Raw genomic sequence first — 50564 nt, 5'->3', positions numbered from 1 at the left:
GTTGTGGGTTCTCGTTCTCGGCGGGGTAGTCCTGTGGTGGCGCCGCCGCAGCGCCACCCGCGCCCGGACGACACACCTGCTCGTACCGGACCTGAGCGCCCGCAAGGGAGTCCGGCGTACGCGGGGCTGGCACGCCACCACCGGTGTCTGGCTCGCGGTCGGCCTGCTGTTCCTCTCCGCCACCGGCTTGACCTGGTCCCGGTACGCCGGCGCGAATTTCGGCGCCGGCCTGGACGTCCTGCGCGCCGGCACTCCGGAACTGTCCACCACCCTCGACGGCGTGCCCCCGCCCGCTAGTGGTGGTGGGCACCAGCACGGTGGGGCGGTGACCGGCACGGCGGACAATCCGGCGTCCTTCGACATCGTCCTGACCTCCGCGCGCGGCGCCGGACTCTCGGGGCCGGTGGAGATCAGCCCTGCCGCGGAGTCCGGCCAGGCATGGACCGTCGCCCAGGTCGACAACGCCTGGCCGGTCGCGAAGGACCGGATCTCTGTGGACCCCACCACCGGCGGGGTCACCGACCGCAGCGACTTCGCCGACTGGCCGCTCCTCGCGCGGCTCAGCAGCCTCGGCATTCAAGCCCACATGGGAATCCTGTTCGGCCCGGTCAATCAGATCCTGCTCGCGGCGCTCGCTCTCGGTCTGCTCTGCGTCATCGTCTGGGGCTACCGCATGTGGTGGCAGCGCCGCCCCACCCGCGCCGGTCGCCGCGCACCGCTCGGCGCGCCGCCCGCCCGAGGTGGGGTCCGAGGGCTTCCGTGGTGGGCGCTGCCGCTCGGTGGACCGGTCACCGTGGCACTCGGTTGGGTACTGCCCTGGCTTGGCGTCACTCTGCTCGGCTTCCTCTTCATCGACATCGCCCTCGGCATGCTCACCCGTCGGCGCGGTCGGCCGATACCCCGTCTCACCCGCCCCCGGCCGGTAGCTGACCCCGCACCGCTGTCCGGCCGCCACCGCTGCGGGGCGGCCGGACAGCGGTGGTCGCGTGTCGGTCAGCGGGGCCGGGAGCCGGTCACCGGCGGAATGGCCCGGTGATCTCCGAACCGCTCTGTCCGGTGGTCCGCACGAAGACCGAGATCTTGTCGTCGGGCGTGATCATGCAGATCTCCATGTTCCGGCAGTAACAGCAGGGGTCGGCGCGGCACGGACTGCCCGATCCCTCCGGGCGTGCAGGACCCCTTCGGCGGCTCGGCGCGGGCGACAGCGCCGGACGTGACGGTCCACGCCGTCGTGGTCGTGCCGTTCTCGGCCGTCGGCCGGTAGCGCCCAGACTCGACGGGGAGTTCATAGGTGGCACCGCGAATCCGGCTCCTGCCGCGCCGGCCCTAACCTCGACGAGCACCAGCGCCCGAAGGCCCGGTGAGCACCTGGCCCAGCCAGAGCAGGTCCACCTCGCGGCTGATCAGCAGGGGCGCCGCCACCCCGCCCGCGCCCGGGCCGGCCACATCGCAGCTTTTCCCCGGCTGCATCGGTGGACGGCCTGCCGACCCACCGCACACGTACGGCCAAATCTCGCCCTGCCCAGCCTGACCGTTTTCAAGGGCGGAAAGGAGGTTTTACGCTCTCAGATCGATCGGGTTGAGATATAGCACATTGTCGTTTGCCGTTGCATAATGTCCGCTGCACGCATGGTCGCACCATCGGTTTCCGATGCAGCGACGTCGACCGAAGGGAACCGATTCCGTGAAGCAGGACCACTCACCTGTGCTGCCCGGCGACGGCGCCACGGACTATGCGCGCTACATGCGACTGAACACGCTGCTCGCCCTGCAACGACGGCCGGACGAGATGATGCACCGCGACGAGTTGCTCTTCCAGGTGGTGCACCAGTCCACCGAGTTGTGGCTGAAGCTCATCGCCGCCGAGTTGGCCGAGGCGGTCACCCGGCTGCGCGTCGGCGAGCTGGCGGTGACCGAGTCGCTGCTAACCCGGGCGACGTTGGGGATCCGACTGGTCACCGACCAGCTGGAGATGTTCCGGCACCTGTCCCCGGCCGACTTCCAGGCCATGCAACCGGCGCTGGGCAAGGGATCCGGGGCCGAGTCACCCGGATGGCGGCAGGTCCACGCTATGAGCCGGCAGCTCGGCCGGGCGTTCGCCGAGCACCTCGAAGTCCGAGGAATTGAACCGGCCGCACTGGGTCGGCCGGATCCCGCCGACCCCGTCCAGCGGCTCGCCGAGGCGCTCATCGAGTGGGACGAGCGGGTGTCGCTGTGGCGTATGCGGCACTACCGGGTCGCTCTGCGCGTCGGGGGCCACGATCCCGGCGGCGCCGAGGCGACGATGCTCGCCAAGCTCGTCGGGCACCGGTTCTTCCCTGCACTGTGGCGGGCCCGCCTGAAGCCCTCCGACGGATCCGCTAACGAATCACAGGCCGACCAACGTTGACAATCCTCGTTCACCAGTAATTGTCAATTTTTCCTCACCCACCTGCGTAGCGACCGAAATGTCGAGGTGCGGTTTCGTGCGCGAACTGACGAGTTGGCTGTCCGGCGGCGGTCAGACCTGCCGTTTTCCGTACTCCGCCGTGCTGGCGGAGTTTCACCGGGTCGGTAAACACTTCGTCGAAAAGGAAGTGCTGGCTCTGCTCGACCAGGCCCGTACGCAGCTGACGGTGCCGGCGACCGCGCGGGAGCCGCAGGCCCGGCTGCTGGGTGACTTCCTCGACGTCGCGCTCGATAAGTGGGACGGCCGGTACGACTACCGCAGCTATCTTGCGCTGCGGCTGCTCCGGCTGCCCGGCGGGGGCGACGTCGCCGGCCCGTTCGGTGCGCGACGGGACCGGGACCGGCTCCTCGTTCGCCTGGTCGCCGACGTGCTGGCCTTCGAGTTGACCGCCGCCTCCGGTGCCACCGACCTGCTGCCCGAGCGGCGCCCGAGCCGGGACGTGGTGTCCAAGCGCTACCGGCTCGGCGTGCGGGCCGTGTCACCCGCTCTCGCCCGACTGGGCATCGCCGGGATGGTCCCCGGCCGGGAAGCTGTGGCGACCCCGGACGAGCTGCGGGCCGTCGCCGCCGACGCCGATCCCGCCGGCGAGTTGGTCCTGCGGCTGACCATGCTGCCGGTCCATGTGTCGCACGACGAGTACCTGTTCATCCGGGTGCTCCAGTCGTACGAATGCCTCTTCGCGGGGGTCGCCGAGGAGTTGCGCGCCACCATCGCCGCCCTGACCGCCGGCCAGGCGGGGCGGGCGACCGAACGGCTGGCGTACGCCCGACAGCAGCTCACCGCCGCCGGGCCGCTGTTCGCGCTGCTGGCGACGATGCAGCCGGAGGCGTTCCGGACGTTCCGGGAGTACACCGCGGGGGCCAGCGCCATCCAGTCCCGCTCCTACAAGCTCATGGAGTCGCTGTGCCGCACACCCGAGGGGTCGCGATTGGACTCGGCCGCGTACCACCAGGTCCCGGAGGTACGCGAGCTGGTGCACGCCGGCCAGCCGTCGATCGACGACGCGTTCCGGGCGGCGGTGCGTGACGGCCTGCTCGCCGCGCCCGAAGGCGGGCGGGTCGAGGAGGAGATGCGGTCGTTCGCCGCCGCGGTATTCCAGTGGCGGCGCACGCACCACCGGCTCGCGACCCGGATGCTCGGCCCGCGGGCCGGCACCGGCTACACGGAGGGCACGCCCTATCTGGCCGCCGCCCGATCCATCCCGGTCTTCACCTCCGTCGCCTGCGAGCCCCGACCCGTCCCCCATCGAGCCGACCAGAGGCAGCCCTGAGTGAGCCCACCGCACCAGAACTCCGACCTCGATACGCCCGAGTGCCTCGACGCCAGCGCGCACGCCGCACTGCGCGCCGAGTTCCCCCTGCTGAGCACCGGCGTCTACCTGAACAACAACTCGACGGGCGCGGTGCCGCGAGGCGCGGAACAGGTGCTCACCGGCTACTGGCGGACGCTGCGGAACTGGCGGGACGAGGTCTGGCAGGACTGGCACGCCGGCCTCGACCGGTACGCCGACTCCGTCGCCGCGTTCATCGGCGCACCGCCGGGCAGCGTGGTCACCGACGCGAACCTGAGCACGCTGCTCGCCCGGGTAGCGTCCTGTTTCGACTATCGTCCGCCGCGGAACCGGATCGTCACCACCGATCTGGAGTATCCGACGGTGCCGTTCATCTGGAACGCGTTCCGTCGGTACGGCGCCCGGCTCGACGTGGTCGGCTCGGGCAGCCCGCGGTTCGACGAGGACGCCGTCGAGGCACGGATCGACGAACGCACGCTGCTGGTGTGCATCCCGCACGCCAGCTTCTCCTCGGGGGCCACCGTCGACCTGCCCCGGCTGGTGCGGCGCGCCCACGACGTCGGCGCGCTGGTGGTCGTTGATGCCTTCCAGAGCGTAGGGGTCATGCCCATGGACGTGACGGCGCTCGGCGTCGACGTGGTTCTCGGCGGCGCGCACAAGTGGCTCTGCGGAGTCGGCACTGCCTTCCTCTACGTGCGCCCGGGTCTGGTGCCGCAGCTGGAGCCAGCGGCGACCGGCTGGCAGGCCGGTGACCGGGCCTTCACATTCCAGCCGTCGACAGGCTGGGCCGGTGGGGCCCGACGGTTCGCCGGCGGGACGCCGTTCCCCCTGACCTCGTTGATCTCCCAGGTCGGCCTGGATCTGCTGGCCGGGGTAGGTGCCGGCCCGATTCGACGGCACTCGCTCGCCTGCACCCAACGGATCCTGGAGCGGGCCGCGGTGGCTGGCATCGACGTGGTCAGCCCGACCGAGCCGCACCGGCGCGGTGGCGTCGTGTGCCTGGACGTCGCCGACGGCGAGGCGGTCAAGCGGCGGTTGGTCGCTCGCGACATGGTCTGCAGCTGGCGGGGCTACCTGCGGGTCGGCCCGCACGTCTACAACACCCTCGACGAGATCGACACGTTCATGGACGCCCTGGAAGAGGAGCTGAAACGGTGAAGGTCACGCTGTCCCCACGCGCGCTGATGAGTCTGCTCGCCAACGGGCCGAAGGCCATGGACGTGCTGGAGACCGCGCTCGGCACGGGTCTGCTCGACGCCTTGGAGCCCGGGCCGGCGAGCCTCGGTGAGCTGGCCGCCCGCTTCGACGTGCGGCCCCTGCGGCTCTACAAGTTCCTCGACTGCTTGGAAAGCCTCGGTGTCGTTGAGCGCAGCGAGCCAGGTGACGACATCGCGATGGCAACGTACCGTGCGGTACCCGGCCTCCGGGATGCCGTCATGGCGGTCGTCGGCCCCGGTGCTGTCGAACGTGACCGGGACCGTTACCCCTGGCGGTTGCTGCACGGCCGGCTGGCCGAGAGCCTGCGCGGCGAGGTGAGCATGAGCGACGACGACTTCGCCTGGCCCCCGAAGACCGACGAACAGACCGCCGACTTCGAGCGCAGCATGGCCGTCGGTCTCGGTCCGGTGATCGAGACGATGCATCGCAACGCCAGCCGGCTGTGGTCGGACCGGCGCCGTCTGCTGGACATCGGCGGGGGTGACGGCACGCTCGCCGCGCACATCCTCGACGACGCGCCTGGGCTACGGGTCGACGTGTACAACCTGCCGGCCGTGGCTCCGCTGGTGGAGGCGACCCGGACCCGCACCGGGCATGTCGACAGGCTGGGTTTCGTCGGCGGCGACTTCTTCGCCGAGCCGCTGCCCTCGGGCTACGACGCCATGGCATTCGTCCGGGTGCTGCACGACTGGCCGAACGACGTCGCCCGCCGGCTGGTCGAGAAGGCGTACGCGGCCCTCGAACCGGGCGGGCTGCTGGTGATCTGCGAGGAGTTCCGCACCCCAGACCGCCTGGCGATGCAGTTCTTCTGGAGCTACTTCCTCATCGGGGTCGACAGTTGCGTCAGTCGGCTGCGGGAGGTGGAGTTCTACACCAGTCTGCTCAAGGAGGTCGGCTTCGACCGGGTGGCCGTGCTGCCCGGCGGCTGGGAGCTGGCCTGCGGGCACAAGCCGGTGGCCGAAGCGTGACCCGCCCAGCCGGCGTGACGATGCGGGCGTGGCCGCACCCGCCGCAAGTCGTCCCGGGCTCACCGTTGCCGGCCGGCGCGCCCGTCCCTGCGGCCGTGACGGCCGATCCGTCCGGCGCATCGGTGCGGAGCTCGGCGTCGCGCACCGCCCACCGTGTCGCCGTCGGTCAGACACGTCCCAGCGCTGTGCGGCACCAGCGACTCCGGCAATACACCTAGGTGAGCGCGTGCACCAGTGCGGTCGCCGCTCCGGCCAGGAGGGCCACACCCGTGCCGGCACCGACGACGGCGCTGGGGGTGAAGTCGCACCGTCGGGCGACAGGGACGCTGACGAGCGCGACCAGGGCGACGAGCGCGGCCCAGATCGCGAGGGCCGGATACCCCAGAAGCGGCGCTAGGGGGAAGAAGTGCAGGCCGACGATCAGGGCGATCCAAACCGGAACCAGGGAGGTGCGGCCGGCGCGCCGGAGCCAGATCGCGCCGACGGCACAGAGGACCACCTCGATCAGAACGATCACCCCGAAGACCGGCCCCGTCCTCTCGTCCACGGAACTGCCCTTGTCCCAGGTGCGTGCGGTGACGATGCCGCCGATGATCGCTGCGACCAGAGACAACACCGAACCGATGCCGAGCCACGGACGCCACGCCTTGGGCGGTGCCTCCTGCGCCCAGCCGAACCAGACGATCCCGAAGACCCCGAAAATCGCGGCGGTGGCCGCGGCGTTGGCCGCGAATTCAGCATCCATCGGCGCAGTCTAGGTGCAGATGACCACCGCTCCGAGCGGTGCCCGCACAGGCGCCACGACGCAATGTCGCCTAGGAAACACGACCAGGACGGCCCGCACCAGTGCGTCACGGTGGACGGCACCCCGGTCGACCATATGGGACTCCGGCAACCGCCAGTCCGACCAGACGTGGAGCTCCCGCTGACGTCCGGGTGGTGACCGGCGCTCGTCCCGTCGATCCGCCGAGACGGGCGCGACGGCCGCTCAACTGGGGAATAAATCGAGTCCAATCTATTGACAAGGATCGTTTACGGTTTCAGGCTGAGAGCGCTCTCCCGCGCCGCCTCCGGTGCGTCACGAACAACCGGAAGGAGTTCGATGATCAAGACAACTGCGCTGCTCACCGCTGCGATGCTCGGCCTGTCTGTCCCGGCCGTCCCCGCGGCGGCTCACATCGCCCACCAGTCCGAAGCACGGCCGGCCGTGGCGGGCCTGCCGCTCGGCATGGCCGCCGCGATGCGCCGCGACCTGCACCTGACCGACGATCAACTCACCGCCCGCCTCGCGGCCGAGGCCGCCGCGGCGGTGGTCGACCGACGGCTGCGCGGGCGCCTCGGCACCGGGTACGCCGGCTCGTGGCTGGAGACGGACGGCCCGCTCACGGTCGCCGTCACCGACGCCTCCGCGGCCGACGCGGTGCGGGCCGAGGGAGCCCGGCCCAGGCTCGTCCCTCGGACGCTCACGAGCCTGACATCGGCGCGTACCGCCCTGGACCGGAGCGCCGCCGGTCAACCGCCCGGGGCCGCCGTCCGCGGCTGGTACGTGGACGTCGCCGCCAACCAGGTGGTGGTGCGGGTGGCACCGGGACAGGAACGCACCGGCCGAGCGTTCGTGCGCGGCGCCGGCCTCGCCGACGCGCTCGTTCGCTACGCGCCTGCGCCCGACGCGCCGCGCCCGATGTACGACATCCGCGGCGGCGACCAGTTCGTCATCAACGGCAACGTACTCTGCTCCGTCGGCTTCGCCGTGGTCGGCGGGTTTGTCACCGCAGGGCACTGCGGAGCCGCCGGCAGCCCCACCCGCGGCTTCAATAACGCAGCCCAGGGCACCTTCGCCGGCTCGTCGTTCCCGGGCAACGACTACGCCTGGGTCCGCACCAACGCCGACTGGACGCCGCGGCCCTGGGTGAACAACTACGCCGGCGGCAACGCTCCCGTCGCCGGGTCCCGGGACGCGGTGATCGGCAGTTCCGTGTGCCGGTCGGGACGCACGACCGGCTGGCGGTGCGGCGTACTGCTGGGCCGGGAGGAGACGGTCAACTACGCGCAGGGCGCGGTTTACGGGCTCAGCCGCAGCAACGCCTGCGCCGAGGGCGGCGACTCCGGCGGCGCCTGGCTCTCCGGCGATCAGGCCCAGGGAGTCACCTCCGGCGGATCCGGCAACTGCACCACCGGCGGCACCATGTGGTTCCAGCCGGTCAACGAGATCCTCGGTGTCTTCGGACTCAGTCTGGTCACCACCGGCGGGGGCGGCTCCGGCACCCGGATCATCAGCAACTGGAACAACAAGTGCGTCGATGTGCCGAACTCGAACTTCTCCGACGGAGTCCCGCTGCAGGCGTGGAACTGCAACGGCACGGCCGCGCAGGCGTGGACGTTCACCGGCGGCAGCCTGCGCACGCAGAACAACATGTGCATGGATGTCGCCTGGGGCTCCCGGGACAACGGAGCGGTCATCCAGATCGCCACCTGCAGCGGCAACCCGGCCCAGCAGTTCGTGCTGTCCGCCGCCGGCGACCTGGTCAACCCGCAGGCCAACAAGTGCGTCGACATCAAGGACTGGAACGGCAACGACGGTGCGCGGTTGCAACTCTGGGAGTGCGCCGGCACCGCCAACCAGAAGTGGCGCTCCGGCTGATCCGAGGCCTGACACGGCGGTCCCGCCCGGGGCGGTCCGAGGTGGGCCGACGGCGGCACGCCGTGTCGCTCCGGGACGTGCCAGCTCAGGTGCGGCCGTCGCCGCGCAGTGACCGGTGTCGAACGGTGCGCCGATCACCCTCGTCGCGGGTGCTGGCGAGCCGGTTCCGCGCTGCGCCCATGGTGACCGACGGCCCCCGGCGGACCGACGAGCCCGCCGAGGCGGACCCGCTACTCCGCCAGTCAGGATGGCCGGGCCGAACCGTGGAGGCCACCTCGGTAGGCATGGCGGATCGTTCGCCGGGGAATACTGCCGGGCATGGCCTCGTACTCGGTGGATCAGGCGGCTGTCGTCCGCGCCCGGCGGCTCATCGAAGCACGCCAGTACGTGCTCGACAGTGACTGGGGTGTTGTCCAGCCCCGGGCCACCAACGAGAACGACTACCTCGACAAGCACTCGTGGCGCGAGTATGGCGAATGGTTCCTTGGCCGTACCGAGGGTGCGAACGAGGAGACGAAGGCCCGGTACGCCTTCGCCTACGGCGACTTCCGCCGCGTCCACCGGTCCGGTCTGGTCGCGTGCGTCTACCGCGCCTCGGAGTGGCGGCACAAAGACGTCGAACTGGCCGCGCACGACCTGCTGCAACTGCTCGACCAGGTCGCCGGCTGACCCTGCGCGGAGTGGACCGGACACACGCGCGACGCCAGTTCCGCAAGCCGTGGACCCCGGCACCGGCGCCCGCCCTCGAAGAGGGACGATGGCTCACCACGAGCCGGCACACGTGCCCTCGATATCCTCACCGCAGCCGAAACCGACTCGCCGCTGGGCGAGGTGGAGCTTGGCCACGTGGCGGCGGCCTTCCGGCAGGCCGGGGCCCGTTCCCTCCCGCCCCGGCACGCTCCTGTTGCACGCCACCGGGCGGGCCCGGATGCCGACGCGCGGGCACGAGTGGCGTCCGCGCTGTCCGCCGCCCGTGTGGTCCCCCTACCGACCGCTACTCGAAGAACTTCAGGCTCCAGCCGGTGTCGGTGTTCGGGCCGGGGACGTTAGCCCGCCGGTAGGTGGTGTTGCCCCACCAGCAGAAAGTGCCGGTGTACCAGAACCGGTTGCTCCAGGTGTAGGGCGTTCCCTTCGGCACCGCGTGGAACATCAGCGGGAATCGCGGCCCGGCCGGTGGGCTCGTGGCGATGTCGCCATGCAGCAGCACGAAGGTGTGATGCCCGGGGCCGTTGACGTAGAGGGTCGGATCCCAGCCGGACATCATGGTGGACCGGTTCGAGCCGAAAAGGCAGCCGTTGGACTTGTACCAGTCCCACACGTACGTCGGGTCGCCTCCGGCCCGCAGTCGCAGGTCCGCGAGACAGTACTGGTCGCTCCAGCTGCCGTTGGCGGAGTAGACGATGTGCAACTGGCCGTTCGGGTCTCGGATCGGCTCCGGCCCCTCGTTGATGAATGGGTTGCCGACCACTCGCTCCCACGGCTCCCGGGGTTGGGAGATGACGTAGCGCGCCCCGACCGGCGTGGTCGGGCTGCTCATCCTGGCGAGGTAGATGTTCTGCTCGACGTTGGTGTCACCGGCCCATCCGGACCAGACGAACCAGCGCTGTCCGTTGAACGTGAACAACGACCCGTCGATCGCCCACTTGTCGTCCGGCAGGGCCAGTTTCTGCTCGGCAGTGTACCCACCGTCCGGCGACGTCGAGCTGATCACGAACGTGCGGCGACTGCTGCCCGCGCCCAGCGCGAAGTAGATGTAGTAGCGTCCACCGTCGAGGACGATCTCCGGTGCCCAGACGCCGCCGCGGCCCCGGGTGTCCGTCCACACCTGGCGCTGAACCGCCCCGCTCAACTGGTCGGGTGACGAGGCTTGACGAACGGCGATGCCGTCACCGACCGACTGGGTGGAGATGTAGGTGCCGCCGACCCGGATGACACTGGGATCCGCCGCACGGATGCTCTGCGCGGCTTCGGCCGGCGAGTAGACGAACCCCACCTGCCACAAGCCTGCCGCGGCGAGCAGAACGGCGACGAGGAGCTTGCCGAGCATCCGCTGCCGTCTCATGGCATCGTCCGGTTCCCGCTAGAGTCGAGAGGCGGCTGACCTCCCGGCGCGTAAGAGCGCTCTCCCAGACTGACCAATCGACGCTCGTCGTGTCAACCAACGACTCGGATCGGGTGCGGGTGGGGGCAACGGACCGACCGTCGGCCGGCGGGTGGCGACCGCGACGCGCCGGTGGCCCGGCCGCCGGGTGCGGTCGGCGAGCCACCGGCAAGCGCCCGTCAGCCGTTGTCGATCAGCCCGGCGATCTCGTTGTAGATCAGGTGTGCCTTCGCCCCCTGGTTGGACGGGCACCCACCGAGGTGGTGCAGGGCGATGACGCGGTGATTGGCGTCGAGTACCGGGGAGCCCGAGTTGCCGCCCGAGGTGTCGCAGCTGTAACTGATGTTCCAGGTGTTGTAGTTCGCGTTGCGCACCGTGCAGACACCACCGTTCTGCGTGTCCTCGTAGATCGACAGTCGCTTCGGGCTGCCATCACCGTGCCCGGGCACGTACATCCGGGTGCCGGTGCTGGTCGCGGTCGTCCTCAGGTAGAGCGTGCCGAACCCCTGGATCGCGGCGAAATTGTTCACCGAGTAGAGCGCGTAGTCCAGTTCACCCGAGCCACCGCTGCTCACTCGGTAGAGGGTCGCACCGCTCACCTTCGTGCCCGGGCCGGGGTTGCTGCCACCGCAGGTGGCGCACTGGTAGTTGAACTGCGCCTCGCTGGCGCTGACCGTTGACTGGGTCGAGAAGCAGTGCTTGTTGGTCAGCATCCGGTTGGTGTTGCCGACCCGCCAGGTGGTGCACAGTCCGCCGCCACCGATGAGCAACCGTGCCACCGCCCGGCCCCGGGCGTACTCGGTGGGGTGTGTGCTCTGGTAGCAGACCACGTCCCGGCGGGCGTCGGTGCTACAGACGGACGTGGTCGAGAAGTTGTGCTGGGCGATCTCGGCCTGGTTGTACCCTCGCCAGAACCGGTCGATGTCGACGACCGCGCGAGCGGGCCGCGCGCTGTGCAGCGTCACCACGGCGGTATCCCCCGTCACGGACATCGCCCAGAAGCCCGGCCCGCCGTCGGTGGTGTAGTCCGAGCCGGTCGTCCGGTCGAGGCTCCGGTCGTACCGGTAGGTCTCCCGGCCATCCGGGCTGGACACCGTGACGTAGTCCCCCTCGTTCAGCCGCAGTGCGCTGAAGTGGACCTTGACGTACGTGGCGCCGGGATGCCGGATGAGCTGACGCGCACCCGGCCGGTCGGCGGTGCGGGTGGTGTCGAGTGTGCGCAGCTCACCCACCGTGGTGACGCCTTCGGCGGAGAACTGTGCAGCCTCCGGCGCCCGGACCGACGCCGGAGCCACCGGCCGGGCCGGATTCGCCCCGGAGGCGGACGCGGGCAGCATGCTCACCCCGAGCGCCCACACGCCGAGCACTACCGCCGCGTATCGCGCACCGCGCCGCAACATGTGTCTCATCCGCACTCCTTTCCGAGGAACGGCGGATGCCGTTCCGACGGGCTCCCTCGCACGAGCTTCTATAGAACAGTATCGATTGATGGCGGGATGCGGTACCGCCAAATCGAACGGCTGCCCGCGCCCGTCCGCTCGCCTTCCACGGCCGGCCCGGCAGCGAGGCCGGAGCGCCGCACGGTCGGATGTGATGACCGCTGGTCGATCGGTGACCACGCCGTCAGGCGTCGCGGTGGCCAGCGCGCGCCATGTGAAGGTTGAAGACCGCGAGGTTGCGGGTCGGAATCACGTTCTACTTCTCGCCACTCTTCAGCACCTGCGGGTTCGACCCCGCGTACCGCCCGAGGAACCACTGTTTTAGAGCCTGCGCCTGCGCGAGGGGCAGGATCCCGACGGCCCGCACCTCGGCCGCCTGGGTAGGGCGCCGGGTTGCAACCGGCGTTGAACCGGTAGATGCTGCCCCTCTGCCATCGCCCGCAGCCAAGCATGGTCACTGCGACGGGCCCAGACTGTCCCGGCTCGAGTGCCGGAACGGCCTGGTCGGCGACGACCGCCCCGCGCGAGGTCTCCAGCGACAGAAAGGGAATGGCGACCGTGTCGATGATCGCCTGCGATGCCCAGTTGAAATCCACCTCGAACGACATGCCCATAGTCCTTGCATGGCCGGCGGCGAGAGCAGGCAGCCGGGCGGTCGCCCGCCAACCATAGTGTTCGGTTGCTGCCGGCCGGGAGCGCGCCCTAGGCCGCAAGCAGAACATTGACCCTGAGCCGACTATGTCCACCACGACGGTGAGGAGCAGTCCGGCCGCTCGGCTGCGGCGTGATCCATACGGGCATTCAGACAGCTAGCCGACACCCCCAGCGGCTGTAGGACTCTGCGGGGGTGGGTGGCCGCGATGGGAACGGGTGTGAGTGGCAGCGGTCTTCGTCGCCTGGCGCCGACCTGCGGGGCGCGTCACTTCGCGGTGTCAGCTTTGCCGGCTGCGATCTGCGAGGCGCCGACCTGTCCTACGCGCGGTTCAGCTACGTCATGACGCACGATCCGGAGTACGGACGCACAGACGCCACCGGGGGGACCAACCTTCACCGATGAACGGTGCGGGAATCCGCGTCGGCAAGTGAGGGCAAGCCATAGGCGTTGGCTATGACTGAAGTCCGGGAATGCTCACTACCGCCAGGCGCCGCGTACGCGAAACCTGAACGGGTGATCGTTCTCGCTGACCTGCCCGGCCGTCGCCGCGTACCCAGAGCCGCCGGGCTCGGCCCGGCGGTGTCGCTGGGGCTTGCCGCAGCGGTGGTCGGCGCGTTGGTCCCCGTGGTCGGCGCGCCCGTCTTCGCCGTCGTCGCCGGGGTCTTGCTGAGCCCGCTGGCGCGGCGCCGTCCCGAGGCGATGGCGCCGGGGCTGCACCTGGCCAAGGGTTGGCTGCTACAGGTGTCAGTCGTGTTGCTCGGCGCTCAGTTGTCGCTCGCCGAGGTGCTGTCGGTGAGCGCGGGATCGTTGCCGGTGATGCTGGGCACGCTCGGGCCGTGCCTGCTGTTGGCTTGGTTGGTGGGCCGGCTGCTCGGCGTTCCCCGCGATCTGCGCACCCTGATCGGTGTCGGCACCGGCATCTGCGGCGCCTCCGCCGTCGCGGCCACAACCCCGGTGATCCGGGCGAAGAGCAACGACGTGGCGTACGCGATCTCGACGATCTTCCTCTTCAACGTAGCCGCCGTGCTGATCTTTCCGCCGCTCGGTCACGCGCTGGGGATGAGCGCGCGCGCGTTCGGTCTCTTCGCGGGCACCGCCGTCAACGACACGAGCTCGGTGGTCGCCGCGGCGAGCGCGTACCACCAGGACGCCATGGAATATGCGGTGGTCGTCAAGCTCGCCCGCACCCTGATGATCATTCCGATCGTCCTGGTTCTCGCGATCCTGCACCGCCGCCGCGAGGACCGGACGGAGACGTCGAGGCTCCGGCTCGCTGTCTCTCTCGTGCCCTGGTTTCTGGTCGCGTTCCTCGTCGTGGCCGCGCTGAACACGGGTGGGCTCATCCCCGCCGCCGTCCAGACCGCCGCACACCAGGTGGCGCTGCTGTTCATCGCGATCGCCCTCGCCGCTGTCGGTCTGTCCACCGACGTGGCCGCTCTGCGGCGCACCGGTGCACGGCCGTTGCTGCTCGGCATGGTCCTCTGGGTCGCGGTCAGCTCAGCCAGCTTGGCCACGCAACACCTGCTGACGCGCTGACGAAGGCGGTGCGGCGAGTTGCCTGTGACAGACTGCGAAGAGATGCCACTGCCCGCCTGGATAAGCGACCTGCCGGCGCTCGACCTGCTGCTGTCCGTTGCTGAGACGGGGAGCGTGGGGCGCGCGGCGCGGGCGCACGGGATCACCCAGCCCAGCGCCAGTGCTCGGCTTGCCAGGCTGGAGCGCCGGCTCGGCGTACCGCTGCTGGTGCGTTCGCGGCGCGGCAGCCTTCTCACACCCGCTGGTGAGACGGTGGTCGTCTGGTCGCGTACCGTCATCGACGCCGCGCAAAACCTGGCCGATGGAGTTCTGGCGTTGCGCGCCGACCGGCAGGCGCGAGTGCGTATCTCGGCGAGTCTCACCGTGGCCGAGTACCTGCTGCCGGCTTGGCTGCGCTGTTCGCGAACGGTCACTACAGCCGAGCGGTGTTCGAAGCCTTCCGCGCCGTAGAGCACGCGGTGCAGGAAGCCACCGGGCTGACCGAATCCGGCGTCCCGCTGATGCACCGCGTGTTCAATCCGCAACAGCCGATGATCGATGTCGCCCGTCACACCGGACGCAACGCTGACGACGAGCGCAAGGGCTTCCAGTTCCTGTTCGCCGGAGCGATCGCCGGGCTAAGAAACCCCAGGGCACATGGCGAAGAACTAGCCGACACTCGCGACGAAGCACTCGAATGCCTCGCCCTGGCGAGCCTACTGCTGCGCCGCCTCCCGCACCCGTAGCAGACTTGCCCAGGCGCCGTCCGGTTGATCTTCAGGCAGGGAGCACAGCGGCTACACGTTGCGATCGGTACATCCGAGGCAGAACTAGAGGAGATGCAGGTAGTCAGCCTGCGGCTGCAGATAGAGCAGCGTGTTAGGAAACCGGTGCTCTGTTGGCCGTCCTCAGGAGCACGCCGAGCGCGGCGCGGCCCCGGCGAGCGGACGGACGACTGGCCCCATACCTCGCGGCCAACGCCTTACGGCCCGAGTGGAGAAGTCCGAGTACCGTGGTATAAGAGTCCTTCTAGTTCGGCGTCCTGGGCCGGGCTTACGCAGCATGGGTCGTTTCCGGTCGATGCCCGCCGGTACAGTCTGCCCACACCGGGCAGGAGACGACGATGGGGCTCAGAGACCGACTTGGCGTCGACGCGTTCTGGACCCCTGGTGAGGTTCTCACACACGGGTTCGACTTTCGTCCACGCTGGTGGCAGCAACGCGTCCCCGCCGAAGGGTGGACGGCATGGCTATCCGACCTGCCCGAGGCCAACAGGGGTCGGCAGTACCGACATATCACGCGTAGCGACCTCCTCACCGCAGCGAATGGCGGTCCAGACGACGTCGGGCGACTGCTGGTCGGCAGCTACGCCTGGGGCACCGGCGACCGAGCATTCCTCGTCGGTCGTCGAGCTCAGGTCTTCACTAAGAACACGACTGAGTCCACCACGGCCAAGCTCGTTAAGGCTTTGACCGTCCTTCGTGATCAGGGACCGGCGAAGGCGTACGAGATGCTGGCCCTGGGCGGCGAGCAGAAGCTTCCCTACCTCGGGCCCTCGTTCTACACCAAGCTGCTGTACTTCGCGGATGCCCGGCCCGACGCACAACCTGGTCGCGCGCTGATCCTCGACCAGTTCGTTGCCATAGCTTTGAAGGAAGTCGAACACTGGGACATTACGGAACGCGGCCACCGCTCCACCGTCGTGCGGTGGGAGCGGGCAGAGACTGATCCACAGCCGTGGCATCGACCGCGTTTGGCTGCAGCTCTCAAGCTGTCGGTCGAGGAGCTGGCCGACCTGCTGGTCGAGGTCGGCCAGCCACCGTCGCCGCCCAACGAGCGTCTCAACTATGTGCTGCGGCACCCCCGCCGGGTCGACCTGGTCACCGTTGCCTACCTACGGGAGCGGGTGCAGCACCTTGACGAGCGCTACGACCGGACGCCTTCGACGCTTCTGCTCGTCGAGGCGGGGCAGCTACACGGCCAGGCGACCTTCCTCCGCCAGCACGCCAGCGACGGCTTGGTTCAGCGTGAACTGGCCGCAGCCGTCGCCGAGTCCGCCACGCTGATGGGTCAGCTCGTGTGGGACGCCTCCCAACGTCACGACCACGCCGCCAGCGCCGCATATTTCGACGAGGCGATCCGCGCCGCACAGGACACCCGCGACGCGGTTACTGTCAATCCCCTGGAATCGTGGAGGGCTCCGTTATGCGGCCTGGGCCTCCAGGGCGCGGGTTTCTGATCGTTCGTAGTCGATGGGTGAGCGCCAGTTGCAGACGGAGTGCCGGCGGCGCCGGTTGTAGAAGTCGGTGATCCAGGTGGCGATCTTCAGGCGGGCCTCGGTACGGGTGCGGAAGTGACGGCAGTGCACGTACTCGACCTTGATGGTGGAGAAGGTGGCCTCGGCGACGGCGTTGTCGAAGCATGACCCGACCCGGCCCATCGACTGGCGTACGTTCCACCGGTTGCAGGCCCGGGCGAAGTCGGCCGAGGTGTACTCGCTGCCCCTGTCGCTGTGGAAGATCACTCCTTCGACGTTGCCGCCGCGGGTGACGGCGGCCATGTTCAGCGCGGCGACGACCAGCCCGGCGTCGTGGTGGGCGCTCATCGCGTAGCCGAGATTCCGACGGGAGTACAGGTCGATGACGGTGGCCAGGTAGAGCTTGCCCTCGTCGGTACGGATCTCGGTCATGTCGCCGCACCAGGCGACATCCGGCGCCGGTGCGGTGAACACCCGCTTGACCAGGTCCGGTGCGGCCGGACGCTTACCTTGGCGGGTCAGGCCGCGTCGGCGGCGCTTGACCCGCGCGGCCAAGCCCAGCTCGGCCATGAGCTGCGCGATCGTGTTGTCGGAGACCTGCCAGCCGGACTCGCGCAGCTCGATGCCAATGCGAGGGCTGCCGTAGGTGCCGCCCGAGTCGTCGAACACCTTCTGGACCGCGGCCGTCAGCCGGACACGCTGGTCATCGCGGCGCGTTGGCGGCCGGTCACGCCACTTGCAGAACCACGACTCGGACACCCCCAACGCCCGACAGGCCACCGCGTGCGGCACGGAATGCTCGGTCCTCTGGGAAGCGATGAACCCGGCCACGCTCACCGGCCCGTCGCTTCCTTGACCCACAGGACCACCGATCGCTTGAGAACATCACGCTCCATCGCCAGCTCGGCATTCTCCCGCCGCAACCGGGCCAGCTCCGCCCGCTCGTCCTCGGCCAACTTCCCGGCAGCGGCCTCACCGCGAGTCTCGCGGTCCCTCTTCACCCAGTTGGCCAGGGTCCCGCTGTTAATCCCCAGGTCACGGGCGACCTGCGCGATCGACTTACCCGTCTCACGCACGATGCGCACCGCGCCCGCCCGGAACTCCGGATCGAACTGGCGTCTCGTCTCAGCCATGAACCTCTATCCCTCAAGCTCTGGCCTCCACGCTACGAGGGGAAGGGCATACCGAGGCCAACGCGCTGCTTCGCAAGAGCTACCTCGCTCTATACGGCACCAAGCAGCCGACCGCTGGCGTTGGATTGACGGCGCGCGCCGCCGCCGTAAGCCGCAACGACAGCCATGTGATCACGGGCCTCGCCCAACTGCACCGTGCCGAGGCGCACGCGATGCTTGGCCAGGCCCGGGACTGCTTCGATGCCCTTGGCATCGCTGAAGATCACTTCGCTTCGATAGATCGTCGAGATCCAGCCGCTGCCCTTTTCTGTCCCAGCCATCACGCGCGACTCGCGGGGTCTTGCTGGCTGTCGCTGAGCAAGCCGGCCGACGCCATCACAGCCTTTAGAGGAGGCTCGGCAACTCATCGCCGCACGCCGCAAGTCGACCGCCGTTGTCCTCGGCAATCTTGCCCTTGCCAGCATCCTTCATCGTGACGTCGATGCAGCCACGTCCTACCTGCACCAGACCATCGAGGTCATCGAGCGGACCCGCGCCGGCGGTGGTCTCAACCTCGCCTTCGCCGCAGCCCGTCAACTGCGTCCCTGGCGCGACCTGCCCTCGGTCGAGGACGTCAACGACCGACTGTTCACCCTCATGACCCGGTAGGAGGAGCAGCGTGACCAGCATTGGCGATGCCAAGCAGTCCGTTCGGCGACGGGTCTGGGATCTCCTTGAACGCGAAGGCGCCGCACCCATCGGCGTTCACGGTCACATCCCTGACTTCACCGGCAAAGAAGACGCCGCTGCCCGACTCGCCGAGCTGGATGTCTGGAAGCAGGCACGGGTCATCAAGTGCAATCCCGACCGGGCCCAACTGCCCGTACGAGTACGCGCTCTTCAAGAGGGCAAGCTGCTCTACGTGGCGGTCCCGCGACTCGCCACGCCGAAGCCCTTCTACCTGCTCGACCCGACCGTTCTGACCGCTCCGTTCGAGGCTGCCGTCACCAGCACCGGCGCACCGGACGTCGCCCCTACAATCGGCCCCGACGACATGCGCCCGGTGGACCTGATCGTCTGCGGCAGCGTCGCCGTCAGCCGGCGAAACGGCGTACGAGTCGGCAAGGGCGCCGGCTACTCCGACCTAGAGATCGCGCTCCTCACCGAGGCTGGACTCGTGTCCAAGGGCACCGCCATCGCCACCACCATCCACCAGATCCAACTCCTCGACGAGGAACTCCCCCACGCAAGCCACGACTTCAACGTCGATCTTGCGATCACCCCCACCGAGGTGCTTACCTGCACGGCGGACCGAGATCGACCGGCAGGCATCATCGCCAAAGACCTCCGTCAAGATCAGCTAGACAGCATCCCAATTCTGGGCGGCACAAGGGGGCAAGATACCCGGCACAACCCCTAGCAAGGCCGCCGGAGCGAGCGTTCCTGGGCATGAATGCTGGCTCGGCCGTCGAACCCATAGGTCGAGCAGGCCTGCTGGTGGAACTCAAGTTGCTGCGGGCGGCGGGAGATGCGATCAGGCCGGTCGCAAGTGGACTTTGCCAACCGACGGTCCGAGCCGCAGCACGCCGATGAACGCCCGCCCAGGGCCTTGGGAATGCCAGGCCAACCAAGGGCGGGAGCGCCGTGCTCCCAATCTGCTCCCAACTTAAGGGGCAACAGCGGAGAAGCCCGTTACCGGTGATCCCGGTGACGGGCTTCCTACCTGCCTATATTCATGGTGGGCGATACTGGGATCGAACCAGTGACCTCTTCGGTGTGAAGCAGGACGCTGCACCGACTCTGACCTGCGAGAACGCGAAGCCGCAGGCAGGGGTGGGTGCAGTTGGGTGCGACCAGCTGCCGTTCAGTGCGGTTCAGGGCCGTTCAGTGCACCCTGCTGCTCCCAACCTGCTCCCCCGACCAGGGCTCGCGACAGGCTGCTGCCTCCAGGCTGCGTCGGGACCGTCCTGCACGTCGTTCATCAGACACCGTGGCCGCCTGCCCGAGCCGTCCTGGCTGACGCCGCCGCCCGGTCAGCGACTGTTGGGCACAGGTGCTCCCGACCCGCTCCCACGGCCCGGTTGTCAACCCGACATGCTCAGGTATGCCGCGCCTTATCAGCGGCAGATCCGAATGCTCGCGGCGGCTGGTCCGGCGAGGAGACCAGTAGGATCCCGGACATGCCCGATCTTGCTGCGCGGTTCGCCCAGCTCGCTGGCGAGTACGACTCCCGAAAGAGAGCGGCACCTCGCTCGTCGGACGCTGGGACTGGTACACCTGGCCGGGCGTTGATCTTCGTCCGTTGCACTTCGAACGGGACCTCCTGAAGGCTGGCCGCCGGCTAGACGTCAGACCGCCGGTGGATCGGGATGTTCTGCGCATCGGGCTCAACGCCGAGGGCCGCGCGGTCGTGATCGAGGAGTACAGCGGCTTTCTTCGCGGCCGCCTGTACTACGAGACGTTCCTCGGCTACGACGGCGACGTGGTCGAGGTGGCGCACTTCGACACAGACGGGCCCATCTACCTGCACGAGTACCGCTTCGTGGACGGGTTGATGCGCTCAGCCAACACGGTCGCGCGGGGCGGCTCGGGGCGGGAGTCGTACGCATACACCGATGGGCGGATCAGCCGCGTCGAGATCGAGCACGACGGCCGGGCGTCCTCGGTGCTGATGGCGGAGCACGACGATCGCGGCTTGGTCCGGGTCATCGAGGTCATGGGCCGTCGGTCCGAGGTGCGCTATGAGCGGCCGCCGGCCGGATTTGACCTTCGAAGCGGCGTGCCGGGCCATCGAGGACGCATTCGTCACCCTGATCCCGGACGCCGTGGCGCGCCTGGTGGTCGACGGTCCCGCCGCCTGCATCGCGCTGAGCTACTACCCGATCGGACGCGCTGTCCTTCGAGGTCCACGGGGCCACTGAGGACGAGCGCAGGGCCCTGGCGGCGATCGATGCTCAGGCAGCATGGTCGCCGGCCGACTTCGGGGCCAGTACCGACGTCGACCTCGACGACGCAGGATCGGTGCGGCTGGTACGACAGGAGCTCGCTCTGCTTGACGCCGGCGACCTCGATGCCGCCGCCGGATCTGAGGTGGGCCGGCGACTGTTGTGCGCGGTGGCGGCTCGGCTCAACCTCCGCGACTGGTCGGACACGCTGCCAGTCGCCAAAGACTTCGTGGTGTACCCGGTCGACCTTGAGCTGGTCGACTTGGAGCGGAACCTGGCCGACTGCCTGCCGCCGGACAGGCTCGCCCGGCTACGCGAGCGCGGCCTGCTGTGACTGAGCCTGGCCAAGCCGACCTCTGCGTCCGCACATCAGCATGTCCGAATGCCAACGCCCGGCAGCGACGCCACCTTTGCTAACGAGCGCTTCGCGGCAGATCAGTGCGGCTCCGTCTGCCGGCTGTGCCAGGCGATATCGTAAATCGTTCGGGCTGAGGTAGCCCAGTTTCTTCGACGTATGTCACGCTCCGGCGGTGACGATCACCAGGCCGATGGTTGCCGGAGCGGTCGTTGCCCTCGCTGGGCACGGTCTTGCTGTTGGGTTCACGATTGCCCTGGCCACCGCCGCTGGTGGCGGCTCGAATGCGGACGTGGATGCCGGTGGGAGGTTCGCGGCGCTCTTCTTCGGCGTACTCACGTACGGCATTGCGCAGCTGGTGTTGCTGGGCAGCTGCTTCGCGCTGTCCGGACGGCTCGGCCGTGGGTCATCGTCTGGCCTCGTGGCTGGCTGGATATTGGGACTGGCCACGAGCCTGTACTACCTGTGCGGCGGGTTCGGCACCTAACGAACGCGCGGCAGCTCCGACTGTTCGCTGCGCGGGCCACTCGTAGCACGCCGTGACGCCCGGTCGGCGGCAAAAGAGCAAAGGGATCCCTCGGCACAATCAGATCCCGAGGCGTTCGATCAGCATCTCGATGTTGGGCGCAACCTCGATCCAGTCCGCCGCTGCGCTGAGGTAGATCACCGACGGTGCGGCCGACGAAGGTCTGTAGTCCAACGCAAACGGCCGGTCAGGTCCGAGGTCACCGATCAGGAGAGACCGGTCGGGATCCACGTCGCCGGGCGGGCTCTGCCGGCCCGGTTGACCGAGGTAGAACCCGCGATAGTCCTCAGGGATGTCATCGAGCCAGCGCCTGTTAGCCGTCATCCGACTCAAAGGAAGGAACTGCGGCGCTACGGCGTCATCACCGAAGACTTCCCGATACGTCGACGACGAGCGGCCTGGAGCTACCCACCGACCCTGCTGCAGCACCCGGAGGAGCGCAGACGGGACCGACAAGCTGTCAATGATCATGCAACTATCGTCGGTACTCCGAGTAGTCCCCCACAAGACTTCGACGCACACCACCAGCGGCAGATCCGTGTACCTGCGAGGTCGTCCCCCAACTGCCCGACCGGCAGCGCGTCGTCATCGCCGGCGACGACATCGTGGTGGTCTTCTCCGCGCGGAAGACGCCCGCAAATTCTCGCCTCTATTTGCGAAAGTAGATGACGTTCGAGTGATTTCTTATTTAACGCGGCTTTGCCGCATCCTCCTCATTCCAGATTGAGACAACGTGACCCTCTCCGTATTCTTCAACAACTCGCAACATTGCTTCATCAAGCGACGTGGCGAGCACCCGAAGCCGCACGCCCGGATTATTCTCGATCCAGATGAATCCGACATACTCTCGTACCGCCGGGTCATGATCCGATCTCATAACGCCCCCCCTCCCTTCCCCGCATGTCATCTAAAAGACGCAAGACAGGCGCCGCTGTTGCAGAATCCGCCGATAATAGTCCCCGGAGCCTCCAGCACCTGCTTTACCTCCCCAGATGACATCGCCGGCAGATTGTGCACGGAAACTCCTGGAATACTACCAAATCTCTTCACGTCATCGGCATACATCCCCGCATCGGAGATAAGCGACCCGTCAGGAAGCCCGTGCGCCCCCGTGATGATGTGAACGTCATCGCCTCTCATTAGAGCCCCGTTTACGATGCCAGCAAAATCATTCTGATTAATTTGCCCCGAGGAGAAGAAGAGCCGGCCACCTGCCGCATTAACCCCTCCCTCACTGATCACACCGCCCAAGTTGCTCATGCCCCGCGGGGTGACTGTAGTCGGCCGAAATAGGCCCGCACCAGCAGCGGGGCCTGCGGACGCTGCAAGGGCGGGTGCAGAAATAAGCAGAGCCCAACCAACGACATTGATAAGCTTTTCGAGAATACAAAGAGGCGAGTTAGCGCACATTGCATCCGCGCGAAACTTATCAACATTGCTGCAGTCGTTGAAGCTGGCGCACTGCATGTGCGGCGACCCCTTGACGCACCTGTCGGCTAAACACATCCATTGCCCGGTCGGAAGTTTCGCCGGGTCAACCAAAGGGGCACTAGCCGCAGGCAGCAACGGCGTACAAGGGCCCTTACAGCTAACCCTTGGTGGAGGCCACGCCGCAAAAACGCTTTTTGTCAAATCCCTGCAACGGGGCCAGCATCCTCCACTTCTGGTCTTGTTCTGGCGATTACTCTTCTCGTCACCCATTCGATAGTCTGGGCAGCTTGAGATGGTGAGGCAGTCAGTGTCAATGAGGCCGGATGGGTCGCTTGAGGTGGCGGGGTTGTGGTGGGCGTAGGCGTAGCCGTTCCACTGTTGAGGGTCTTTCAGGCTGATGATCGGGTCGACGCTGATGAACCGCCCCATGCCGGGGTCGTATTCGCGTGCGCCGAGATGGGTGAGGCCGGTGTTGTCTTTGGTCCCGCCTACGAAGCCCTTGTCCATAGTGGTGGGCCAGCTGCCGGTGGTGGTTCCGCGTTCTGTACCGAAGGGGTGGCTGCGGCGGCGGGTGGCGGTGAGGTCGGTGCTGGTGATGGTGGTTTCGGCGGTGCCGTGGTGGTCGCTGGCGATCCAGTGGAGGGTGCCGGTGGAGGTGCGGGTGGCGATGGTGCCGCCGGGGCCGGTGTAGTAGCGGGTTGCGGTGGCGGTGCTGGTGATGGGTTTGCGGATTTCGGTGCCGCCGGGGAGGTAGAGGGTGGCGCCGGTTGGATCTTTGCGGATGAGGCGGTTGCCGTCGGCGTCGTAGAGGTAGGTGGTGGTGCCGGTGGCGTCTTGGGTGGCGGCTAGGTGGTTCTCCGGATCCCAGGTGAGGGTTTGGGTCCCGGTGGGGCCGGGTCGGGTTTTGGTGTTGCCTGTCTCGTCGTAGGTGTAGGTGGCGGTGGTGGTGTTGGCGCCGCTGTTGGTGATGGTGGTGACGGCGTGGGGATGCGTGCCGGGCGCGCCGCCTTGTGCGGGGTAGGTGTAGGTGCGGGTGAGTGGGGTGGCGGTGTGTTGGGTTTCGGTGGCGCGGTTGTCGGTGCCGGGTTGGTAGGTGTAGCTGTGCCAGTAGGGTGCGGGTCCGCCGAGGTTAGCGGTGGTGCGTGAGGCGGGGGCGCAGTCGGCGTTGGTGGGGGTCCATGCCTCGGTGAGGCGGCGGAGGTAGTCGTAGGTGTAGCACTGGGTGTCGGTGCTACCGCCGGCGGGTGTGTCGTTGATTTTGGTGAGGTTGCCGGCGTTGTCGTAGGTGTAGCCGAGGTTGAAGATTTCTGGTTTGAGGGTGGGGATGGCGGAGGTGTTGGTGACGCGGCCGGTGTTCTCGTCGATGGTGCTGGTGATCTGGACCTGTTTGCCGACCTGGCCGAGGGTCTGCTGAGTGATCCGTCCGAGCTTGTTGTAGGTGATGCCGGTGTAGATCTGCGCCGCGGAGACGAGGCCGGTGATTTGGCCGATGTCGTTGAAGTTGTTGAACAGCTTTTCTTTGGCCAGTCCTGCGGCGGCGGGGTGTTCGACGTTGGAGATTTGGCCGTTGGGCCGGTATGCGGTGGCGTATTGGTAGCTGCAGGGGGTGAGGGTGCCGGAGGCGCAGAGGCCGCCTTCACCTGGGGGGATGGTGACCTGGGTGGTGAGGGGTCGGCCGGCGGGGTCGAGGGTGAGGGTTTCGTTGGTGTAGGCGTTGGTGCTGCCGGCGGGTTCGTAGCGGGTGGAGCTGGTGAGCTTGCCGATGCCGTAGGTCAGGGTGTCGTAGACCCACTTGGCTCGAATCGGGCCGGTGGTAGAGCCGTCGCGGATGGTGGTCTTGCGGCCGAGGTCGTCGTAGGTGTAGGCGAGGATCGTCTGGCGGTGGTCCTTGGTGGTGGTGAGTTGTCCGGCGGCGTCGTAGGTGTAGGTGGTGGCGCCGCGGTCGGGGTCGTCGTCGCGGATCTTGCGGCCGCGTTGGTCGTAGGTGTATCGCCAGGTGTTCGTCGCCGGGTCGATGAGGGAGGCGAGTTCGTCGCGGTCGGTGTAGGTGTAGCGGGCTTGGTCGAAGGTGGTGGCGGTGTCGCTGCCGACGTCGGCCGGGTTCTTGTACTGGCGCAGCGCGGTGGTGCGGCCGCGGGCGTCGGTGATAGTGGTGGTGGCGACGCCGCCGAGCGGTGGGATGACGCTGGTCTTCTCGCCCTGGTAGCGGGTGGTGGTGCGCCACTTTTCGTTGGTGGTCTCGTTGACGCCGACCTTGAAGATGGCGTCGGTGAGGCGTTCGGCGCCGTCGTAGACGTTTTGGGTCAGGGCGGGCACGGCGGGTGTGCCGGCGCCGCCGTAGACGGTGGTGTCGGGTGGGGTGTTGGTTTTGTCGTAGTAGGGGGCGGTGGACCAGTCGAGCAGGCCGCGGGAGTCGTAGACGGTGTCGGTGAGGGTCCGTCCGCCGCTGGGTGCCTGGGTCTGAACTTGGCGGGCGCGCAGGAGGCCGTCATAGAGGGTGATTGAGGTGGCGTAGTTGCTGGTGCCGAGCGGATTGTGGGTTTTGGTGGTGACGGCGGTGGCGGCGGTGTTGCGCAGCAGGTAGGTGTACTCGGTGCTCGGCGCGTTGGGGTAGGTGGCTTTGTCGCGTCCGGGTAGCCAGACCTTGGTGAGGTGGCCGAGTCCGTCGTAGGCGAGGTCGGTGCGGATGCCGTTCGCGTCGACGACGGCGCTAGGCAGGTTCCACTCCGGGGCGTAGCTGGTGGTGGTGGTCTGCTCGAGGGCGTTCTTGACCGAGACGCTGGTCGCCGGGCCGGTGGCGGGGGTGTAGGTGGTGGCGGTCTTGCGATCGAGAGCGTCGTAGCTGTCTTTCACCCGGCCGTAGGCGTCGTAGGTCCAGCGGCCGGTGGTGATCCAGGTGGGCGTGGTGCCGCTCCACCGGTCGATGGCCTCGGTTTTGGCGACGTTGCCGTAGACGGGGAGATCGGTGTCCCAGTTGTTGGCGGCGTTGTCGTAGGTGGTGCGGGTCGACGACAGCATGTCGGCGGGCAGCGTGGGGGTGGCGGCGCAGTCGACGCCGACGGCTTCGGTGCGCTTGGGTAGGCCGAGTAGCCAGGTGGATGGGTTGCGGGCGTACCAGGTGCGGGTGCAGCGGTCGTCTGCGGTGGTGGATTCGTCGCCGAGGTCGTCGACCTGGGTGGGCAGGTTGTCGCTGTTGTAGGTGGTGACGGTCTTGGTCCAGCGGGTGGCGCCGGTGGACAGCTTGAGCCGGCTGCGGGTGGTGCCGGTGTTGGTCATCCAGGCTTTGAGGTTGCCGGAGCTGGCGGTGGGGCCTTGCTTGACCGGGGTGGTGATGGTGCCGGAGATCCAGCTGCCGCCCACGCCGAGAAGGGTCGTTTCCTCGCGGATCATGCCGGCGTAGGCGTCGTGGTCCTCAACCGTGCCGTTCTGGGAGTCGGTGATCCACACATCGCGGGTGCCGGTGGGCTGTTTGTCGTCGTCCATGCCCCGGAAGTAGAGGTACTCGGTGGCGGACTGAACCCCGGATTCCAGGCCGGTGCGCACGCGGATCTTTCCCCAGCCGCGGAACTCGCTCCAGGTGCGTTTCTTCTCGTCGGTGAGCTCGGAGTTGTCGTAGTGCCAGGCGGGGGTGTCGAGGTAGTCGTAGTTGGTCTGTTCGTGGGTGAAGCCGCCGGTGTTGTCGTAGACGTCGATGCGGTCGACGCGGTGCTTGTGGAACCAATCCAGGGTGGGCTCTTCGCCCTTGGGCCCGTAGTACTGCGGGAAGCAGCGCTTGGTGTTGCTCGCCACGGCCGGCGTGTTGCCCCGCGTGCACTCGGGTTTTGAGTAGGTGATTCCGTACTGCGCGCCGGATTCGGTGGTCACGGTGTTGATGCGGTAACGGAACAGGTTGGAGCGTCCGTCCGCCGGCCCGTCCACGCGGTTGGCGAGGGGGTCGGCGCCCGGGTCGAAGACGATCTCGGGGACGGTGGCTTCGGCGCCGCCGGCGGTGGTGACCTTGCCGGTGCGGGTGATGCCCCTGAGCCACATCGGTGACGCGCCCACGTCACCGGACTGCAGGTAGGTGTGGCGCAGGGAGATCTCGTCGACGGTGCTGTAGGTGGCGCCGGTGCCGGACTGCACCTGTGTGGTGATCATGTTGAGTCGCTGGTTGGTCCAGAACGTCGGCGACAGTTGCTCGGTGCACGGCGCGGCGGTGCAGTACTGGTCCCAGGGGGTGTCGGGCCAGGACGCCTGGATGGCGGTGCTGCCCGACCAGCAGGAGCTGACACAGCGGTCGTCGTGGTCGAAGAGCACACGGGCGGCGGCGTAGGTGGTGACGGGTGCGTCGGTGCGGTTGCCGTATTCGACCTTGGTGAGGTAGCCGCCGCGGTCGTAGGTGGTGCGCTTGTTCTTGTCGCCTTCGCGGCCGTAGGCGCCGGGCTCCTTGCCGTAGAAATAGGTGATCGTGTTGCCGTGGGTGTCCACGACGTAGTCGAGGTTCCACCGCCAGGCTTCGGTGGCGCGGGATACGGCGAATCCGCTGGTGTTGTAGCCGGGCTCGTCGGGGTGGTTGCCGTAGACGGGCACGGTCCAGGTGGAGTTCGTGACCGTGGCGCCGGAGCTGCCACCGCCGCCGTGGTTGCGGCCGAAGTAGTACTGGGTGCCATCAGGTGTGGTCATCTTCCAGTACTCGTTGTTGTTGTCGTCGTTGCTGGTGTCGGTGGCCAGCTCGATCTTCGACCCGTCGTCGGTGACGCCCTTCCAAGTGTTGCCGCTGGACTTCACCAACTCGGTGGCCCGGCCGTTAAGCGAGACGGTGGCGTTGCCCTCCGGCTTGTACCAGCACAGGTCACCGCCGTACACGCTGCCGTTGTTGGCGTTCTTACCGCGGATCGGATCCTTGTCGTCGGCGCAGGCCTTGAACTTGCGTTCGATGTAGCCGGGCCACATGCTCCACCCGTCACCGATCCATGAACCCTGCGTGTTCGTGCCGCCGGTGAGTCCGTCCACCGCCGCCGACGAGTAGGACATGCTCAGGGCCGGCGCCAGGCCGCCGGGCACCGGCGGGACACTGACCGGGTACGACCAGGAGAACGCCCCGGTCTGCTCGGAGACCTGCCACGTGCTCGCCGCTGACAACGACGTCGCGGAGTAGTCACCGTTGTCGCCCGCAACACCGGCTGCCAGCGCCACCCGCGCTGATGGTGACAGCGTGACGGTGGCGCTGACCGTCTTGGCGGCGGCGTCGTTGGTGCTGGGCAGCGGCGTGCCGTCGGGCAGGGACACCAGCCGCAGCCGCGACGCCCAGTCACCGCCGCGCTCGGCGGCGACCTCACGGTAGGACACCGTCAGATCGACAGCGCCGGCGTCTCTGCGGCCGTCGGCGCGTCGCACGTCCAGCACGAGACCCGACACCCCGGCGCTGCGGGCGGCGGCCTTGTCCGCCAGGGCCACCGTCACGTGCCCCACCGCTTCCTGCCCGGTCGCGGCGGAGGCCCGTGCCCGTCCCGCATGCGGGCTGACCCAGACCGGCAGCGCGCCGGCGCGCTGCCGGACTCCGGTGGTGAGGTCGACAGTCGCCGTGCCCGCCTGCGGCCAGCGCGCCGCCGTGCCCGCGGCGCGGACCTCACGCGCTCCGGCGGTCCAGGAGGGCCGCACCGTGTGCTTGAGGGGCTTGACCGCCACTCCGGTGACGTCCTTCGGCTTGGGAGGCCTCCACGGCGCCGCGCCTGCCGCATCAGCCGGGACCTGGGCTGTGACCACGGCCATGATGAGGGCCATCATCGCGGCGATCGGGGTGCGCGCCTGCGACAGCCGGCGTCGGGAGGCCGCTCGGAGAGGGGATGGGGAGGAGGTCACGGACGGTCCTTCCTGCGATGACCGGGCAGACGCGGGAAACCAGACGCGGATCATTGGACGGCGAACTGAAGGACTTGGTCGTCAGGCCACACGTACTGGCTGGCGTAGACGTGGTCGACATCGCCCAGCCACCGCTCCGTGCCGGCGGATCCGCCGCCGAGGGTGAGCGGGCCGGTCGCCGACCAGCCACCCGCATAGGCGGCGGTGGCCTTCGTGCCGCCGATGGCGTCGGGACCGTTGACGTAGAGCGTGATCACGCCGTTGGTGGGATCCACCGATCCGACGAGGCTGACCCAGTCCCCTGGGGCGACGTAATCGCCGGTGCACGCTCCTGTACGGCCGCTGGTCGCCGAGTCGCTGGTCGTGACCGTGAAGCACCACGCCGGATCGGGTGTGCCGTCGCCGGTGACGTCGCGGTCGGTGCGGTAGCCGAGGGTGAACATGCTCGTCGCCACCCCGTTCTGCGCCACCGCGGTGTGTGGCGCGGCGATAGCGGTGTCGTCGGGGATCCTGACCCAGGCGGCGACGGTGAAGCCGCTGACCGCGGAGGTGTTGAGCACCGGTGAGGCGGTGGTGAACACGCCGGTCCCGTCCAGGGTCGCCGCTGCCACGTCAATCCGCCCCGGGCGGGTGTGCGGGTCGGCGGTGCCGCTGTAGACGGCGGGGAAGCCCGCCGGAACCGAGGCGGCGTCCTTGCCCGGGTCGTCGTCAAAAGTCCAGGCCCAGGAGTTGCTGCTCGGGGTGACAAGGAACTCGTAGATCCGGGGGTCGGAGGTGGCGCCGGCGGCGTTGCGGGACTGCACCTGCAGCACGTTGAGCCCGTCGCGCGCCGGGGTGATCGACTCGACGGTGCTCGTGCCGGTCACCTCCCGCAGGGACAGGTCGTCCCAGAACACGGTCTTGCCCGAGCCCGGGGTCATGCCGTTGTAGAGGCGCACGAACGCCTCCGTCGCGGTGGACGGGACGGTGACCACGATCGACAGTTTCTGCCACGTGTCGGTCGCGGTCGGGCGGTTCGAGGCGAGGGTGGTGTAGCTGCCGGCGTTCATGTAGATCGGCACGATCGCCAACCCTCGCCAGTCAGTGACGGTCAGGCCCGTCGACGCCGGCACGTAGATCCACCCGGTGACCAGATAGCGTTTGCCGGGTTGCATGCCCAGCCGCAGACCGCCGTTGTCCCCGCCGACCGTGGCGTAGGTGAACGGCGCTCCCGCCGTGCCGCCGGTGGCCGTCGGGGTGATCTGCAGCGAGTCGGAGCTGTTGTGACCACGCGCTGTGGAACGGGCGATTGTGGCGTAGCCGCCGGATGTGAAGCCGGTCAGGTTCGACGACACCTGTTGCTGGTTCGCGGTCAACTTCTCCGCCTGCGGGGCGCCGGCCGCCACCGTCACCGCATTGCCCTGGTTGACCGAGTAGATGTACTCGCTGACGTCGCTGGCCGACCCCGGCCCGAAGGTGAACGAACCGGCCTGACCGGGGCCGCCGCTCCACGTGCCGGTGTCCTTCGGTGGATAGGCGGTCGCCGACACCGACGGCAGCGACGGATCCTGCGTGTTGACGGTGAACTGGAGCCAACCCGTGGTATCGCTGCACGTGGTCGCGTCGCAGGCGCGCACCCGCCAGAAGTAGACCCCGTCCGGCAGCGTCTTGCCCGACAAGGGCACAACCTTCCATGGCCTGGCCGTGCCTGACGCGACCCCGGTGACCGCCGTGCCGGACTTCGCCATCAACGTGCCCTTGGTGCTGTTGAACACCGCGTACTCCGCCCGCAGGGTGCCCCCGTCCGGGTCCGACACGGTGGCCGTGAGCTGTGGTGTCCCCGAGCGCACCACCGCCGGCGAACTACACGCCGAGTAGCAGGAATCGATCTTCAAACCGGTGGGCACGTTCGGCGTCCGGTTGTACACCAACGTCACGTACGGGGTGTGCGCCGACGCCTCCGACGAGTTGAACTTCTTCCAGCCGGCGCTGCTGGACTCGCTCGACGCCCGCAGCCCGATCAGCGCCCACTGCTGCTCCACCGAGTCGAAGGCGGCTTGGAAGGACTTCTTCACCGACACCGACACCCAGCCGTCAGCGCATCCCCCGTAGCCCTTGGTACCGGTGGAGGTGCCATCACGTTCCAGCCACGATGGCTGGTTCCCCCAGCGAGCTGACGAGTCAGCCCAACTGACCAGCCACGACTCCCAACCCGCCGGAGTGCAGGAGTAGGAGTGGTAGTTCCACAGGAACAGCTCCGCGCTGATCACCTGCGCGCCGTCGAGGCCACCCAGCCGCTGGAAGTTCATCAACGTCCGCGCCTTACAGCCCGAAGGGCAACCCTCGTTCGCGTCGACGACGTACCCCAACTTCAGGGTCGTGTCGCCGGACTTGTCGGTATTCGCGATCGTGTCCTGCACATACCCGTCGAACGCCGGCCCCAGATTCACCGACGGATCGATCGTCACCGTATACGTCACCTCCGGATCCTGATAAAAGACCGGGTCCGGAGTCATCACCAGATCAACGCCGCCGCCGGTCGCCACCGCCGCGACCTTGACGTCCGCCCGGTGCTGCGGCTCGCCAGAGGACAACGTCCGCGCGTCCCACATCTCACCCTGCGACACCGTCAGCGGCGCGCCACCGGCAGCCGTCACCGCCGAACGCGCCGCCGCCGCACCAGCACCCACCGACCACGGCAGACTGATCGACGAGACAGACGCAGCCGCCGCCGGCGTCTTCACCCGGAACGAGTACGCGAAACCAGACCGGCGCGCCTCGACCATCAGATCGACGCCCGGCTTCACCTCGGCATAGGTGGCCGTCGTGCCGTCAAGGGTCGGCTCCGGCAACACACCACGCCACCCCAACGCCACCCGAGAGGCACCACTACCGGCCGCCACCAGCGCATCCGCATCCGCGGACCGCGCACCCGACAACCACAACCCACGCGCGTCCAACCTCGGAGCGACACTGCCGTCCGAACGCCGCTGCAACGCCAGGTCGAGATCCGCCCACTGCCCCGCGGCGTTCCTGGCCCGCACCGGCGCCGCAGACAACTCCGCGCGCACGGTTCCGTCCGGCTGCGCCCACGACCGCGACACCTCCGTCGTCGCGTCCGACACCAGCACCGGCTTACGGCTGCGATACGCCAACCGCATCGCCGACGCCTCATCCGCCGCCTGCAGCACACCGCTCTGCGCAGAGGCCGCCGCGGCGGAGCCGGCCTCCGCCGTCGCCGCCGACTGGTCGAAGATCACCGGCCCCGCAGATGTCGCCGCCAGAACAGCCGCCATCACCAGAGACGCACGTCTCCCAGCGAAGACACGCGCACGCGTACTGAACCGCCACCGCAACACATCGCCCCCCGTGATCATGCCGACCGGCGACGCAGACGCTAGAGATCGGCACCAGTCTCTGTAAAGAGCGGTTACAACTTGCCACCACGAAACGCCTATAAATACTCAGAACCACACGCCCTCCGGGGATGTCATGACATGACGTAACGAAGCAAGCGCCGACTGAAGCGCGATCGGCTCATCCCTCGACGCCGGCAGGATTCTGACAACCACGGCACCGCGCCCACTGCCCACGATGAACCGGCAACCGGCGCCCTCCGGCTGCGATAGCCGTTCGGAGCACTGTTCCGCTTATTCACGGCGGCGCAGCCACGGCACGGGCCCAGTCGCGTCGATGCCTGGCCGAACACCAACCGGACGCGGCCTCGCCCGACCACTTCAGCCCCGCGAAGGGGTCACCGCCCAGGAAGGCCTGACCAGATGGTTGCCAGTGGGACTCGAGTCTCAAGTGCCGGAATCCCTACCAACTCCGCCGTGGCGGATCTAGAGCCGCACGTCGATGCAGGATCGCCCCGGCGACCGGCGTCGGCGAGCCCAGGACGACAAGCCGACAACAGGCAGGCGGGAAGCAACCGGCGATGACCACTTCGGAGTTCTCTGGGAGGTCATACCCCCTCGCTCGCTCACATCGTCGCAGGCCACGGCGTTGTTATCCGCTCGACGCCAGTGAGCACTTCGGACGCGCTGACCACTTCGCCAACCTGCACCCAGTCTGCACCCACCTGTAAGTGCGTGTTTGAGAAGGTCTGATGTGGACGGCGTGGCGGCATGACATCGGCTGCCGCGGCGGGCAGGGTGGCGCGGTGTCTGCACGTCGTGGCTACCCCTCGGACCTGACCGACGCTCAGTGGGCGCTGATCGAGCCGCTGTTGCCGGAACCGAACACCGACGGCCGGCGGGAGAAGCATCCGCGGCGGGAGATCGTCAACGCGATCCTGTACGTGGTGCGGTCGGGGTGCCCGTGGCGCTATCTGCCGGCTGACCTGCCGCCGTGGCAGACGGTGTACTGGTACTTCACCCGGTGGGAAGAAGCCGGCGTGACGGAGAAACTCCTGACCACGCTCCGGATCAAGGCCCGGGTGCAACAGGGCCGCCAGCCGGAGCCGTCGGCGGGGATCATCGATTCGCAGAGCGTGAAGGGCGCCGACACCGTCGGCCGGGACAGCCGAGGCTACGACGCGGGCAAGAAGATCAACGGTCGGAAACGGTTCATCATCACCGACACCCTGGGCCTGCTGGTCACCGTGACCGTGCTCGCCGCGAGCTGGCAGGACCGCGACGGAGCCAAGACGGCCCTGCTCAGCGCTTACATGGTCACCCCGATCCGGCACGTCTTCGCCGATCAGGGATTCGCTGGGCGACTCGTCGACTGGACCCGCGACACCCTGCGCACCACGCTGGAGATCGTCCGCAAACCCGCCGACCAACGCGGCTTCGCTGTCCACCCACGCCGTTGGGTCGTGGAACGCACTTTGGCCTGGCTCACCGCCTGCCGTCGGCTCGCCCGCGACTACGAGCGCCAACCGGCCGTCTCAGCGGCCCTCATCCGCTGGGCCGCGATCGTCGGCATGACCCGCCGCATCACCCGCGGCCAACCAGCACGCCGTCAAGCCCGCCGCACCTTCACCTGGACCTGATCAACCCCATCTCAAACACGCACTAAGGCCCGAACCGCGTTGCCGGAGAGGTCTGACCGGCACGAAGCTCACATGCCCTTGCTCGCCCTCTTCGCGCCGCTTGGCGCACCGGCTCGGCTTCGACAGTTACTCCCTCACGAAGCCCCGCCGCCACTTCCCAGCCTTCGCCCGCCTACCGGCGCCGTATCCCCCTCACCGGCAGGACAACGCAGGCCACAGCGGTCAGACCACCACTGCCAGGCAACGCATGACGCCGCGCGTAGCACGTCGACCAGCGAGCCGTATGCTCCCGCGCAGCAGCTGGCCTGCCCCCGATCAACCACGGACGTGACTGCAATGGCTAGGACTGAATCTCGGTGGCTCCCGACCACCATTGCCTCGCTGGTTGGAGCGGCCACGCTGTTACTGAGCACCGCATGTACCTCTCAGCCAACCACCACGCCGACCCAGACAATGTCCTCCCCTGCGGCCCGCAAGCTGCGTGCCCCGGAAACCCTGCTCGGCCTACCGAAGAGCATGGACCGGGAAGGGATCGGATTGGCCCAACGGCACCTGGACAAGCTCAAGCGGGAAGTCGGCCAACCAACCAGCGCCATCGGCTGGCCCTACGCGAACAAGGGACCGGACGCCGACGCTGTCTTGATCAGCGGCGCATCCGGCACCATCACCGACCAGCAGGGGGCCATCGAGCGCGCGCTGCAGCCGTACCGCATCGACTCCCACGAGGCGGTCGACGCCGGGGAACTGGGCGGCACCGCACGGTGCGGCCGTGGCCGACCCGACGAAGTCTTCCTAATCGTTTGTGCCTGGGCCGACGATCAGACGCTGGGCGTCGTAGTTTTCCTCTCGTCCCGACCGCAGGCCGACCGCACCACCCAATTTCTCGAAGTACGCAAGGCCGTGACGGAACCCGCCGCGTAAGCCACCCCGCAAGCCCAGCCGGCGCCGGCAGCCAGTACTAACCTGCACCAACTCTCGGCCGATACCGATCCTGATCGGGCGGAGCAAGGGCTGCAGGTGCGCCAAAGGCGTAGCCGCTACGAATAGCTCCAGGCTCTGCTCGCCAAGGGACAGAGCCTCCGGAAGGTCACCCGAGGACTCGGCCTGGCACAAGCGGGTGCTTGGATCACACGACTGGACCCGAGCAGACAGCCCCACGGCCAGCGGGCCACGACGACGTCGGTTCTCTCGACCGCCCAAAGTCGCCGTGTGCCACGTTACCCCGACGTTGTGGCGGCAGGCCCGGGAGGACACCGGGGAACGACTACAGACTCCAGCGTGACCAACTCGCATCCCCAAGCCGGCTCTTCGGAGAAGTCACTTCCCGGACCTGCCGAGACCCAGCTTAGAACCCCGCTCCCTGCGATGTCTTGACACAGAGGGGAGCCATGAGCGGACGTCGTCGGCCTGCGAAATCGAGCCACGGGTGCTGAAGCTTTCGGGCACGCCGAAGAGGTCATCGCCAAGGAAGCGCTGGCCAGCGCGTTGCTGGTGGGATTCGAGTCTCAACCCTCGGAATCACATCGACGCGTGCACGGCGCGAGCCAGAGCCATGCGTCGATACGGCAGGGCCCTCTCGACCGGCGTCACGGATCCCCGGCGGCAGCCGGCACCAGCAGGACTGGGAGCAGCGCGCTCTGACCACTTCGGTGTTCTCTGGGAGGTCACGCCAGGCGCTTGCCCACATCGCCGCAGGTGAAGCCATCCGCTCTTCCCGGCATGGGTGAGCACTTCGGGTGCGGTGACCACTTCGCCAACCTGCACCCAATCTGCACCCACCTGTAAGGTGCGAGCCACCACAAGCCCTTTACCGGCCTGACCTGCGGACACTCCCCCACCAGGCGATATTGAGTGCCGTTGACTGCTGTTCGCTGCCGTTGAGTGCAGTTGTGTGAAGCAGGACGCCGCACCGACTCTGACCTGTAACAACGAGAACCTGCAGGTCATTGTGGGTGCAGTTGAGCGCCGTTCAGTGCGGTTGGCGGCTGTTCAATGCCGTTCACTGCATCCGTCTGCTCCCAGCCTGCTCCCCCAATCTCCGGGCTCGAGGCCCCGCGCATCTTGTCGGCGGTCGCGGTCCATATCGCGCAGGCCGGTGCCCGGGTTGATACTGGACGCGCGGTGCCGAGTCCTCGGCTGTGGCGCGGTTGCCGCCTCGCTTGCAACCGGGTCCCTCAGCTCCCAGACCGCTCCCTCCGGGCATTCGCCAGCCAGGCGCACCCGCCTAAACGGCACCCCAGCTCGCGCATGCCGAATCGCACGCCGAGTGTTGTTGCTGTGCCGAGTCCCTCGTCGACCGTTTGCGCTAGAGCTGTCGCCTGCAAGTTCTGAGCACGTCGGCCAGCGGGGCCGTCCGCGACCTTGGGCTACTGTCCGCGCCCGAGCCTGGCGACCCGCCTCGTCTGGACCGATTGCTGCAGCCGTCTACGTCGGTAGCCGTCACTGTCGAGAGCCGGCCAGGGCAACCAACGGGCACTCAACGACGTACGCCCGCTTTCCAGCTCGCGAGGTCCGCAAGCAGCTCCTCGTAGCGTTCTGATGCGAGAACCGTGCCGCCGTCGCGAAGGCGGTTTACGCCAGCGCGGCGCCTCCGGACCGGCGTCCGAACCTTGGTCCCGTCGCACAGCTGCAACCACAGCCGCTCCTGCACCAGCCAATCGGGACCGCTGTGGAACCCTCGAACCTGCTCCCACACGATCGTGCGCGTCCGCCACAGCCAGCGCACCCGAACCCCCGATCGACTGACCACGAGCGCAGTACGGTGAAACCGCCATGCGAAGGTGCACCATACCGTCGCGAATCCAGCGAATGCCAACACCGCAGCCAACCGAACCTGCTGCCAGTGAGCGGCCGCCTGAAAAGCAACAAACGCGAAGAGCAACGTACCGAGCACCGCCAGTGTGCCGGTGAAGAGCCGCATCGGATCTTCATACGGCCGGGTCCAGGACAACACGTCGTCATCATGACAGCCCAATCCAGCCGCCCGACGCCTGACCGATACCGGCGCTCGCGCCGCCAGCAGGCCAAGGTTGACCGGAATCACCATGCCATCGGGGCTTGAACCCAGCAACGTCGGTTTGAAGCCGAGGTGGACTTACCACCAAGATTCACCTCGCCTGCGACGGCCTCGGCCGGACCCTGGCGTTTGTGCTCTCTGGGGCAACGTCGACGACTGAGGTGGTTGCAGTTGACGACCCCGCCCCCTGGGGAGCAGGACGCTGTCCGGCCCGCCACGTCACCGGACCTCGATACCGTCGCCGGCCTCGCCCGCGGGTCCGCCGGGCTGGTCCGCCACCAGGGCACCGAGCAGCACCTCGACACCTGGATCAACCGCGCCCGCCAGGCCGGATGCCCCGAATCCGCGGCTTCGCCACCGGCCTGGATCACCGCAACACCCCCCGACAGCTCTCGGCGCCTGCTCCGCCGGCGAAACCGGATGGCGACGTGTGGCGGTGCCCGCGCATCATGACCGGGTGGACGCCCGACGAGCGATCGCTCTGATCGATGACCTTCGGTCATTCGTCGATGGCCGCCGCGCGGAGGTGGCCCGTACGAGCGCTGCCGGAGTCGAGCTTCTTACCCGCTACCGGGATGGTCGGCTGGACGAGCTGTGGCTGGACCACGACCTGGGCGGCGACGACACCATCTGGCCGGTGGTAGAGGTCCTGGAACAGGCCGCCTTCGACGACCGCCCCTTCAACATCGGTGTGGTCGTCGTCCATTCCGCCAACCCGGGCGGTGCCGCGAGAATCGCGCTCGTCCTGAGGCGCTGGGGTTACCGGGTCCGCGTCGCGTCGGGTTGCTCAGACGTCGGCTACGACAAAGGTCCTCCCGCGAGCTGATCGATCCGGCCACGCCGTCACGTACAGTCGTTCTTCATCTGTGGCGGATCGCGCCAGATCCGGGCACCGGTGTGCACGCCGGTTGGCCGTTCGATGTCTCGGCGACCCCTGTAGCCGCTGCAGTAGCTAGTGTGCGACCTCTCGCCACCAGGCCGCGACGTCGCCCCTCATGCGGTAGATCATCTCGCCTGCCGAGCCTTGCCAGTTCTCAATCGGCCAGCGCTTGGCGCCAAAGAGTTCAGCAGCAATACGACTCATCCGAGCATGCTCGTTGGATTGCTGCCGGCTGTCGAGGCCGGAGTAAGCAATGAGGTCGCTGAACGTCACCCGCTCTTCAACCCGGCTCGCGGTGATCTCAAATAGGGCTCTGACGCCCGGAAGGTGCTTTGACCTCTCCCACAGTGCTGCCACTTCACCCTTTGTCCATATTCCCTGTCGCCCCAAGTCGAGAGTCGCCTCGCCATCGATCGCCGCGAGCGTTCCTTTCAGCCTGCCCAGCAGGGCTTCCGTGTCGGCGATGGCTTGGGCCAAGGCGGTTCGAACGGGATTTGTCATTTTCTTCGCTCACCCCATCCCTACGGCATCGTGTACGGCTCCGCATAGCATACGGAGTCGTACACGACTTCGCAAGGTCGGAGTGGCGTCGGGAGCTACGGGTCGGGGTCACTTCAACCGGACGTTGGCAGCGTCCACTGCGGCAGCGTTCAGTGCCTCCCTCTGTTCCCCTAACCTCGGCACGACACCGCCGGTGCAACCGGGTCAGCGGGAATGGTCCCCCGGTCGCGCAGGCTGGTGCCCCTGTGGACACCGGAAACGCATCCGTGAAAACGAATGACCAGCGGCTGCCACCCCTATGTGCTCGACGAGGAGTTCTGTCTCACTCGGTGGGGTGAGGTGGCAGGGGGAGGGAACTGACATCAGCGCCTCGGGCCGCGCAGGAGCAGGTTCACTCAGCCTGTCCGGGCCCCCGCTCGGACAGCACCCTCACCTCCGCTGCGGGCTGTTCCGCCCGACCCATTCCTGGCACGCTATGGGCATGCTGGCCCGCGACGTAGTCCTTTGGGCGGTCGACGACGTCATCGTTGACATGGAGGAACGCCGTCTACCCGGCCGCGTGACGGATGTGTTCTATCGGCAGAAGCGGCCAAAGCCTGGCTCGCTCCTGCTCGGTGTCGGCGGCACCTCAAGCGACCGCGGCGGGGAGGAACCCGCCCTTGTGTTAGTCGGCGTCGCGCGCAGGTCGCAACAGATTGCAACCGGCAAGGACCGCACCCTTGTCACCCCAGTGCAGCCGCTAGATGAGCCAGTGCCCGTCGCTCAACTGATAGCGGCGCTGCCGGAGGCGGTACGACGGCGGCTGGACCTGCAGCACCGTTTGCCGGCGCTACTAACACCTAGCCGGCTGCCTCCGCAGGGCGGCCAAGCGGTTCTCGCAGCGCTGCAGCGGCTGTCGCCCACTACTGCAGAGTGGCTCGCGTCGCTACGAGAGGCCGAATCGCCGGTGGCCGACGAGCACGCCGCGCGCCTACGCGAAGAACGCGACGCGGTCTCTCTAGCGATCGACCTCGCAGGCATTGCCGCTCCGGACGACCTGCTCTATACGCCGGGGGACGGCCTCGACTCGAGTACCGCATTCGGTGCCACCTTCAACCCCTTGTACGTGATGGACAACGAGGACGACTTACTTGCCGAGGACCTGCGGCGGTTTGACCCGCACAACCAACTGCAGATGCGGAGCGCCAGTGTCGCCCGGTTTACCAGCGATCGGTTCGCGTTAACCGTTATGAACGTCAACCGCAAACCGCTGGAGCAGGCGCTCGGCGTCGACCTGGTGTACTACGACGAGGTCGCCCAGATTTTCACTCTCGTGCAGTACAAGCGTCTTGTCCGCCGACCCGCCAGCGGTGACGGCGCTGGACAACGCTGGGCATACACCAGTCAGGACGAGCTCGTCAAGCATCTGCAGCGAATGGACATTGGTCCCAACGAACCGGTGAACTCAAAGGACTGGCGGATGGCCCCAAGCCCGTTCTGGTTCAAGTTCGTCCGTGATGGAGACTTCGCACCCGGTGATCCCTTCGTGCTCAAGGGTATGTATGTACCGGCCGACTACCTGCGGCTCGCGCTGGCGGACGGCTCACTCCGCACCGGCCCGCGCACCGGGTTCGAGGTCACGTACAGCAATACTCGCTACCTACCGCGCGAAGTGTTCGTCGAGCTCGTCCGACGCGGTTTCGCGGGCACGACACGAGCCGGCACCCACGCCGTAGCGCAGGTCGTCGTAGAGCGGGCAAAGACCCACGAGGTCGTCTTGGCGCTAAAGACACCGATCGGCCAGGACGAGCCGACGAACCACAGCTACCGCACCACGGATGAGCCGCCTCTATCACCCTCTCCGGAGCCGTGGGGCAGCGCGAGTGATGAGCTACCGTTCTGAGCAGTCTCATCGGTAGCAGGTCCTGGTCGTCGCCGACGACTACTCAGCATCCCGCAGCTGAAACACCGGACCGTCTCGTCGCGTGCACCGCGCGCGTCACGCAAGGTTCGGCCTCGGTCGACCTCATGCTTGCGACCGGGCTCCCTCGCGGCGATCTTCACGGCTACTACACCTTCGGGTTCGCCGAAGAGGTCTCTGAGCAACAAGCACTGGTCAGAGGCTCGCTGATGGGATTCGAGTCTCAGTTGCCGGGATCCACACCGACAACAGAACAGCCCATCCCAGGGACGTGCATCGATACAAAAGACCGTCTGAACCGACGCCAGCGGCCTCCACGACGACAGCCGGCACCGACCAGGCGGGGAGCAGCGAAGGCTGACCTCTTCGGTCTTCTCTGGGAAGTCACGCCTATCCAGTCGTCTGTACCGCCGCAGGTCAGAGCACCCGACTCGGCGCGATCTCGATGAGCACTTCGGGCGCGGTGACCACTTCGCCAACGTGCACCCAATCTGCACCCACCTGCAGCATCAATGCTTGCGAGGGCCTTACCGATTTGACCTGCAGATACTCTCCTGCCAGGCGACATAGAGTGCCGTTGACTGCTGTTCGGTGCCGTTGAGTGCAGTTGTGTGAAGCAGGACGCTGTACCGACTCTGACCTGCGCAAACAGATACCTGCAGGTCGTGGTGGGTGCAGTTGAGCGCCGTTCAGTGCCGTTGGGCGCTGTCCAGCGCCGTTCAGTGCACCTGCCTGCTCCCATCCTGCTCCCCTAATCTCGGCCTCCGGGCATCCGTCAGGCAAGCTCACCGAACCGATCGCAGCCGTACCCAGCGACGACCGTCACGACGCCCGTCGCCGTCCACTGCCGCACCTATAGGCTGCGCGGGTGCGCTTGGCTGTTCTCGGACCACCCGGCTCCGGTCGTGAGACCGTCGCCGGCGCCATTGCCACGGGTCTCGGCGTTCCCTCCATCAGCCTGGCGAACGCCGCCCAGGCCGAGATTCGGGCGAACACCCCGACGGCGCTGCGGGCCCGGCAGCATATGAGTGCTGGTGAACTCGTACCGGATCATGTGCTCCTGTCCATTGTCCGCAGCCGCCTCACCCAACCTGACGTTGCCGGCGGCTTTGTCCTCGACGGTTTCCCCAACCATGTCGTGGCCGCGGTGGCGCTCGACGCCCTGTTGTCCGACCTCGGTACACCCCTCGACCGGGCAATCGACCTCGTCCTACCCGACGCCGAGGTCCTACGCCGCCTGGCCGGCCGTCGCACCTGCCGCGGCTGCGGCAGAACCTGGCACACCGAGCTCGCCGCCCCCACACGCCCCGGCGTCTGCGACGGCTGCGGAGGCGAGTTGTTCCAACGCGCCGACGACAGCCCCGACCGCATCAACGCGGGCCTGCAGTCCTACCGACCATCCGCAGTAGTCACGCTCAACCACTACCGCGCATTGGGCAAGCTGACCTCCATCGACGCCGCCCTCACCCCGGCCGAGATCACCACGGAAGCACTCGCATGACCCGGCGAGCGCCCCGCCAGGCGGACACAGCAAAAGCCACCCACGCGCCAGCTCCGTGAACTACTCGGCCGCGTTGACACTCGCCACGCCTGGCCTTCACCCGCGTCGGCGACCGGACGGTATCAACGAACGCCGAGTTCGACCGATGCCATCATGTCAGTCCGGACCTTGCTCCACGAGCTCTAGGAGCTGCTCGGCTGCGCGTTGGAAACGGGCGTGGGGAACGTCCTCCGGTCGGCAGTGTTCGATCACGTCACTGAAGAAGGCCGTGGGAAACCTCTTGGCCTTGGGCAGCGCCATGGCCTTGAGCGCCCACCTCTTGAACGGCGAGGACGCGCCAGTCGACGTTCGCTCCTCCTTCCACCGCTGCAGCAGTGTGTCCCAGCCGGGGAAGGTGGCGCCGGGATACGCGCGGCGGACGGCGTTCTCCGGTAGTGCACAGATGACGTCTGGGTCGTCGTAGCGAACGAACCGTAGGCGGTCGCCGAGGTGTGTCGAGAGATCGAGAAGGGCGCGCTCGGCCTTGGTGAGGGGCGGGGTCAGGGACTCCAGCTCCTCGCGAGAGCGGCCCCGCACCTCGTCGAGAAGGGCGACGACCGGCAGACCCAACGCTGGAATGACGGCGGCATCCGCCAGTCCGCCAAGCTCGTTCGAGCCCTGCAACGGCACCACCAACACACGCTGCTTCGCAAGCTGGGATCCGTAGAAGTGGTGTAGGAGGCGGCGGTCCCAGTCCCCCTCAACGACGACGATGGCGCGAGTCAGCTGAGCAAGCGCATCGCGGCCGAGTCCCAGCTCGAAACCCAGCTCCCAGGCGCGGAAAGCGACATCGGGCCCGTGGACGGGCGGAAGCGCCCGGACTTGGGTGGTGGCGCCGATCCTCGTGACCTGGCAAACGGTCGCTGAATGTGGTGGAAGCGCAATGAACACGGGTGAGTGGGTGGCGACGACGACGGCTTGGTGAGCCCGCGCCTGATCTAGACACCAGACAGCCACTTCCGCCTGCGCCGCCGGGTGCAGGTGCTGCTCCGGCTCGTCGATGAGCAATATCCGCGGCGTGAGATCACTATCGCCCTCGGCGCAGGAGTCCGCAGCCAGCCGTACGGCAGTCGCGACCCATCTTTGTATCCCCGCTCCGAGGTGCGCTAGGGGTATGGCTTCGCCTAGATGCTGCTGGGGATAGTCGGCGCCAACGACGCCGACTGGCCCGTTCCAATCGGCTTCGATGCGACGAGCCTCGCCGACGCGATGCTTGAATGTCACTTGGCATCGGCTCGCCGATGAGTCCCACTCTGGCACACGCCGCATTTCCAGCCGGATCTTCCCTTGAGCGGCGACGAATGGAATCAGCCGAGCGTTCGCTGCGTGCTCGATAACACTCAGCGCAGAACGCAGCTGCGGTCGTACGCGAAGCCACTCGTTGTTCTGTTCTAGCCAGTCGGAGCTCCCGGGATACACGAACTGATCGTCAGATACATGTGCTTCGTCCGGAGCATAGAGCGACGGATCGACCCGGCCAGCATGATCGGAATGAAGGCAGCGGTCGCAGTACTCGTCGTGGCCCGGCGATCCGTCGCGAAAATCCGGCTGATGGAACAACCGATCGTGAACTGTCTCGAGCGCCCGGTCCAGGTACCGTTCCACGGCCACCGCGTCACCGTCGACGACTCGCACGCCCCCCAGCCTGCTGGTGACCCATTCGAAGCCGGCGGGGATGGCGGGTGATCCGCTCGACGGCCCACGGGTGAAGCCGGTCAGAGGTGGCCAGCGGCCGGTCCACGCCGTCAAGACACCGACTATGTCCCGAAGCGCTCCCTCGAACAGAAGCGGCTTGATGCGTCTCGCCAGCACCATGGCCTCCTGACCAGCTGCGGAACTACGGTCACAGGCCAGCTCGACCTTGAAGTCTTCCTGCACGATCAGAACTGGGTTCATGAGTAGGAGGTCCACCAGCCGCTGCACGTCCGGCGCCGCCGATTTTGGTATCCCCTGGCTCAGGCACCGCCGGACGACGTCGTAACAGTCACTCAGCGTGGCGCTATCAACGACGTCGTACAGATCGCCTCCGTACAACCACCACGTACTGCCACAGTAGGCACCGATTCCGTCGGTGATTTCGTCCGCATCGAGACCCTCTTGCCAGGGCCAAATCATCATCTGCCTCAGCAGCTCGGCATCAGCACCATGCCCCATGGAGTCGATGTCGAACTTGACGACAAGGCCCACGCGTGCACGAGGTGCGAGATCGCTGTCGGAGCGGCGAAGGAGGTGACGCGCTACGGGGTCATGTGCACCAACCGCCTCGATGATGTTGGTCTTGCCCGCTCCGTTGGGGCCGAGAAGGACGGTCAAACCTCCCAGGGGCACTTCAGCCATACGGACAGATTTGTAATCAGCAACGATAGCGCCGACGACTCGCACGACACCTCCGGGTAGAACTGCGAGAAGCAGGAAGAAGAATCGCACGTCGGCGGCCGCAGCGCCTCCTACCCTCGGGCAGAAACTCACCAGCGGCTTCGACTCGCCGCACTGATGCACGGCCATGGCTGCGACCAAGTCCGGAACACTGCAAGACAGACGCTTCGGGTTCGCGCAGGACGACCGACTGACACGATGTCGCTGGCGCGAGGCCTCTGACTCGGCCGCTGTAGCTGCAGACTTCGTGCCGGGCACCTGATGGGGTAGCCGCGACTGGGCTCTGTTCGCGGGTGTGAGGATGACTGCGCGGTCGCCGAGGGTCGCGCACTTAAGGCGGTGGTCCCAAAGGGGCCGACGGCGACGGCCCGCTTGGGTGTCGTGAGCCGGGATAAATGTCAGGTACGCGAGCGAGCCTCTGCAGGTGGTTACGCATCATTGATAGATCGCTGAGGTGCATACGTACCATCCAGGGATCTTTGGCGCCGTACCGGTAGGGCTCGTAGCGGAACACCCGCTCGCTGGGCCGAACGGGGCTTCTACGCAACTGCTTGGTGGCCTTCAGGTCCATCGTCACATCGAGCCACCAACGACGGCCGGACCGGTATGGACTGGACGCGGCGCGGGCCAGGCCCGAGGCTCGGCGGAATGTGCGCTCGAAGACCCACAGCTCGTCGCCCTCACCGACGGGGTCCCGGTTGTCAAGACCGATGCTCATCGTTCCGTAGCGGATGAACAAGTCCAGGCTTACCTCCTCGCCGTCGAAGAGGTCTGTGTCATTGTGATCGATCACCAGCCACCACATCGGCTCAGCCTGCCGACAACAGGTTTGCTCGTCAACAAGGTCGAAGCCACAAGCATCTGGTCCTAGCTCATGCCATTCGGGCGAAACCCGCCCAATCGATCGATTCACGGCAAGCCGCTACACCACCGTTCCGGCCGCGAGAAGGCATCGGCGGCCATACGCCCTCAGCGGAGCAGCCCGCCTACAGAGACCTTGCGCGCCGCAGTATTCTCCTTTCGCGCGATTATGAGCGACACCTGCCCAGTCAGCCCACAGTTACTCCTCGGATGGTCGGAGCGGACGATGAGCCTGCTGTATCGCACTGTCTGGAAAGACACGACCGAGCCCGACCGGCATGCCGTGATTGATCTGGCTCTGGAGTACTTCAGCCGATGGGCCCTTGATAATCCTGAAGCGACAGCGCTTTGTGAAGGCGAGACCATCGCTGATGGCAAGGTTGTCACAGTACGACTTCTCGACAATGACAGCGGGTATGGCGTAGAGGCATGTTCGCGAGACGAACGTCTTTCGGCCGTCTGGTCAGTCACGATGCGTGCCCTCGCCACCGACACGGCCGTTCACGTCTGGATCGATGTCGACATGGAGACGGACGACCCCACGCAACGGGTCGTCGTCGGTGGTCCCCGTCTGGTCAACGACCTACTTGCCCTGCCCGGCAGGCCAGCTCTCGGCGTGAACAACATCGTCGCTGACGTCGTGGGCATCACCGCCACTGAGATCGCCCTTCTCGTCGACTTGCTGCGCTCGGCCGATCGGACTCTGCCGTTCATCGTGGTGTCCGCTCCCGCCAGCGGCACCGACCCCCTATGGCAAGAGCGTGCACGGCGGATCGCGCAACGTACACGCGGCATCGCGACGGTCATCGTGCTTGACGAGACCGCAACCGCATCGTTCAAGGCAAAGCTTGGCCCACTGGCAGTCTGGAACGGCGCGGTGCGGACGTACGTGCCCGCACCGCTCGAAACGGAGGCCGACGGTTGGCGACACCGGTATGTCCCATCATCTGCACTTGCTGGAGCTAGCGGAGCGGCAGCTGCTGACCGAATCGTGTATGCGGTGGCCCAGCTGTCGACTCGGCGCCGGGTCCCCGCCGAGTTGCGGGTCTTTACCGGGAACGACCGGAACTCAGTCGACCAGACGCTAGTGGAGCAGGTCCGCGAGGAGCTCCAGTTCGAGGTCGACCTCGCCCATGATGAGCTCGCCGATGTCCAGAGGGAGCTAGCCAGGGCGAACGGCCACCTCGAGCGGCTTAGACGGGCACTGGAGGCACAGGGCCTCGTCGACCTTTATTGGGGCACCTCGCAGGCTCAGGAAGACGTCGGCGACGCCAGTCGGCCGGAGACCGTGCAGGACGTATCCGAGGCGGTTGCCGCGGCACGGACATACCTGAGCGCTTGGCTAACGATCGCGCCAAGCGCAGCCCGAGAACTACAAGGCATCGACACCAGCCCGAACGCATTCGCTCTCGGCAACTCGGCCTGGCGTGGCCTACAGGCCCTCGCCGCTTACGCACAAGCGAAGCAGGCTGGCGCGGGCGGGAACTTCTGGTCCTGGTGCGAGCGTGGAGAAGCCTTCAGTTGGCCTGCCAGCAGCAAGCGACTCGCAATGCGGGAGTCGGAAACATTGCGTAACGGCAGACATGCTGAGTCGCGGATTTTCGAGGTCGACCCGCAGGTCGGGCTCGGACCGCGAGTCTTTATGGAGGCGCACCTGAAGGTCAGCGAGGGAGGTGGCGCCCTAGCCCCACGCATCTACTTCTACGATGACACCGACGGAGCCACCGGCCGGATCCATGTCGGATTCGTCGGTCCCCATTTCCTCGTGCCAAATTCAAAGGCATGAAGGCAACTCGCGCCTCCCTTCGATCGTTCAAAGACACAGCGCCTAACACTGTCCCGTACATCAGCAGTCGGGCAGGGCGAGGCTGACAACTTCAGGCACGCCGGAGAGGTCACCGAGCAGGAAGCGCTGGTCAGCGCGCTGCTGCTGGGATTCGAGTCTCAGCCCTCGGAACCGCATCGACGCCAGCACGGGCGGAAGCCAGAGCCATGCGTCGATACGACAGTACCCTCTTGACCGGCGCCAGCGAGTCCCCGACGGCAGCCGGCACCAGCCAGGCGGGGAGCAGCGAACCCTGACCACTTCGGTGTTCTCTGGGAGTTCACTGCCACTCGCTCGCCAGCACCGTCGCAGGTCACGGCCCCCTCTCCACCCAAAGCCAGTGAGCACTTCGGACACGATGACCACTTCGCCACGCTGCACCCAATCTGCACCCACCTGCAAGGCAGGAACACTCACAAGGCCCTTACCGCCTTGAGCTGCGAATACTCCCCTACCAGGCGACATAGAGTGCCGTTGACTGCTGTTCACTGCCGTTGAGTGCAGTTGTGTGAAGCAGGACGCCGCACGGACTTTGACCTGCGAAAACGAGAAGCCCCAGGCAGGGGTGGGTGCAGTTACGTGCCGTCCGATGCTGTTCGGTGCGGTTCAGCGCCGTTCAGGGCACCCTGTTGCTCCCAACCCGCTCCCCCGATCACGGGCCCGCGACCGGGTTGATGCCTCCAGGCTGTGCCGGACCGTCCTGCACGTCGTTCGTCAGACTCCGTGGCCGCATGCTCAAGCCGCCCTAGTGACGCCAACGCCCGCTCAGCAACCGTTAGGCCTCAGCTGCTCCCGATCCGCTCCCACGGCGCGCTTGTCGACCCGACAAGCTCAGACATGCCGCGGCTTATCAGCGGCATGTGAGTGCGTCAGAGCGGTGGAGGAATCTAAACCCAGCTAGTGGACTCGTGGGGTGGCGGCGAGTTCTGTTACGTCCTGCCGAGGATCTTGTCGATCAGCCGGCAGACCGCCGATCCGTAGCGCAATCGGCGATCGCTCTGACCCATAACCGGCGAGACCGTACAGGCACCTGACCCAAGCGATCGTGACGCTGCGCGGCGCGCGGTCCGGCGGCAGAAGCGTGCGTGCTGGTCGAGGCGAGGCGAGGCAACCGTGTCATAGGTTGTCGATGTAGATGACGACCGCGTCCGACGGTTGCGCCGGTCGCAGCGCCGATGCCGGCTCGACGTCGGCGTCCAGCCACATCTTGTGCGCTGTCCAGTTCAGGATCCCGCCCGTCTCCCGTGAGCCGCGACAGACGCCATTTTCGGCCTGGAGCAGCCAACCGCGGCTGCGGAGGTGTTCGACGAGCCGAGCCACGGTCGTTGTCCTGTCGGCACCATCGGCGGCCGTCACCACGAACTCGGCTGTGCAGTTGCCGCTGCTGCCACCATCGGCGCACCTGTCGGCCGACACCAGGCGCAGCGACGCCGGCAGTGGGAGGACCTCATCTTCGCGGGTAGGAAACCGCAGCCTGCCGTCGCCGTCGAAGACGACGACGCCGAGACCGCAGCCGCACAGCGCCACCACCGTTACCAACGTCGCCATCGCGGCAACCCACTGAACTTCGCCCGCCGTCCGGCTCCGCCCGTCGAGGTGAGAGGTGGAAACGGCGTGCAGGCGCCGATCGATGACCAACGCGGCCAGGCACCCGACGCCGACCAGCAACCACACCGCGAACCAGTCAAGCCATGGTGCCGCTACTAGGCTGCCAGGCCACTGCGAGACAGCGAACACGGCGGCCAGCCCGGCGATGAAGACGACGCCGACAGCCACGCCGACGGCACCGCCGCTACGGGTGCCCCACGCCCAAGCGCCGACCACGATCGGCCCGCAGATCGCCGCCACTACAGCGACCATGGGCGCACCCTGCCCGAGCGGCAGTACCACAAGCGCTACGCCGCCCGCAGTCAGCCACCAGCGCCAACTATTGCCCGCCGCCATCGCCACGATGAGACCTAAGATCATCACCGAGGCGGTTGGCAAGCACCCTCACAACATCATTTGGACGGCTCCTCCCATCCACAGGCCAAGCCAGGCGTGCACTGGCGCTGAACCGGCTATAGACGGCAGGTCCTGTCTACTTCCGCACATCGGCACATCCGGACGCCGACGAACGGCGCCGATGGCACTTGGGTGACGAGCGCTTCGCAGCATGAGCGGCCGGCGTAGCGATAGAGGATCGAACTAAAGACGATGCGCTTACAGGTATGACCAGCGATGATCGGCCGGTGGGAAAGGTGCGCGGGGCCGATGGTCTGCGCGGCCGTTTCGAGGGCGCGTTGCGCGACCTGCGGGGGCGGCGCCTGACGTCGGTCGACTACTGGGACGTGCACAACTTCGGCCCGGAACGCGCGCCGTGGGACTATGGCGACTGGCATCACGCCGTCATGGGCGTACAACTCGGCACCGACCTCGGCGCCGTGACCGTGACCTGGACCGACACGTTCTACCCCTATGGCGTCGAGGTCTTCCACGAGCCGATCGGACATCACCTCGTCCTCGGCGAATCCGGTCCGGCCCGCGTCGGCCCGGATGTCGAGGGCCAGAGTCGCTGGGCTCCACTTCTCGGGTCAAGGGTGCACAGCACGGCCTGCCACTGGGAGCAGTTCCAGATCGGGCCGAGCCGGCGGGCGAACGGCAGCATCGCCGCGCCGGCGCATTCGGTCGACGTGCCTGTCGCGTTGCGCCTGGATTTCGCCGCAGGTTCGATCTGGTTCGTCGCTGCCATCCCGCAGCTGCCCGACCCGCAGGGCGTCTTCATCCCCGGCGACGAAATCATGGTGGTCTTCTCCGCCGAGAAGATGCGCGACCTGGGCTTCGAGGACCCCGCGTTCATTGGCCCACCCTCCTGACCAGCTCGACCAATTCAGCCGAACCCGAACCCGTGCCCATAGGTGCGCCTGATCAAGAGGTTCGGTCGGGCGTAGCCACCACGACAGGCGACAGATCCGTGCACGCACGGACCCTGCTGGCCAGGGCGTGTCTAGAGCGGATCCAGGAGCAGCACCCCGTCCGGTGAGTAGAAGTAGGCGCGCACGTGCCGCGCCCAGTATTCGATCTTCGGGTCTTCCGACTGCGACAACCACTCAGACAGACGCGCGCGCTCGTCGGTGTATCCGTTCTCCAGGAGCCACCGAAGCGTGTCGCCCCGGCCCGCTCCGAAGATGGCCTGGGCGTCGAACCCGATGCCCAGGTCCATGTCGCCCGTGCAGAACTTCGCCCCGTACAGGCGCGGCGAGTCCACGGGATCGCCGATAAGGAACAACAGAAAGGCCGTTCTGTGCGCCCACGCCTACCTCGCCGTCACCGCCGCGCAGGCCAAAAAAAGGGGGCGCCGAATCCGATGACGGCCTCATTCCCCTCACCCTCGGCGAGGTCCGACGTCTCCTGGCACACCTGATCACCACCATCCGACCCTTCGACCACATCGATCGATGGTCACGATGGCGACGACGACACCAGTACCGCGCCAAAACAACCCACTACCAGCGAAGACTCCGACTCCATCAGGTACGGCTGGAGTACTAGGCGGGCGAGCACGTCCACCTCGCGCAGGCCGGCGCTGGTGTGGGCGCCATGAGCACCGGTCGACGGTGGGCGGGCGCACCGGCCTGGCTCACCCGGTTTTCCCGCCCGCCTCTGCCTCCGTCGGTGCGCCGCGTTCAACGGACCGGTAGCGCCTTTGTGCCACCGCCCTTGATCGAACGGGTCACCTTCGTACCCCCCGACCAGTAGAAGCAGCGGATCCCCCGGTCACCGCGCGCCCACGCCTCCGCGGACGGCACCAGGTACGAGGTGCCCGTCCGGTAGCGCAGCACGCCGTCGACCGGGACCTTCGCGTACCGGGCCACGAGGATCCGGCACTTCGCGTGCACGCCGTCCTCGTCGCGGCCCGCATCCGCGTACGAGGTGCCAGGCGCCGTCCACGAGCCGACGTACTCGA

General features: G+C 67.3%; 40 protein-coding genes (1 of these 40 cut by a window edge). 23 read left to right on the top strand and 17 right to left on the bottom strand.

The window, feature by feature from the left end; genetic code table 11:
- From A8711_RS25290 to A8711_RS25270, 5 genes are all read left to right on the top strand, one after another.
- Positions 1-1036 (top strand): PepSY domain-containing protein (locus tag A8711_RS25290; protein WP_141707689.1); only part of this gene is annotated, 1036 nt, incomplete at its 5' end.
- Between the two features lie 648 nt (positions 1037-1684).
- Positions 1685-2389, top strand: coding sequence for a tryptophan 2,3-dioxygenase family protein (locus A8711_RS25285; protein ID WP_030274719.1), 705 nt, complete (start codon positions 1685-1687; stop codon positions 2387-2389).
- Between the two features lie 58 nt (positions 2390-2447).
- Positions 2448-3719 (top strand): tryptophan 2,3-dioxygenase family protein, encoded by a 1272-nt coding sequence (locus A8711_RS25280; RefSeq protein WP_049800115.1) that lies wholly within the window; start codon positions 2448-2450, stop codon positions 3717-3719.
- Positions 3720-4898 carry an aminotransferase class V-fold PLP-dependent enzyme gene (locus A8711_RS25275; RefSeq protein WP_069089515.1) on the top strand — a complete coding sequence of 393 codons (1179 nt, stop codon included), beginning with the start codon at positions 3720-3722 and terminating at the stop codon, positions 4896-4898.
- Positions 4895-5926, top strand: coding sequence for a methyltransferase (locus tag A8711_RS25270; protein WP_030274725.1), 1032 nt, complete (start codon positions 4895-4897; stop codon positions 5924-5926). The genes A8711_RS25275 and A8711_RS25270 overlap by 4 nt, the downstream gene beginning before the upstream one ends.
- Before the next feature lie 214 nt (positions 5927-6140).
- Here A8711_RS25270 and A8711_RS25265 read toward each other — a convergent pair whose 3' ends face one another.
- Entirely contained in the window at positions 6141-6671 is a 531-nt protein-coding gene (locus tag A8711_RS25265) for a hypothetical protein (protein WP_013476103.1), read from the bottom strand.
- A 357-nt stretch (positions 6672-7028) separates the two neighbouring features.
- On the opposite strand from A8711_RS25265, the gene A8711_RS25260 reads away from it, so the two are divergent.
- Both A8711_RS25260 and A8711_RS25255 read left to right on the top strand, forming a co-directional pair.
- Positions 7029-8567: a ricin-type beta-trefoil lectin domain protein gene (locus tag A8711_RS25260; protein WP_013476102.1), complete on the top strand. Its 1539-nt coding sequence runs from the start codon at positions 7029-7031 to the stop codon at positions 8565-8567.
- A 318-nt stretch (positions 8568-8885) separates the two neighbouring features.
- The gene (locus tag A8711_RS25255) at positions 8886-9236 is read left to right on the top strand and encodes a hypothetical protein (RefSeq protein ID WP_069089514.1); all 351 of its coding nucleotides are present in this window, start codon (positions 8886-8888) and stop codon (positions 9234-9236) included.
- 325 nt (positions 9237-9561) lie between these two features.
- On the opposite strand, the gene A8711_RS25250 is transcribed toward A8711_RS25255, so the two are convergent.
- Entirely contained in the window at positions 9562-10629 is a 1068-nt protein-coding gene (locus A8711_RS25250; protein ID WP_069089513.1) for a glycoside hydrolase family 43 protein, read from the bottom strand.
- Between the two features lie 218 nt (positions 10630-10847).
- Positions 10848-12077: a serine protease gene (locus A8711_RS25245; RefSeq protein ID WP_069089512.1), complete on the bottom strand. Its 1230-nt coding sequence runs from the start codon at positions 12075-12077 to the stop codon at positions 10848-10850.
- Positions 12078-12954: 877 nt separating this feature from the next.
- Between A8711_RS25245 and A8711_RS33235 the strand changes: the two genes are divergently transcribed.
- From A8711_RS33235 to A8711_RS25225, 5 genes are all read left to right on the top strand, one after another.
- Positions 12955-13164: a pentapeptide repeat-containing protein gene (locus tag A8711_RS33235; protein WP_083297099.1), complete on the top strand. Its 210-nt coding sequence runs from the start codon at positions 12955-12957 to the stop codon at positions 13162-13164.
- A gap of 111 nt (positions 13165-13275) precedes the next feature.
- Positions 13276-14298 carry a YeiH family protein gene (locus A8711_RS25240; RefSeq protein WP_255365689.1) on the top strand — a complete coding sequence of 341 codons (1023 nt, stop codon included), beginning with the start codon at positions 13276-13278 and terminating at the stop codon, positions 14296-14298.
- A 42-nt stretch (positions 14299-14340) separates the two neighbouring features.
- A complete protein-coding gene (locus A8711_RS32200; protein ID WP_124779047.1) occupies positions 14341-14748 on the top strand; it encodes a LysR family transcriptional regulator in 408 nt (135 codons plus the stop codon).
- Complete coding sequence (locus tag A8711_RS32515; protein ID WP_069089511.1) at positions 14724-15023, top strand: TIGR02391 family protein; 300 nt, start codon at positions 14724-14726, stop codon at positions 15021-15023. Before A8711_RS32200 ends, A8711_RS32515 begins: the two co-directional genes overlap by 25 nt.
- 377 nt (positions 15024-15400) lie before the next feature.
- On the top strand, positions 15401-16516 hold the full coding sequence (locus A8711_RS25225; RefSeq protein WP_069089510.1) for a hypothetical protein: 1116 nt from the start codon (positions 15401-15403) through the stop codon (positions 16514-16516).
- Here A8711_RS25225 and A8711_RS25220 read toward each other — a convergent pair.
- The 4 genes from A8711_RS25220 to A8711_RS25210 all read right to left on the bottom strand — a co-directional run bounded on the left by A8711_RS25220 (position 16481) and on the right by A8711_RS25210 (position 18336).
- Positions 16481-17365, bottom strand: a complete 885-nt coding sequence (locus A8711_RS25220; RefSeq protein ID WP_255365690.1) for an IS3 family transposase — start codon at positions 17363-17365, stop codon at positions 16481-16483. The genes A8711_RS25225 and A8711_RS25220 overlap by 36 nt on opposite strands.
- Positions 17366-17367: 2 nt before the next feature.
- Complete coding sequence (locus A8711_RS25215) at positions 17368-17667, bottom strand: transposase (protein WP_069089509.1); 300 nt, start codon at positions 17665-17667, stop codon at positions 17368-17370.
- An 89-nt stretch (positions 17668-17756) separates the two neighbouring features.
- On the bottom strand, positions 17757-17987 hold the full coding sequence (locus A8711_RS32195; protein ID WP_140946609.1) for a hypothetical protein: 231 nt from the start codon (positions 17985-17987) through the stop codon (positions 17757-17759).
- Positions 17988-18051: 64 nt separating this feature from the next.
- Entirely contained in the window at positions 18052-18336 is a 285-nt protein-coding gene (locus tag A8711_RS25210) for a hypothetical protein (protein WP_124779043.1), read from the bottom strand.
- Here A8711_RS25210 and A8711_RS25205 point away from each other — a divergent pair.
- From A8711_RS25205 to A8711_RS25180, 4 genes are all read left to right on the top strand, one after another.
- Positions 18326-19066, top strand: a complete 741-nt coding sequence (locus A8711_RS25205; protein WP_051611175.1) for a 5-formyltetrahydrofolate cyclo-ligase — start codon at positions 18326-18328, stop codon at positions 19064-19066. The genes A8711_RS25210 and A8711_RS25205 overlap by 11 nt on opposite strands.
- 1321 nt (positions 19067-20387) lie before the next feature.
- The gene (locus A8711_RS25190) at positions 20388-20567 is read left to right on the top strand and encodes a hypothetical protein (protein ID WP_069089505.1); all 180 of its coding nucleotides are present in this window, start codon (positions 20388-20390) and stop codon (positions 20565-20567) included.
- 100 nt (positions 20568-20667) lie between these two features.
- Positions 20668-20925: a hypothetical protein gene (locus A8711_RS25185; RefSeq protein ID WP_069089504.1), complete on the top strand. Its 258-nt coding sequence runs from the start codon at positions 20668-20670 to the stop codon at positions 20923-20925.
- 196 nt (positions 20926-21121) lie between these two features.
- A complete protein-coding gene (locus tag A8711_RS25180) occupies positions 21122-21433 on the top strand; it encodes a hypothetical protein (protein ID WP_069089503.1) in 312 nt (103 codons plus the stop codon).
- A gap of 99 nt (positions 21434-21532) precedes the next feature.
- Here the strand turns inward: A8711_RS25180 and A8711_RS25175 are convergent, their stop codons facing one another.
- The 3 genes from A8711_RS25175 to A8711_RS25165 all read right to left on the bottom strand — a co-directional run bounded on the left by A8711_RS25175 (position 21533) and on the right by A8711_RS25165 (position 31983).
- Entirely contained in the window at positions 21533-21943 is a 411-nt protein-coding gene (locus A8711_RS25175) for an SMI1/KNR4 family protein (RefSeq protein WP_083297097.1), read from the bottom strand.
- Positions 21944-22375: 432 nt separating this feature from the next.
- Positions 22376-28744: an RHS repeat-associated core domain-containing protein gene (locus tag A8711_RS25170; protein WP_158629874.1), complete on the bottom strand. Its 6369-nt coding sequence runs from the start codon at positions 28742-28744 to the stop codon at positions 22376-22378.
- Between the two features lie 50 nt (positions 28745-28794).
- Complete coding sequence (locus A8711_RS25165; protein WP_176722873.1) at positions 28795-31983, bottom strand: DNRLRE domain-containing protein; 3189 nt, start codon at positions 31981-31983, stop codon at positions 28795-28797.
- Between the two features lie 902 nt (positions 31984-32885).
- Here A8711_RS25165 and A8711_RS25160 point away from each other — a divergent pair.
- On the top strand, positions 32886-33719 hold the full coding sequence (locus A8711_RS25160) for an IS5 family transposase (protein WP_069089545.1): 834 nt from the start codon (positions 32886-32888) through the stop codon (positions 33717-33719).
- A gap of 453 nt (positions 33720-34172) precedes the next feature.
- Positions 34173-34640 (top strand): hypothetical protein, encoded by a 468-nt coding sequence (locus A8711_RS25155; RefSeq protein ID WP_069089500.1) that lies wholly within the window; start codon positions 34173-34175, stop codon positions 34638-34640.
- Between the two features lie 1555 nt (positions 34641-36195).
- On the opposite strand, the gene A8711_RS25150 is transcribed toward A8711_RS25155, so the two are convergent.
- The gene (locus A8711_RS25150) at positions 36196-36765 is read right to left on the bottom strand and encodes a hypothetical protein (protein ID WP_233607859.1); all 570 of its coding nucleotides are present in this window, start codon (positions 36763-36765) and stop codon (positions 36196-36198) included.
- Positions 36766-37192: 427 nt separating this feature from the next.
- On the opposite strand from A8711_RS25150, the gene A8711_RS25145 reads away from it, so the two are divergent.
- Positions 37193-37561 carry a cyclic-phosphate processing receiver domain-containing protein gene (locus A8711_RS25145; protein ID WP_069089543.1) on the top strand — a complete coding sequence of 123 codons (369 nt, stop codon included), beginning with the start codon at positions 37193-37195 and terminating at the stop codon, positions 37559-37561.
- A gap of 126 nt (positions 37562-37687) precedes the next feature.
- On the opposite strand, the gene A8711_RS25140 is transcribed toward A8711_RS25145, so the two are convergent.
- Positions 37688-38116, bottom strand: a complete 429-nt coding sequence (locus A8711_RS25140) for a hypothetical protein (protein WP_069089499.1) — start codon at positions 38114-38116, stop codon at positions 37688-37690.
- Between the two features lie 481 nt (positions 38117-38597).
- Here A8711_RS25140 and A8711_RS25135 point away from each other — a divergent pair, with 481 nt between their 5' ends.
- Together A8711_RS25135 and A8711_RS25130 are read left to right on the top strand one after the other, a co-directional pair.
- Complete coding sequence (locus A8711_RS25135; protein ID WP_124778995.1) at positions 38598-39998, top strand: hypothetical protein; 1401 nt, start codon at positions 38598-38600, stop codon at positions 39996-39998.
- Positions 39999-40884: 886 nt separating this feature from the next.
- Positions 40885-41517, top strand: a complete 633-nt coding sequence (locus tag A8711_RS25130) for a nucleoside monophosphate kinase (RefSeq protein WP_069089497.1) — start codon at positions 40885-40887, stop codon at positions 41515-41517.
- Between the two features lie 156 nt (positions 41518-41673).
- Here the strand turns inward: A8711_RS25130 and A8711_RS25125 are convergent, their stop codons facing one another.
- Both A8711_RS25125 and A8711_RS25120 read right to left on the bottom strand, forming a co-directional pair.
- The gene (locus A8711_RS25125) at positions 41674-44061 is read right to left on the bottom strand and encodes an AAA family ATPase (protein ID WP_124778996.1); all 2388 of its coding nucleotides are present in this window, start codon (positions 44059-44061) and stop codon (positions 41674-41676) included.
- A 202-nt stretch (positions 44062-44263) separates the two neighbouring features.
- Positions 44264-44737 (bottom strand): hypothetical protein, encoded by a 474-nt coding sequence (locus A8711_RS25120; protein ID WP_069089495.1) that lies wholly within the window; start codon positions 44735-44737, stop codon positions 44264-44266.
- A gap of 282 nt (positions 44738-45019) precedes the next feature.
- On the opposite strand from A8711_RS25120, the gene A8711_RS25115 reads away from it, so the two are divergent.
- Positions 45020-46579 carry a hypothetical protein gene (locus A8711_RS25115; protein ID WP_124778997.1) on the top strand — a complete coding sequence of 520 codons (1560 nt, stop codon included), beginning with the start codon at positions 45020-45022 and terminating at the stop codon, positions 46577-46579.
- 1155 nt (positions 46580-47734) lie between these two features.
- On the opposite strand, the gene A8711_RS25110 is transcribed toward A8711_RS25115, so the two are convergent.
- A complete protein-coding gene (locus A8711_RS25110) occupies positions 47735-48568 on the bottom strand; it encodes a hypothetical protein (protein WP_124778998.1) in 834 nt (277 codons plus the stop codon).
- 260 nt (positions 48569-48828) lie between these two features.
- Between A8711_RS25110 and A8711_RS25105 the strand changes: the two genes are divergently transcribed.
- Positions 48829-49473 (top strand): hypothetical protein, encoded by a 645-nt coding sequence (locus tag A8711_RS25105; protein ID WP_069089493.1) that lies wholly within the window; start codon positions 48829-48831, stop codon positions 49471-49473.
- A 131-nt stretch (positions 49474-49604) separates the two neighbouring features.
- Here the strand turns inward: A8711_RS25105 and A8711_RS25100 are convergent, their stop codons facing one another.
- Both A8711_RS25100 and A8711_RS25095 read right to left on the bottom strand, forming a co-directional pair.
- Positions 49605-49865 carry a hypothetical protein gene (locus A8711_RS25100; RefSeq protein ID WP_233607860.1) on the bottom strand — a complete coding sequence of 87 codons (261 nt, stop codon included), beginning with the start codon at positions 49863-49865 and terminating at the stop codon, positions 49605-49607.
- A 418-nt stretch (positions 49866-50283) separates the two neighbouring features.
- Positions 50284-50564: the 3' end of a septum formation family protein gene (locus A8711_RS25095; RefSeq protein ID WP_083297101.1), read on the bottom strand. 628 nt of this gene lie beyond the right edge of the window; the window shows 281 of its 909 coding nt (coding positions 629-909); the start codon falls outside the window, past its right edge; it ends in the stop codon at positions 50284-50286.

This window comes from Micromonospora sp. II (genome assembly GCF_001709195.1).
GTDB classification, from domain to species: domain Bacteria; phylum Actinomycetota; class Actinomycetes; order Mycobacteriales; family Micromonosporaceae; genus Micromonospora; species Micromonospora chalcea.
This window is presented reverse-complemented; position numbering and strand designations above follow the sequence as displayed.

Coding starts and splice junctions, on each gene's coding strand:
- A8711_RS25280 (WP_049800115.1), top strand. CDS start 2,448: ATGTCGAGGTGCGGTTTCGTGCGCGAACTGACGAGTTGGCTGTCCGGC.
- A8711_RS25265 (WP_013476103.1), bottom strand. CDS start 6,671: ATGGATGCTGAATTCGCGGCCAACGCCGCGGCCACCGCCGCGATTTTC.
- A8711_RS25260 (WP_013476102.1), top strand. CDS start 7,029: ATGATCAAGACAACTGCGCTGCTCACCGCTGCGATGCTCGGCCTGTCT.
- A8711_RS25255 (WP_069089514.1), top strand. CDS start 8,886: ATGGCCTCGTACTCGGTGGATCAGGCGGCTGTCGTCCGCGCCCGGCGG.
- A8711_RS25250 (WP_069089513.1), bottom strand. CDS start 10,629: ATGAGACGGCAGCGGATGCTCGGCAAGCTCCTCGTCGCCGTTCTGCTC.
- A8711_RS25245 (WP_069089512.1), bottom strand. CDS start 12,077: ATGAGACACATGTTGCGGCGCGGTGCGCGATACGCGGCGGTAGTGCTC.
- A8711_RS32200 (WP_124779047.1), top strand. CDS start 14,341: ATGCCACTGCCCGCCTGGATAAGCGACCTGCCGGCGCTCGACCTGCTG.
- A8711_RS25225 (WP_069089510.1), top strand. CDS start 15,401: ATGGGGCTCAGAGACCGACTTGGCGTCGACGCGTTCTGGACCCCTGGT.
- A8711_RS25215 (WP_069089509.1), bottom strand. CDS start 17,667: ATGGCTGAGACGAGACGCCAGTTCGATCCGGAGTTCCGGGCGGGCGCG.
- A8711_RS32195 (WP_140946609.1), bottom strand. CDS start 17,987: ATGGCTGGGACAGAAAAGGGCAGCGGCTGGATCTCGACGATCTATCGA.
- A8711_RS25210 (WP_124779043.1), bottom strand. CDS start 18,336: ATGCTGGTCACGCTGCTCCTCCTACCGGGTCATGAGGGTGAACAGTCG.
- A8711_RS25190 (WP_069089505.1), top strand. CDS start 20,388: ATGAGCGGCCGCCGGCCGGATTTGACCTTCGAAGCGGCGTGCCGGGCC.
- A8711_RS25175 (WP_083297097.1), bottom strand. CDS start 21,943: ATGATCATTGACAGCTTGTCGGTCCCGTCTGCGCTCCTCCGGGTGCTG.
- A8711_RS25155 (WP_069089500.1), top strand. CDS start 34,173: ATGTCCTCCCCTGCGGCCCGCAAGCTGCGTGCCCCGGAAACCCTGCTC.
- A8711_RS25150 (WP_233607859.1), bottom strand. CDS start 36,765: ATGGTGATTCCGGTCAACCTTGGCCTGCTGGCGGCGCGAGCGCCGGTA.
- A8711_RS25140 (WP_069089499.1), bottom strand. CDS start 38,116: ATGACAAATCCCGTTCGAACCGCCTTGGCCCAAGCCATCGCCGACACG.
- A8711_RS25135 (WP_124778995.1), top strand. CDS start 38,598: ATGCTGGCCCGCGACGTAGTCCTTTGGGCGGTCGACGACGTCATCGTT.
- A8711_RS25125 (WP_124778996.1), bottom strand. CDS start 44,061: ATGGCCGTGCATCAGTGCGGCGAGTCGAAGCCGCTGGTGAGTTTCTGC.
- A8711_RS25120 (WP_069089495.1), bottom strand. CDS start 44,737: ATGTGGTGGCTGGTGATCGATCACAATGACACAGACCTCTTCGACGGC.
- A8711_RS25115 (WP_124778997.1), top strand. CDS start 45,020: ATGAGCCTGCTGTATCGCACTGTCTGGAAAGACACGACCGAGCCCGAC.
- A8711_RS25105 (WP_069089493.1), top strand. CDS start 48,829: ATGACCAGCGATGATCGGCCGGTGGGAAAGGTGCGCGGGGCCGATGGT.